The following is a 54,589-nucleotide window of genomic DNA, read 5'->3' as shown; positions in this document are numbered from 1 at the left end:
TCACCGCCGGCGATGAGCCGCTTGATGCCGACCACGATCGGGTACATGTCCTCGTTGGTGACCGCCAGCAGCGGCCACAGGTACTGGTTCCAGCCGTAGATGAACTGGATCACGAAAAGCGCGGCAATGCTGGTCTTCGACAGCGGCAGCAGCACGTCGAAGAAGAAGCGCATCGGGCTCGCGCCATCCATTCGCGAGGCCTCGGTGAGTTCCTCGGGCACGGTCAGGAAGAACTGGCGGAACAGGAAGGTGGCCGTTGCCGACGCGATCAGTGGCACCGTGAGGCCCGCGTAGCTGTTCAGCATGCTCAGGTCCGACAGCACCTTGTAGGTGGGCAGGATGCGCACTTCCACCGGCAGCATCAGTGTCACGAAGATCGCCCAGAAGCAGATCTTCTTGAAGGGGAAGCGGAAGTAGACGATGGCGAAGGCCGACAGCAGCGAAATGGCGATCTTGCCGATGGCGATGACCAGTGCCGTCACCAGGCTGACCCACATCATGTGGGCCACCGGGGCGTTGGAGCCTGCGCTGCTCGCGCGGCCGAAGAGCGCGCCCTTGTAGCTGTCGAGCATGTTCGAGCCCGGCAGCAGCGGCATCGGCCGTTGCACGATTTCCTGCGCGGTGTGGGTGGACGCCACGAAGGCGAGGTAGATGGGGAAGGCGACGATCAGGACGCCAAGGATCATCACCACGTGGGCCAGGACGCCCTGAGTGCTTCTTCTTTCAACCATGTCAGTACTGCACCTTTTTCTCGACGTAGCGGAATTGCACGATGGTGAGCGCGATCACGATCACCATCAGCACGACCGACTGCGCGGCCGAGCCACCCAGGTCCAGCGCCTTGAAGCCGTCGTGATAGACCTTGTAGACGAGGATTTCCGTGTCCTTGCCCGGACCGCCTTCGGTGGCCGCGTGAACGATGGCGAAGGTGTCGAAGAACGCGTAGACCACGTTCATCACCAGCAGGAAGAAGGTGGTGGGCGACAGCAGCGGGAACTGCACCGTCCAGAAGCGGCGCCACGGGCGCGCGCCGTCGATGGCCGCCGCCTCGATCAGCGACTTGGGAATGGACTGCAGGCCGGCCAGGAAGAACAGGAAGTTGTACGAGATCTGCTTCCATACCGCGGCCATCACGATCAGCGTCATCGCGTGCTTCGAATTGAGCAGGTGGTTCCAGTCGATGCCGATCTTGCCGAGCGCGTAGGCGACCACGCCCAGCGAGGGGGAGAACATGAAGACCCAGAGCACGGCTGCCACAGCGGGCGCCACGGCGTAGGGCAGGATCAGCATGGTCTTGTAGAACATGCCGCCGCTCACGATGCGATCGGCAAAGACGGCCAGCGTCAGCGACAGGCTCAGGCCTATGGTGGCCACCAGCACCGAGAAGACGGCGGTGGTCTTGAACGACTCGCCATAGGCCGGGTCGTCGAACAGGTCCTTGAAGTTCTGCAGCCCGACGAAGTCGACGGATGTGCCGAATGCGTCCTGCTGCTGGAGCGATTGCAGGATGGCTTGCCCTGCCGGCCAGAAGAAAAACACGAGGATCACCGCCATCTGCGGTGCCAGCAGCAGCCAGGGCAACCAGCCCGAGCGAAAGAAAACGCGTTTTTCCATGAACCCTCTACATAAAAAATCCCGCCCAGCCCACTCTTGCGCAAGAGCGGACGGGGGCGGGCGATGTTAGCCGGACACGCGAGGGGTCCGGTCGTCGATCGTCAGCTCTTGTTGGCCTTCTGGAAGCGTTCCAGCTGCTCGTTGCCGCGGGTCACGATGGCGTCGAGGGCTTCCTTGGCGGTCTTCTTGCCGTTCCAGACCTGTTCGAGCTCTTCGTCCTCGATGGCGCGGATCTGCACGTAGTTGCCCAGGCGGATGCCGCGACTCTTGTCGGTGACCTTGCGGATCATCTGCGTCACGGCCACGTCGGTGCCGGGGTTCTGCTTGTAGAAGCCCGATTCCTCGGTGAGCTTGTACGAGGCAGTGGTCACCGGCAGGTAGCCGGTGCGCTTGTGGCTGGCCGACTGCACTTCAGGCGTCGAGATGAAGCTGAAGAACTTGGCCACGCCCTTGTACTCGGCCGGTTTCTTGCCCGACATGACCCACAGGCTGGCGCCGCCGATCACGGTGTTCTGCGGTGCGCCCGGCACGTCCGGGTAGTAGGGCAGGGGAGCCAGGCCGTAGGCGAACTTGGCATTCTTCGCCACGTTGCCGTAGAAGCCCGAGGACGTGTTGATCATGGCGCACTCGCCCGATACGAACGAGGCTTCAGGCACGTTGCCGCGGCCCTTGTAGATGAACAGGCCCTGCTTGGCCATGCTGGCCAGGTTCTCGATGTGGCGCTGGTGCAGCGGCGCGTTCACCTTCAGGCGCGCGTCCAGGCCCTGCAGGCCGTTGGCCTTGCTCGCGAACTCCACGTTGTGCCAGGCCGAGAAGCTCTCGACCTGCGTCCAGTTCTGCCAGGCCGTGGTGAACGGGCACTTGTGGCCGCTGGCCTTGAGCTTGGCGGCGGCTGACACCACTTCGGGCCAGGTCGACGGGGCCTTGTCGGTGGGCAGGCCGGCGGCCTTGAAGGCGTCCTTGTTGAAATAGAAGATGGTGGTCGAGCTGTTGAACGGGAAGCTCAGCATCTGGCCATTGGGGGCGGTGTAGTAGCCGGCCACGGCGGGGATGTAGGCGGCCGGGTCGAACTTCTCGCCCGCGTCCTTCATGACCTGGCCGACCGGCACGATCGCGCCCTTGCTGGCCATCATGGTGGCGGTGCCCACTTCGAACACCTGCAGGATGTGCGGCGCGTTGCCGGCACGGAAGGCCGCGATGGACGCCGTCATCGATTCGTCGTACGTGCCCTTGAAGGTCGGGATGACCTTGTATTCCTTCTGGCTCTCGTTGAACTGCTTGGCCAGGTCGTTGACCCATTCGTTGTTGACGGCGGTCATCGAGTGCCACCACTGGATCTCGGTCTGGGCCTGCGCCACGTTGAACAGCGTGGTGGCGGCCAACGCCGATGCCAGCGCGAGCGTCTTGAATCGCATGAAGACTCCTGAAGGGGAAAATGGAAAGCGCGGATGCTAGGGCATGTGCATGACACAGCCGCGTCACATTGGCGCACGGAGCACCGCTTTCTTCCAATCAGGGAAACCCCTTTGGCCTCATGCCCGGCGCGGGCGACGGCCCTGCGTGTTGCGCTGCACCATGCTAGCATCGCCCTCCCTTTTTCTGGCCTAGCTTGTCGCCATGGCCGGGGCTTCCGCGAGACCGCCATGAGCAGCAAAACCTCCCTCGACAAAAGCAGGATCAAGTTCCTCTTGCTCGAAGGCATCCACCCCTCGGCCGTGGAGGTGCTGCGCGCCGCCGGCTACACCAACATCGAGTCGCTGCCGGGCGCACTGCCCGACGCCGAGCTCAAGGCCAAGATCGCCGACGTTCACTTCCTGGGCATCCGTTCGCGCACCCAGCTGACGGCCGAGGTGTTCGCAGCCGCCCACAAGCTGGTGGCCGCCGGGTGCTTCTGCATCGGCACCAACCAGGTCGACCTCGAAGCGGCGCGCGAGCATGGCGTGGCCGTGTTCAATGCCCCTTACTCCAACACCCGCTCGGTGGCCGAGCTGGTGCTGGCCGAAGCCATCCTGCTGCTGCGCGGCGTGCCCGAGAAGAGCGCGGTGGCGCACCGCGGCGGCTGGCTCAAGTCGGCCGACAACGCGTTTGAAATCCGCGGCAAGACGCTGGGCATCGTGGGCTACGGCTCGATCGGCGCGCAGCTGTCGGTGCTGGCCGAGGCGCTGGGCATGCATGTGGCCTTCTTCGATGTGGTCACCAAGCTGCCGCTGGGCAATGCGCGCCAGGTGCGCGAGCTGCACCAGCTGCTGGCGCAGAGCGACATCGTGACGCTGCACGTGCCCGAGACGCAGGCCACGCAATGGATGATCGGCGCGGCCGAGATCGCTGCGATGAAGCCGGGCGCCATCTTGCTGAACGCCTCGCGCGGCACGGTGGTCGAGATCGAGCCGCTGGCCGAGGCCCTGAAGAGCAAGAAGCTGCTGGGCGCCGCCATCGACGTGTTCCCGGTGGAGCCGCGCACCAACAAGGACGAGTTCCTGTCGCCGCTGCGGGGGCTGGACAACGTGATCCTGACGCCGCACATCGGCGGATCGACGATGGAGGCGCAGGCCAACATCGGGCTGGAAGTGGCCGAGAAGCTGGTCAAGTACAGCGACAACGGCACCTCGACTTCTTCGGTCAACTTTCCCGAGGTGGCGCTGCCGGCGCACCCGGGCAAGCACCGCCTGCTGCACGTCCACCGCAACGTGCCGGGCGTGCTGTCCGAGATCAACAAGATCTTCTCGGACAACAACATCAACATCTCCTCGCAGTTCCTGCAGACGAACGAGAAGATCGGCTACGTGGTGATGGACATCGACGCGGCTTCTTCCGACCTGGCGCTGGAGAAGCTGGCGAAGGTGAGCGGGACGATCCGCAGCCGCGTGCTGTTCTGAAGGTCTTTCTCCTTCCCCCGCTGGGGGAAGGTCGGGATGGGGGCATCTCCCAACTGGATGCCATGCATTTGCGAGCGCCGTCGTGCCCCCACCCCAACCCTCCCCCAGCGGGGGAGGGAACAATACCGGTACCGAGGCAGGGACCCGTCCCCTGACCTAAAATCCCCAGCCCGGCTATGGGCGCGCAGCGCCCGGCCGAGGCGCCCCACCCGATGAATGCTCCGACCGCGTTGAATACGCTGTTGTCACAGGCCGCAGAGCCCGTACGACTGCGCGAGATCCCGTACAACTACACCAGCTTCTCCGACCGAGAGATCGTGATTCGCCTGCTGGGCGAGCGCGGCTGGGAACTGCTCCAGACCCTGCGCGCCGAGCGCCGCACCGGCCGATCGGCGCGCATGCTCTACGAAGTGCTCGGCGACATCTGGGTCGTCCAGCGCAACCCCTACCTCGTCGACGACCTGCTCGACAACCCGCGCCGCCGTGGCCAGCTGGTCGACGCCCTGCGGCACCGCCTGGCCGAGGTGCAGAAGCGCCGCACCCCCGACAGCGACCTGCCGCGCGACCAGCTCGTGGGTGAACTCACCGGCCTCGTGGGCGAGGCGGTGGCGGCCTTCGACACCAAGTTCCGCGACGTCGCCGCCCTGCGCCGCAAGGCCACGCGTGCGCTGCGCCGGCTCACGGCCAAGGACAACATCAAGTTCGACGGCCTGTCGCGCGTCTCGCACGTGACCGACGCCACCGACTGGCGCGTGGAGTACCCGTTCGTGGTGCTGTGCCCCGACACCGAGGCCGAGATGGCGCTGCTGGTGAAGGGCTGCATCGAGCTGGGCCTGACCATCATCCCGCGCGGCGGCGGCACCGGCTACACCGGCGGCGCCATCCCGCTGACCTGGAAGAGCGTGGTCATCAACACCGAGAAGCTCGAGGCGATGACCGAGGTCGAGCACATGGCGCTGCCCGGCCTGGCCGACCCCGTGCCCACCATCTGGACCGAAGCCGGTGTGGTCACCCAGCGCGTGGCCGATGCGGCCGAGCGCGCTGGCTTCGTGTTCGCGGTCGATCCGACCTCGGCCGAGGCCTCGTGCGTCGGTGGCAACGTCGCCATGAACGCCGGCGGCAAAAAGGCCGTGCTCTGGGGCACCGCGCTCGACAACCTCGCCTCGTGGCGCATGGTGACGCCGCAGGCCGAATGGCTCGAAGTCACTCGCATCGGCCACAACCTCGGCAAGATCCATGACGCCGAAAGCGCCGTGTTCGAGCTGCAGTACTACGCGGCCGACGGCAAGACGAAGCTGCGCACCGAGCGCCTCGACATTCCGGGCCGCACCTTCCGCAAGGAAGGCCTCGGCAAGGACGTGACCGACAAGTTCCTCTCGGGCCTGCCGGGCATCCAGAAGGAGGGCTGCGACGGCCTCATCACCAGCTGCCGCTGGGTGGTGCACAAGATGCCTGCGCACACGCGCACCGTGTGCCTGGAGTTCTTCGGCAACGCCAAGGACGCCGTGCCCAGCATCGTCGAGATCAAGGACTTCATGTTCGCCGAGCAGAAGCGCTCGGGCGTGCTGCTGGCCGGCCTCGAACACCTGGACGACCGCTACCTGAAGGCCGTGGGCTACGCCACCAAGTCGAAGAAGCACGGCGGCCTGCCGAAGATGGTGCTGTTCGGCGACATCGCCGGCGACGACGCCGATGACGTGGCCCGCGTCACCTCCGAGGTGGTGCGCATCGCCAACTCGCGCAGCGGCGAAGGCTTCATCGCCATCAGCCCCGAGGCGCGCAAGAAGTTCTGGCTCGACCGCAAGCGCACGGCCGCCATCAGCAAGCACACCAACGCCTTCAAGATCAACGAGGACGTGGTGATCCCGCTGCCGCGCATGGCCGAGTACAGCGACGGCATCGAGCGCATCAACATCGAGCTCTCGCTGCAGAACAAGCTCGCGCTCACCGACGAACTCGAAGCCTTCCTGCTGCGCGGCAACCTGCCGCTGGGCAAGACCGACGACGCGCATGAAATCCCGGCGGCCGAGCTGCTCGAAGACCGCGTGGCGCAGGCCGTCTCGCTGGTGCAGGGCGTGCGTGCGCTCTGGGCCGAATGGCTGCGCGACGTCGACACGCTGTTCCCCCAGCTGCAGGACCACACCCTGCGCGCCAGCTGGAAGACCCAGCTGCGCCAGCCGCTGCAGGAAATCTTCAGCGGCGTGGAGTTCGCGCCCATCGTTGCCGAATGCGTGGCCATCCACAAGCAGGTGCTCAAGGGCCGCGTGTGGGTTGCGCTGCACATGCACGCGGGCGACGGCAATGTGCACACCAACATCCCCGTCAACAGCGACAACTACGACATGCTGCAGACCGCGCATGCCGCGGTGGTGCGCATCATGGCGCTGGCGCGCAGCCTCGACGGCGTGATCTCGGGCGAGCACGGCATCGGCATCACCAAGCTCGAATTCCTGAGCGACGAAGAGCTGCGTCCGTTCACCGAATACAAGGCCAAAGTCGACCCCGAAGGCCGCTTCAACAAGGGCAAGCTGCTGCGTGCGCCGGCAGGCCAGGCTCAGACGCTGCACGCCGACCTGACCAACGCCTACACGCCGAGCTTCGGCCTCATGGGGCACGAGTCGCTGATCATGCAGCAGAGCGACATCGGCGCCATTGCCGACAGCGTGAAGGACTGCCTGCGCTGCGGCAAGTGCAAGCCGGTGTGCGCCACGCACGTGCCGCGCGCCAACCTGCTCTACAGCCCGCGCAACAAGATCCTCGCGACTTCGCTGCTGGTGGAGGCCTTCCTGTATGAAGAGCAGACGCGGCGCGGCATCAGCATCAAGCACTGGGAAGAGTTCGAGGACGTGGCCGACCACTGCACCGTGTGCCACAAGTGCCTCACGCCGTGCCCGGTGAAGATCGATTTCGGCGACGTGTCGATGAACATGCGCAACCTGCTGCGCAAGATGGGACAGAAGAGCTTCCGTCCCGGCAACGCGGCCGCGATGTTCTTCCTCAACGCGACCAATCCGCAGACCATCAAGGCGGTGCGCGCGGGCATGGTGGGCGTGGGCTTCAAGGCGCAGCGCCTGGCCAACGACCTGCTGCGCGGCCTCGCGAAGAAGCAGACCGCGGCGCCGCCGGCCACGCTCGGCCCGGCACCGGTCAAGGAACAGGTGATCCACTTCATCAACAAGAAGATGCCGGGCAACCTGCCGAAGAAGACGGCGCGCGCGCTGCTCGACATCGAGGATGCGGACTACGTGCCGATCATCCGCAACCCGAAGGCGACCACGTCGGAAACCGAGGCGGTCTTCTACTTCCCGGGATGCGGGTCGGAGCGCCTGTTCTCGCAGGTCGGCCTTGCCACGCAGGCCATGCTCTGGCACGCGGGGGTGCAGACCGTGCTGCCGCCGGGCTACCTGTGCTGCGGCTATCCGCAACGCGGCAGTGGGCAGTACGACAAGGCCGAGAAGATGATCACGGACAACCGCGTGCTCTTCCACCGCGTGGCCAACACGCTCAACTACCTCGACATCAAGACGGTGGTGGTGAGCTGCGGCACCTGCTACGACCAGCTGCAGGGCTACCAGTTCGACAAGATCTTCCCGGGCTGCCGCATCATCGACATCCACGAGTACCTGCTGGAGAAGGGCATCACGCTGGCCGATGCCGGCGGTGGCGGCTACCTGTACCACGACCCCTGCCATTCGCCGATGAAGCAGCAGGACCCGATGAAGACCGTGAAGGCGCTGGTCGGCGACAACGTGCTCAAGAACGACCGCTGCTGCGGCGAGTCGGGCACGCTGGGCGTGTCACGGCCGGACATCTCGACGCAGATCCGCTTCCGCAAGGAAGAGGAACTGAAGAAGGGCGAAGCCGCGCTGCGCGACAGCGGCAAGGTCGGCGAGAAGGACAACGTGAAGATCCTCACCAGCTGCCCGAGCTGCCTGCAAGGCCTCTCGCGCTACGGCAACGACCTGAACAACGGCCTGCTCGAAGCCGACTACATCGTGGTCGAGATGGCCAACAAGCTCCTCGGCAAGGACTGGATGCCCGAATACGTGGCCGCCGCCAACCAGGGCGGGATCGAGCGGGTGCTGGTATGACGGTTCAAGGCTGCCCGCTCTGCGAAGGCCATGGCGGACGCGTCGTGTTCGAGGGCGTGAAGCTGCGCGTCATTCACGCGGAAGAGGCGGGTTTCCCGGCCTTCTATCGCGTGGTCTGGCGCGCGCATGCGCCGGAGTTCTCGGACCTCGACGCCACCGACCGCGCGCTGTGCATGGACGCGGTGGTGGCGGTGGAGCAGTGCCTGCGCGAGCACCTGCATCCCGCCAAGATGAACATCGCCGCGCTCGGCAACATGGTGCCGCACCTGCACTGGCATGTGATCGCGCGTTTCGCCGATGACAGCCATTTCCCGGGCTCGGTATGGGCACCCGTGCAGCGCGCGCGGAATACCGCGCACGAGGCGCATGTCGCTGCGCGTCTGCCGGCCGTCGAGGCTGCGATGATCGAACGCCTGGGTACAAGGAGCTTCTGATGGCAGGCTTGAAACAGGGCGCACCGACGCCGCAGTCGATCACCGTGCACGGTCAGTCGCGCGTGCTCGAAGTGGGCTTCTCGGATGGCGCGACCTTCCGCATTCCCTTCGAGCTGATGCGCATCTACTCGCCGTCGGCCGAAGTGCAGGGCCACGGCCCGGGCCAGGAAATCCTGCAGACGGGCAAGCGCGACGTCGAACTCGTCGACCTCCAAGCGGTCGGCAACTACGCCGTGCAGCCGACCTTCAGCGACGGCCACAGCACCGGCATCTACTCGTGGGATCTGCTCTACGAACTGGGCGCGAAGCAGGCCGAGCTGTGGGCTGCCTACGAGCGACGGCTGGCCGAAGCGGGCGTCGAGCGCGACGCGCCGATGCTCGACAAGGGCGGCCACGCCTGCGGCAGCCACTGAGCCGCGAATCCGCGCGGTGCTCTTGAAAAGATAGCCCCGCGCCCAGGAAGGACGGGCGGAAAAAGCAACAAATGTCCGCCGTACGCGCGGGGTCGTCGGCTTGATGTGAAGGCTTCCGGCCTAACATCGGTTGCATGAGTACCACACACTTCGGCTTTGAAACGGTCGACGAAAGCGAGAAGGCGCGCCGCGTGCGCGGCGTCTTCGATTCGGTCGCCTCGCGCTACGACGTCATGAACGACCTGATGTCGGCCGGACTGCACCGCGCCTGGAAGGCATACACCGTGATGGTCGCGAACGTGGGCGAAGGCTCGCGCGTGCTCGACATCGCAGGCGGCACCGGCGACCTCGCGCTCGCCTTCGCGAAGAAGGTCGGCGCCAGCGGCCAGGTGGTCCACACCGACATCAACGAGGCCATGCTGCGCACCGGCCGCGACCGTCTGCTCGACGCCGGCGTGTCGCTGCCCACCATGGTCTGCGACGCCGAGAAGCTGCCCTTTCCCGACGATCACTTCGACGTGGTGACGGTGGCCTTCGGCCTGCGCAACATGACGCACAAGGACATCGCGCTCAAGGAAATGAACCGCGTGCTCAAGCCTCGCGGCAAGCTGCTCGTGCTCGAGTTCTCGAAGGTCGCGAAGCCGCTGGCCAAGGCCTACGACTGGTACTCCTTCAACGTGCTGCCACGCCTGGGCAAGCTCGTGGCCGGCGACGACGCGAGCTATCGCTACCTCGCCGAATCGATCCGGATGCATCCCTCGCAAGAGGAGCTCAAGACCCTCATGAAAGAGGGCGGTTTCGGACATGTGGACTATCACAACATGACTGGGGGAATCGCCGCCCTCCATGTTGGAATCAAGTGTTGATGACGCGAATCTTTCGCTCAGAGGAGACGACATGAAGAGTTTGGGTTCTTTGTTTTTGGCAGCTGCATTGGTGCTGGTCAGTGTCCAGTCCGAGGCTGCCCGCTTGGGCGGTGGCAAGTCCGTCGGACGGCAGTCGTCCAACGTGACGCAGCGCGAGGCCGCCCCGTCGGCAGCGCCCGGCGCCCCCGCGCAGAGCGCGACCAACGCTGCAGCGGCGAAGCCCGCAACACCCGCACCCGCGGCAGCCGCGCCGAAGCGTCCGTGGGGCGCCATGCTCGGCGGCCTGGCCGCCGGCCTGGGCCTCGCATGGCTCGCGCACTCGCTCGGCCTCGGCGCCGGCTTCGGCAACATCCTGCTGATCGGCCTGCTCGTGCTTGCCGCGGTGGTGGTGTGGCGCATGATCAAGTCGCGCTCGCAGCCTGCCGGCAACCGCCAGGGCGGCTTCGCCTTCCAGGGCGCGGGTGCCAGCCCGAGCAATGCCAGCGCGCCGGCGCAATACAGCCCGGCCAACGTGGGCAACGACGCATCGGCACGTCCATGGGAGCGCAGTGCCACCGCCTTCGACGCCAACCCGTCGAACGACGCGCCGCACGGCAGCAGTCTCTCGGCAGCGGGTGCCGCGGCCGGTGGCAGCATGATCGGCTCGGCGCTCGGCGGTTCGCAGTCCTGGGGCATCCCCGCGGGCTTCGACGTCGACGGCTTCCTCGGCGCCGCCAAGCGCAACTTCGTGACGCTGCAGGACGCCTGGGACCGCGCCGACGTGTCGATGCTGCGTTCGATGATGACCGACGGCATGGTGGACGAGATCCGTACCCAGCTGGCCGACCGCGCCAGCCACACGGGCGGCGCCTCGAACAAGACCGAAGTCGTGATGCTCGACGCCAAGCTGCTCGGCATCGAGGAATTGCCCGACGCCTACATGGCCAGCGTGGAGTTCTCCGGCATGATCCGCGAAGACGCCTCGGCCGGCCCGGGCCCGTTCCGCGAAGTCTGGAACATGACCAAGCCGACCAGCGGCAACGGTGGCTGGCTGGTGGCCGGCGTGCAGGCCCTGCAGTAAATAAAGGCGCGCCCCCAGGCTTCGCGCACTTCGTGTCGCTTCTCCTACCCCCTACCGGGGGCAACACCAGCAGCCCGGCAAAGCCGGTTCTGCGGTGTTTCTGGAAAAGGGCATGCGGTCCATGAGTCGCAGGGCGCTACAGTGACGGGATAATGGGGACATGGCCACACCATCGTCCCCATTTTCTTTTCTCGGCGACCTTTTCAACCGCATCGGCGAGCGTCTGCAGCCCCCGGACTGGGCGGTCCACGAGATCCAGCATCGCGCGGTCCTGTTCCTGAACCACGTGCTGCAGCAGGAGCCCGAGGCTCAGCAGCGGCTGCTGCGCCAGCAGGGGCGGGTAGTGCGTTTCCAGTGGCGCTTCGTGACGATGGAGCTGGTGGCCACGCCGGCCGGCCTGCTCGACCTGGCGCCTGAGGGCTCGGTGCCCGAACTGACGCTCACCGTCATCGACGAATCCCCCTTCGAGATCGCCCGCGCCACGCTGCGCGGCGACAAGCCGGCCGTGCAGATCATCGGCGACGTGCAGCTGGCCGCCGAGGTCAACTGGCTGGTCGACCACGTGCGCTGGGACGTCGAGGACGACCTGGCCCGCCTGATCGGCGACGTGCCCGCACACACGCTCGGCAACGGCGTGCGGCGCGTCGTGGGCGCGCTGCGCCAGTTCGTCGGCGATCGCTCGGCCAAGGCTGGCGGCTCGGCGAGCGCGGCCGAATGAGGCGCTTCTACCGCGGCCTGTTCATCGTCTGGGTCGCACTGCGCTACGGCCTCGACGAGCTCGTGCTCACGAGCTTCCAGAAGCCCTGGCTGCGCGTGGTGGCGCGTGTGGTCTCGTTCGGGCGCAACCTCGACGCGCCGCGCGGCCAGCGCCTGCGTGAGGCGCTCGAGCGGCTCGGCCCCATCTTCGTGAAGTTCGGCCAGGTGCTGTCGACCCGGCGCGACCTGCTGCCGCCCGACATCGCCGACGAACTGGCTTTCCTGCAGGACCGCGTGCCGCCGTTCCCGTCGGCGGTGGCCATCGCCACCATCGAGCGTGCGTTCCGCCGTCCGGTGGGCGACGTGTTCGTGCAGTTCGACGAAACACCCATCGCCAGCGCGTCGATCGCACAGGTGCACTTCGCGACCATCCGCACCAACCAGGGTGAGGAGCGCGAAGTGGCGGTCAAGGTGCTGCGTCCCAACATGCGCGGCGTGATCGAGAAAGACCTGGCGCTGATGGCCATGATGGCCGGCTGGATCGAGAACCTCTCGGCCGACGGCAAGCGCCTGAAGCCGCGCGAGGTGGTCGGCGAGTTCGACAAGTACCTGCACGACGAGCTCGACCTGGTGCGCGAGGCCGCCAACGCGGCCCAGCTGCGCCGCAACATGGCCGCGCTCGACCTGGTGCTGATCCCCGAGATGTTCTGGGACTTCTGCCATCCCGAAGTCATCGTGATGGAGCGCATGAAGGGCGTGCCCATTGCGCAGATGGACCGCCTGCGCGCGGCCGGCGTCGACATTCCCAAGCTGGCGCGCGACGGCGTCACGATCTTCTTCACGCAGGTGTTCCGCGACGGCTTCTTCCACGCCGACATGCACCCCGGCAACATCCAGGTGAGCCTGGCGCCCGAGACCTTCGGGCGCTACATCTCGCTGGATTTCGGGATCATCGGCACGCTGACCGAGTCGGACAAGGAATACCTGGCGCAGAACTTCGTGGCCTTCTTCCGGCGCGACTACAAGCGCGTGGCCGAGCTGCACCTCGAAAGCGGCTGGGTGCCGGTGGGCACCCGCATCGACGAGCTGGAGGCGGCCATCCGCACCGTCTGCGAGCCGTACTTCGACCGGCCGCTGAAGGAAATCTCGCTGGGCATGGTGCTGATGCGCCTGTTCCAGACCTCGCGGCGCTTCCACGTCGAGATCCAGCCGCAGCTGGTGCTGCTGCAGAAGACGCTGCTGAACATCGAGGGCCTGGGCCGCAACATCGACCCCGAACTCGACCTCTGGGCCACGGCCAAGCCCTTTCTCGAGAAGTGGATGGTCGACCAGATCGGCCCCAAGAAGCTGTTCCAGCAGCTCAAGGCCGAGGCGCCGCGGTACGCCAAACTGCTGCCCCAATTGCCGCGCCTGCTGCACGATTTCCTGGAGAATCGCCCCGCCGACAACCGCCGCGAGCTGCTCGAACTACTGGCCGAGCAGAAGCGGACCAACCGGCTGCTGCAGACCATCGTCTACGGTGGCATAGGTTTTGTATTGGGGTTGCTCGCCATGCAATTGCTGGTGCGCGTGCGTCTGTTCTAGAGGAGTTTCTGCCGTGTTGCTGACGCTGGTCATCGTCTATTTGCTGGTCACCATCGCGATCGGTCTTTATGCCGCCAAGCGGGTGAAGAACACCACCGACTTCGCCATCGCCGGGCGGCACCTGCCGCTCTACATGATCGTCACGACCACCTTCGCGACCTGGTTCGGCTCCGAAACGGTGCTCGGCATTCCGGCCAAGTTCATCGAGGGCGGGCTCAACGGCGTGATCGAGGACCCATTCGGCGCGGGCACCTGCCTGATCCTGGTGGGCCTGTTCTTCGCGGGCAAGCTCTACCGCATGACGCTGCTGACCATCAGCGACTACTACCGCGAGCGCTACGGCCGCGGCGTCGAGGTGGCCTGCTCGCTCATCATCATGCTGAGCTACCTGGGCTGGGTGTCGGCGCAGGTCACGGCGCTGGGGCTGGTGTTCAACCTGCTGTCGGGCGGCGTCATCAGCATTCCCATGGGCATGGTGATCGGCGTGATCTCGATCCTGGCGTACACGCTGTTCGGCGGCATGTGGTCGGTGGCCGTCACCGACTTCATCCAGATGATCATCCTGGTGGCCGGCCTTGCCGTGATCGCGATGTTCGCGGGCAACATGGCCGGCGGCGCCGACAAGGTGGTGGCCTTCGCGGTCAGCAAGGACCTCTTCAAGTTCTGGCCCGAACCCAACTGGCACGACATGGTGTTCTTCCTCGCGGCCGCCATCACCATGATGCTGGGCTCCATCCCGCAGCAGGACGTTTTCCAGCGCGTGATGTCCGCCAACAGTGCCAAGGCGGCGCAGCGCGGGCCGGTGATCGGCGGCCTGGCGTACATCCTGTTCGCCTTCGTGCCGATGTTCCTGGTGGCCAGCGCGCTGCTGATCATGCCGGAGCAGACCGCCACCCTGCTGAAGGAAGATCCGCAGAAGGTGCTGCCCACGCTGGTGCTGCAGAAGATGCCGTTCGTGATGCAGGTGCTGTTCTTCGGTGCGCTGCTGTCGGCCATCAAGTCGACCGCCTCGGCCACGCTGCTGGCGCCCAGCGTCACCTTCACCGAGAACATCTGGCGCCAGTTCCGCCCCGCCGGCACCGACCGCCAGAACCTCATGACGATGCGCATCACGGTCCTGCTGTTCAGCGCCGCGGTGCTTGCCTACGCCATCCGCATGCAGGGCACGCCGATCTACGAACTGGTGTCGGGCGCCTACCAGGTGCCGCTGGTCGGCGCCTTCGTGCCGCTGGTGTGCGGCCTGTACTGGCGCCGCGCCACCACCCAGGGCGCCATCGCCTCGATCGTCCTGGGCATCGGCATATGGCTGCTGTTCCTGTGGATGCCCTGGGGCGGTGCGTTTCCGGCCCAGCTGGCAGGCGTGCTGTGCTCGTTCGCGGGCATGGTGGCCGGATCGCTGCTGCCGCAATGGTTGGCGAACACTCACACGCCGCACCGGCCTTTGACGACGGAACCGGCCTGAAGCAGGGGGCAGCCCTATAATCGAGGGCTTTGCGAGCGGCAGCTGCGCCGCTTTTTTGACCTCATTTCCCATGCCCATCTACGCCTACAAGTGCAGTGCCTGCGGCTTTGCCAAAGACGCTTTGCAGAAGATGTCCGACGCGCCCCTCACGGTGTGTCCGGCGTGCGGCGCGAGTGCGTTCGAAAAACAGGTCACGGCCGCCGGCTTCCAGCTCAAGGGCTCGGGCTGGTACGTGACCGATTTCCGTGAGGGCGGCGGCAAGAAGTCCGAACCGTCCACGGCACCCGCGTCCAGCGACGGCGGCAAGTCCGCCGAGTCTTCCTCTTCCACAACCGTCGCTGCGCCGAGCCCCGCTCCGGCGCCCGCCGCACCGGCCCCCGCGCCGGCCGCGGCCAGCGGCGACTGATCGATCCCGACCGCCATGCTCGCCCTGCGCAAATGGTTGCTGTCCGGCCTGCTGGTCATCGTGCCGCTGGTCATCACGCTCGGCGTGCTGAACTGGATCATCGGCACGCTCGACCAGACGCTGTGGCTGCTGCCCGCGCAATGGCAGACCTGGCTCAGCGACCACAAGGTGCGCGGCCTGGGCGTGCTGCTCACGCTGGCCATCCTGCTGGTGGTGGGCGCCACGGCCAGCAACTTCGTCGGCAAGCGCCTGCTCGGCTGGGGCGACGCGGTGGTGCGCCGCATTCCGGTGGTGCGCTCGATCTACTCCAGCGTCAAGCAGGTGTCGGACACGCTGTTCTCCGAGAACGGCAATGCCTTCCGCACGGCGGTGCTGGTGCAGTGGCCGCGCGAAGGTGTGTGGACCATCGCCTTCGTGACCGGCGCGCCCGGCAACGAAGTCGCTGAACACCTCGGCGAGGGGGAATTCCTCAGCGTCTACGTGCCGACCACGCCCAACCCGACGGGCGGCTACTTCGTGATGCTCAAGCGCAGCGACTGCATCGAACTGAAGATGAGCGTGGACGAAGCGCTCAAGTACATCGTCTCGATGGGGGTGGTCGTTCCAGGCGGCCCCGCCACGGTGGCGGTGAAGTCTTCCAACTCATAAAAACGAACGCGCCCACAAGGCGCCGGAACAGATTCCTATGGCCATGCGTACTCACTATTGCGGTCTCGTGACCGAAGCCCTGCTGGGCCAGACCGTCACCCTGTGCGGCTGGGTCAACCGCCGCCGCGACCACGGCGGCGTGATCTTCATCGACGTGCGAGACCGCGAAGGCTACGTGCAGGTGGTGTGCGACCCCGACCGCGCCTCGACCTTCGCCGTCGCCGAGAACCTGCGCAACGAGTTCTGCGTGCAGATCACCGGCCTCGTGCGCGCACGTCCCGAAGGCACGACCAACGACCAGCTCAAGAGCGGCAAGATCGAAGTGCTGTGCCATGAACTCAAGGTGCTGAACCCCTCGGTTACACCCCCGTTCCTGCTGGACGACGACAACCTGTCGGAAACCACCCGCCTCACGCACCGCGTGCTCGACCTGCGCCGCCCGGCCATGCAGCGCAACATGATGCTGCGCTACAAGGTGACGATGGAAACGCGCAAGTTCCTCGATGCCAACGGCTTCATCGACATCGAGACGCCGATGCTCGGCAAGTCCACGCCCGAAGGCGCGCGCGACTACCTCGTGCCCAGCCGCGTACATGACGGCAGCTTCTTCGCGCTGCCGCAGTCGCCCCAGCTCTTCAAGCAGCTGCTGATGGTGGCCGGCTACGACCGCTACTACCAGATCGTGAAGTGCTTCCGCGACGAAGACCTGCGCGCCGACCGCCAGCCCGAATTCACGCAGATCGACATCGAGACCTCGTTCCTCGCCGAGGAAGAAATCCGCGAGATGTTCGAAGGCATGATCCGCAACGTGTTCCGCAACGCCGCGGGCATCGACCTGCCGGTGTTTCCGACCATGACGTACGGCGACGCGATGTTCAAGTACGGCTCGGACAAGCCCGACCTGCGCGTGAAGCTCGAGTTCACCGAACTCACCGAACTGATGAAGCGCGTGGAATTCAAGGTGTTCTCGAATGCCGCCACTATGAAGGGCGGCCGCGTGGTCGCGCTGCGCGTGCCAGGCGGCGGTGCCGAAGGCGGCCTCTCGCGCGGTGAAATCGATGCGTACCAGGAGTTCGTGAAGATCTACGGTGCCAAGGGCCTGGCCTACATCAAGGTCAACGACGCAGCCGCCGGCCGCGAAGGCCTGCAGAGCCCGATCGTGAAGAACCTCGACGACAGCTCGCTGGCCGAGATCATCGCCCGCACGGGTGCGCGCAACGGCGACATCCTGTTCTTCGGTGCCGACAAGGAAAAGGTCGTCAACGACGCCATCGGCGCGTTGCGCGTGAAGATCGGCCACAGCGCCTTCGGCAAGAAGGCAGGCCTCTTCGACGACCGCTGGGCGCCGCTGTGGGTGGTCGACTTCCCGATGTTCGAGTTCGACGAGGAAGGCCAGCGCTGGAGCGCCGTGCACCACCCGTTCACCGCACCGAAGGACGGCCATGAAGACCTCATGGACACCGCGCCCGAGAAGTGCATCGCCAAGGCCTACGACATGGTGCTGAACGGCATCGAGATGGGCGGCGGCTCGGTGCGTATCCATCGCGAGGAAGTGCAGAGCAAGGTGTTCCGCGCGCTCAAGATCAGCGCCGAGGACGCGCAGCTCAAGTTCGGCTTCCTGCTCGACGCGCTGCAGTACGGCGCGCCGCCGCACGGCGGCATCGCCATCGGCTTGGACCGCCTCGTCATGCTCATGACCGGCGCCGAGTCGATCCGCGACGTGATCGCCTTCCCCAAAACCCAGCGCGCGCAAGACCTGCTGACGCAGGCGCCGAGCCCGGTCGACGAGAAGCAGTTGCGCGAGCTGCACATCAAGCTGCGCAACACGCCCCAGGCAGCCTGATACGGCCATGACGACCAGCCCCCGACCCTGGAAGATCCCGGAGTCGGTGCTGGTCGTGATCCACACGCCGGCGCTCGATGTGCTGCTGATCCGGCGTTCGGATGCCGAGACCGACTTCTGGCAGTCGGTCACCGGTAGCAAGGACGCCGCCGACGAGCCCCTCGCGCTCACCGCGGCGCGAGAGGTGGCCGAGGAAACCGGCATCCGGTGCGGCGAGGGCACTGCGCTCGCCCCGCAGCTGGCCGACTGGCAGCTGCGCAATGTCTACGAAATTTATCCACGGTGGCGCGCCCGCTATGCGCCCGGCGTGACGCACAACACCGAGCACCTGTTCGGCCTCTGCGTACCCGATCGCCTGACGCCCACGCTCGATCCGCGCGAACACACCGACTGGAAGTGGCTGCCGTACCGCGAAGCGGCGGACGCCTGCTTTTCCCCGTCGAACGCCGAAGCCATCCTGTTGCTGCCAGAATTTGCGCGATGAACCAGCCGGCAGCCACATCAGCGCAGAACCTCCGGGTCGCGACCTACAACATCCACAAGGGTGTGCAGGGCATCGGGCCCGCGCGACGGCTCGAAATCCACAACCTGGGCCATGCGATCGAGCAGCTCGACGCCGACATCGTCTGCCTGCAGGAGGTGCGCAAGATGAACCGGCAGGCCGCCACGCGCTTCGCGCACTGGCCCGAACTGCCGCAGGCCGACTTCCTCGCGCCAGAGGGCTACACCGCGGTCTACGAGACCAATGCCGTCACGCGCCACGGCGAGCACGGCAATGCGCTGCTCACGCGCTGGCCGGTGCTGCGCACCAGCCACCAGGACATCTCCGACCACCGCTTCGAGCAACGCGGGCTGCTGCACGTGGTGATCGACGTCGAGGGCCGCAGGGTGCACGCCATCGTGGTGCACCTGGGGCTCATCAGGGGCAGCCGGGTGCGGCAGGTCGCGCGCCTGCGCGAGTTCATCGACCGAGAGGTGCCGCCCGAGGAGGCCGTGGTGGTCGCGGGAGACTTCAACGACTGGGGTGCCCGCATGCGCTACGCCATGAACGCCATGGGACTGCGCGACACCAGCGATCTGCGCGGTGCGCGCACGCTCACTTACCCCTCGCGCCTGCCGGTGGCGCAGCTCGACTTCGTCTACGGGCGCAGGTTGGAGCCGCAGGCCTGCACGGTGCCGCGTGGGCCGATCTGGGCCCGCATGTCCGACCACTTGCCGCTGGTGGCTGATTTCTCGCTCCTCAATTGATAGCATTGCTCCAAGAAGGGACGGGCGTTGCGGGCCCGAATGTCCGGAGCCATTCACTGGTACGATCCCCGCCATGCTGAGGAAAACCGACGTCGACCCGCGCCCCGATCGAAACGACGATGACGAGGGCACGCCCGTCTCCGTGAAGATCCGCGAGCGCATCACCGCAGCGCGCAAGCGCTTCAACGCCAACGACAACATCGCCGAGTTCATCGAGCCCGGCGAGCTGGAGACCTTGCTCGACGAGGTCGAGGTCAAGATGAAGGGCGTGCTCGAAAGCCTGGTCATCGACGTCGAGAACGACCACAACACCGACAACACCGCGCGCCGCGTCGCCAAGATGTACCTCAACGAGGTGTTCAAGGGCCGCTACGTGGCGCCACCCTCGCTCACCGAGTTTCCCAACGCCGAGCACCTGAACGAGCTGATGATCGTCGGCCCGATCACCGTGCGCAGCGCCTGCTCGCACCACTTCTGCCCGATCATCGGCAAGCTGTGGATCGGCGTGATGCCCAACGAGCACACCAACGTGATCGGCCTGTCGAAGTACGCGCGCCTGGCCGAGTGGGTCATGGGCCGTCCGCAGATCCAGGAAGAAGCCGTGGTGCAGCTGGCCGACCTGATCCAGGAAAAGACGCAGCCCGACGGCCTCGCGCTGGTCATGGAAGCCGAGCATTTCTGCATGGCCTGGCGCGGCGTGAAGGAAATGGACAGCAAGATGATCAATTCCGTGATGCGCGGCGTGTTCCTGAAAGATCCGAGCCTGCGCCGCGAATTCCTCTCTCTCCTGCCAAGAAAGGGCTGAGCCATGCTGGTCCGACTTCTCTACGCCAGCCGCGCCGTCGACACCAGCCCCGAGGCCATCGAGGCGATCCTTGCGCAATCGCGCTCGCACAACACGACATGCGGCATCACCGGCATCCTCTGCTACGGCGCGGGCACCTTCCTGCAGGCCATCGAAGGCGGCCGCACGGCGATCAGCGAGCTCTACGGCCACATCCAGCGCGACGGGCGCCACAAGGACGTGGTGCTGCTGCACTACGAAGAAATTTCCGAACGCCGCTTCGGCGGCTGGACGATGGGGCAGGTCAACCTGTCGAAGCTCAATGCCTCGACGCTGCTGAAGTATTCCGAGAAACCCGAGCTCAACCCGTATGCGGTCTCGGGCAAGGTTTCGCTGGCGCTGCTAGAGGAACTGATGGCCACAGCCGCCATCGTCGGCCGCCACTGATCCAGGGGTGCCGCTCTCCGCGTTCGCACTGATCCTGCTCGCCGGGATCATTCATGCAGGCTGGAACATCGTCGCCAAGAAGGCGAACGGCGATGCGCGCTTCAGTTTCCAGACCAGCGTATTCAACATGCTCATCTGGGCCCCCGTGGGCATCGCGCTGGGCTGGAACGTGGTGCCCGGCTGGGGCATGGCCGAATGGGGCTTCGTCGTGCTCAGCGGCGTGCTGCACGTCTTCTATTTCATCGTGCTGCTGCGCGGCTACCGCAGGTCGGACCTGACCGTGGTCTATCCGCTCGCGCGCGGTTCGGGGCCGCTGCTGTCGTCGCTGGTGGCGGTGCTTTTTCTCGGCGAGAAGATCAGCCTTTTCGGCGTGGCCGGCATCGCGGGCGTGGTGCTCGGCGTGTTCCTGGTGGCGGGCGGCCCGAAGCTGTGGCGCAAGGCGCACGACCCGGTGCAGCGCGAACGGGTGCACAAGGGCATTCGCTATGGCGTGCTGACCGGCGGCTTCATCGCAGCCTACACGGTGGCTGACAGCTATGCGGTCAAGTTCCTCGTCATGTCGCCGATCCTGCTCGACTACTTCGGCAACCTCGCGCGCATCGTGCTGCTGCTGCCGGTCGCGCTGAAGGACCGCGCCGCGACCGCGCGCATGTGGCGCTCGCAGTGGAAGTATGCGCTGCTGGTGGCGGTGTTCAGCCCCGTGTCGTATGTGCTCGTGCTCTACGCGGTGCAGCAGGCGCCGATCTCGCACGTCGCGCCGGCGCGCGAGGTATCGATGCTGTTCGCCGCGCTGATCGGCGGCCACCTGCTGCGTGAAGGCGACCGGCTCTTGCGACTGCTGGGCGCGCTGTTCATCGCCGCCGGCGTCGTGGCGCTCGCGATGGGCTGAGGCCGTGGTGCTGTTCGGCTGCGATTTTTCCAGCGCGCCGACGGCACGCAAGCCGATCGTGGTGGCTGCCGGTGAACTCGCCGATGGCAATCGCGTCGTGCTGGCTGGCCTGCAGCGCTTCTCGACGCTCGGGGCATGGGGCGAATGGCTGTGCGCCACGCCCGCGTGGACCGGCGGTTTCGACTTTCCATTCAGCCTGCCGCGCGAACTTGTTGAGCATCTGGGATGGCCGGTGCAGTGGGAGCCGTTGATGGCCCATTACGCCAGCCTGAGCCGCGCCGAAATCCGCGAGACCTTCGCCGCATTCTGTGCAGCGCGTCCCGTCGGCGGCAAGTTCGCGCACCGTGCGACCGATGGGCCCGCAGGTTCAAGCCCGTCGATGAAGTGGGTCAATCCGCCGGTGGCCTACATGCTCCACGCAGGCGTGCCACACCTGCTGGCGGCCGGTGCACGCATTCCCGGCCTGCACGCCGGCCCTGGCGCGGACCGCATTGCGCTGGAGGCCTATCCCGGCCTGCTGGCGCGCGAACTCATCGGGCGCCGCAGCTACAAGAGCGACGAGTTGCCGAAGCAGACGCCCGAACGGCTCGCCGCACGCACCGACCTGCTGGCCGCGCTCGAAGCCGGCACCACGCGCCTCGGCCTGCGGCTTGGCGTCACCGCGCCGCAGCGCGCCGAACTGCTGGGCGATGCCCGCGGCGACGACATCGACGCGGTGCTGTGCCTCGTGCAGGCGGCCTGGGCCCTGCAGCACGTGCAAAGCCCCGGGCACGGCCATGGCCTGCCGCGGGATTTCGATCCGCTTGAAGGATGGATCGTCACCGCCTGAGCCTCGTTGTCCTACACCGCTTCGGGCTTCCGTCGGCGTTCGCGGCCGTCGGCCAAAGCCTAGATTGAAATCGGCGGGTCGTTTCGGCCCGCGCATTTCATCACCCGATCAGGAAGGAAACGACATGAACAAGGACCAATTGGCAGGCCGCGTAGAAGAAGCCAAGGGCAAGCTGAAGGAAGCGGCCGGCAAGGCCATCGGCAACGAAAAGCTCGAAGGCAAAGGCATTGCCGAACAGGCCGCCGGCAAGGTGCAGAAGACCTACGGCGACGTCAAGGAGCGGGCCAAGGACGCCATCAAGTCGGGCGCCGACAAGCTGTGACGCCCATTTCCCGTGCGCAATCGAGCGACGGACAGGAGGATTTCCATATGAACAAACACACTACCCCCATCACCATGCCGCATTCGCGCGTGTGGCTCGCCGTGCTCGTGGCCGGAGCTGCGCTGGCGCTGGCCGGCTGCGACAAATCCGACAACCGCACGGCGGGCGAGAAGCTCGACAGTGCGGTGAGCAAGACCGAGAAGGCCGCCGATACCGCGGCGGCCAAGACCGGCGAGGCCGTCAGGGATGCCAAGGCCAAGGTCGAGTCGTCCAGCACCACGACCGAGGTGAAGGAAGGCATGGCCAATGCCAAGCAAGCCGCCAAGGACGCCGGTGCCGCAATGAGCGCGACGATGGACGATGCCGCCATCACGGCCTCCGTGTCCGCAGGCCTGGCCAAGGACCCGGACCTCAGTGCGATCAAGATCGACGTCGACACGAAGGGCGGCGCCGTGAGCCTGAAGGGACCCGCACCCACCGCTGCGGCCAAGGCGCGCGCCGAGGAGATCGCCAAGGGCGTGCGGGGCGTGACGTCGGTGAACAATCAGCTCGAAGTGAAGGGCTGATCGCCACCGTGCGCCAGGCGCAAAAATGAAGAAGCCCGGTCTCTGCCGGGCTTTTTCTTTGGCGAGAGCCTTCCAGGCCCTCGGCTCGATGGCTCAATGGCCGAGCCAGTCCTTCAGCTCGTCGGCATGCTCTTCTTCCTCCGAGAGGATGTCCTCGAGCATGCGGCGCGTGGTCGGGTCCTTGTCGCCAATCAGGGTGATCATCTGGCGGTACGCCTCCACCGCGATGCGTTCGGCGATGAGATTGGCGCGCACCATCGATTGCAGGTCGGTCGACTCGTCGTAGGCCGCATGGCTGCGGTCCAGCAGGTGGCTGGGTGCGAAGTCGGGCTCGCCGCCCAGTTGCACGATGCGCTCGGCGATGCGGTCGGCGTGTGCCGATTCGGCGTTGGCATGCACGAGGAACTCGTCTGCAATGGCGGGCGACTCCACGCCGTTGGCGGTGAAGTAGTGGCGCTTGTAGCGCAGCACGCAGACCAGCTCGGTGGCGAGTGCGTCGTTCAGCAGCTTGACGACGTCGTCGCGCCAGGGGCCATAGCTGGGCGTGACGGCGCCTTCGTCGAGACTGTTGCGCGCGGCGTCCAGGCCGCCCTGGTCCAGCACCAGGTGCTTGTGCTCGGCCGCCTTGGAGGATGAGGAAACATCGACTTTCATGGAGGGTCCTTTCGTGGGAGGCTTGTGGTCTTGCGCATCAAGGTGTTGACGAGGTCGGCCACGTCGGATGTCTTCAGTACCGCTGCAAGCACCGCCGTGGTCGACAACAGGCGCCACGGCTTCACGAGTACCAGCACCGCGCCTGTGGCCGCGGCCGCGGCCATCAGCTTGGCCGGCTCCTTGCGAGCGTAGTGCTCGAGCAGCGGGCGTGCCAGTTGGCCGACCGCGTGCGCCGGATGCCGGCGCCACCAGCGTTCCACCAGCCCGCGGCCCATCGAGAGCCACACGTTGGTTCGCCCCCGCCGCGGGTTTTGCAGCTGTCGGTTGCGGCGCGGCGCGGCGGCCGATGGGTCGTCGAACGCGTATTCCAGTTCGTCCTCGGGCTCGCGGTCGCGTTCCGCCCGGAGTTGTACGTCGTCGTTCGCGGCATCCGCATCGCCGTTCAGCTGCCGCACCAGCGCGCGGCGCGAGAGGGCCAGGCGCTGCTGCGGGGTGAGGGGGGAGCGTTCATCGCTGTTCATGGGCAGCTCCGGCGTCGCGCAAGGCCTGCAGGTCGGCACCGAGCTGCGAGCGCAGATCGTCGAAACCGTAGCTCGGAACGGACTTCGTCGCGTACCACGTACAGATGGCCGCTATCACCAGCGCCACGCCCGGCACGGCCACGAGCACCCAGTGAAAGCTGCCGTGCATCACGCCCAGCAGCACGGCTACCCCTGTCAGTCCAAGGGTCAGCGCGGCGCAGGCCGCAGCGAGCACGCCTGCGACGATGCGGGCGACGAGGCCGCGCCCCGCCTGCGCGGATTCCTGGCGCACGAGGGCGGCATAGTTGGCAAGGTGTTCAGCGACCAGTTCCGGATGCCCGAGCACCGTGGAGAAAATCGGATGAAGCATGGTGCCGGGATGGGTGGAGCGAAAAAAGTCGGCGGATCAGTAGTCGTCCCGGCTGCGGCGGCTGGCCAGCACGATGAGCGCCGTGATGGCGGCGCCGGCGGCCGCGGCCAGAAGCACCGAGCGCACCGGCTGGTCGGAGATGTAGCGGCCCGTGACGTCGGCAGCCTGTTCGAGTCGGCGCTGCGCACGTGCGCTGGTGGTGGACGCGGCGTCCAGCCCGCGCTGAACGGCCTGCTGCACGCGGGCAGCCAACTGCTCGACGGCGGGTTCGGCATCGCGTTGCAGGTCGCGGACCTTTTCGCCCGCCGCATTCACCGCGTTCTGTGCATAGGCGCGGGTCGTTTCGACCGCTTCGCGCGCGGTCTGGCGGGCGTCGTCGGCGAGTTGCGAGGGAGTCTTGGTCGTCGTGTTCATGTGAAAGTCCTTTCCGGAAAAATGAAATGCGCAAGCCTGTTGATCGTAACGACGCTACTTGCGTCGTAGCAAGCCGGCAAGGAAGCTCGCAATCGCGAGGATCGCGAAGATCACGAAAAGGATCTTGGCAATGCCGACCGCGCTGGCGGCGATGCCACCGAACCCGAACAGGGCCGCGATCAACGCGATGACCAGAAACACCACGGCGTAATGCAACATGCGGAACTCCTTCGAGGCTGCCCTCGTTGTGTTGTAAGCGGCGCATGCCGGACCCCGCAAAGGAAGTACCGGATGGCACAGGTGCAACCTTAAGTGGGGGACTGCCGCCGACCTGTCAGCGGCCGGGGGCGGGGTGCGTAGGAGATGGCCGAGTCGCCATGCGCCGATGTGTGAAGGAGTACCGCTGTCCGGCGTCTCAAACGGGTTTGACGATGGGCAGCATGGCGCTCAGCCGCGTGCCCCTGCCCGGCGTCGACGACACCGTGAGCTTGCCGCGCGCCGCCTCCACCCGATGCCGCATGCCCGCGAGGCCGTGCGTCGACGGCCGCATGCGCTGCGTGTCGAAGCCCTTGCCGTTGTCCGCCACTTCCACGATCACGTGGTTTTCATAGTTCTTCAGCACGATGGTGGCTTCGCTGGCCTCGGCGTACTTGCCGATGTTGGTGAGGCTCTCCTGCACCATGCGGTAGATGGTGAGCTGGCGCGATTCATCCATGATCACCGGCTCCAGCACCATCTCGATCTGCAGGCCCGAGCGCTCCCCGAATTCGCGCCCCAGGATCTCCAGCGATGCGACCAGCCCCAGGTTCGAGAGCGACGACGGCCGCAGGTCTTCGATGATGCGGCGCTTGAGCGCGATGCCGCTGTTGAGCAGCTCGGTCAGATGCTGCAGCCGCTGGGTGGCGTCGGGCGCGTCCGTCAGCCGCGACTTCAGCCGCGCCACGTCCAGCTTGGCGGCGGTGAGCAGCGAGCCCAGTTCGTCGTGCAGCTCGCGCGCGAGGTAGCCGCGCTCGGTTTCGCGCACATCCTGCAGATGGGTAGCCAGTTCGGCCAGCGAGGCGGTGCGTTCGAGCACTTCGTCTTCCAGCGCATTGCGCTCGCGCTGCAGGGCCTCCTGCTGGCGTTCGCCGATGGAGCGCAGCGCATGCGTCTGGCGCAGGTACAGGAAGAAGGCGATCAGCGCCGCCAGCGCCACGATGGCGGTGCCGATGCGCGCCAGCTGAAGCGAGCGCAGCACCTGCTGCTGGCTTCGCTGCAGGGTAGTGTTGCTGGCCTTCACCAGTTCGCTCGCTGTCGTGCGGATGGCGTCCATCTCCTCGCGGCCGACATCGGTCGTGATGACGAATTTCCAGGCGTCGTCCTTGCCGTCCTGGCGCAGCCGCACGCTCATGTCCATCTCGGCCACCTTGCGCAGCACGTGCTTCGACAGTTCGGCCTGCTGGGTGAGTTCGGCCGGCCTGGCGGCGTACAGCCGGCGCAGCGTGGCGAGATGGCCGTCGACCTGCTTGACCGCGTCGTCGTAGGGCTTTCGGTAGCTCGCCTCGCCGGTCAGCAGGTACCCTCGCTGGCCGGTTTCGGCATCCAGCATGTTCTGCAGGATCTGGTTGAGCGTTCCGCGCACCTGCTGCGCCTCGTCGATGTCGGCCAGGGCGCGGCTCGACTGCCGGTAGCCGGCCTCGTTGATGCCGACGAGGGCCAGTGCAGCCAGCGCCGCGAGCAGCAGGCTCACGGCCATTCGTGGAGGGGCTAACCAGTGCATGAAACTTTCAAGGTCGCTTGACGCGCAAGTTCGTGAATAATTGATAACAATCAGGGACCGGTATGTTGCGACCCGCATGCCCGCAACACAACGACGAAAGTAACAGATGATCAAAATCGGAATTGTGGACGACCACGCCATCGTGCGATCGGGCCTCCGGCAGTTCTTCTCCGAGCACGTGGACCTGCGCGTGGCGGGTGAAGCGGCCAGCGGGCGCGAAGCCATCGAACTGGTGCGCACCACGGAGCTGGACGTGCTGGTCATGGATCTTTCGATGCCTGGGCAGAGCGGAATTGACGCGCTCGCGATGATCCGCGCCAAGGCGCCCGATGTGGGCATCCTGATCCTCAGCGGCTACCCTGAAGAGCACTACGCGATGAACCTGATCCGGCAGGGCGCGAGCGGCTACCTGAACAAGGAATGCGATCCCATCGAGATCGTCAACGCCATCCGCACCATCTCGCTGGGCCGGCGGTACATCACGCCCGCCGTGGCCGAACTGCTGGCCCGCCAGCTCGACCGCAAGGACGACGCCGCGCCGCACGAGCAACTCTCGGAGCGCGAGTTCCAGGTGTTCCTGAAGCTCGCCAAGGGCGAGACCGCCGGCGACATCGCCAAGACGCTGTCGCTGTCGGTGAAGACCGTGAGCACCTACCGCACGCGCCTGATGGAGAAGATGAATCTCTCCTCCAACAGCGACCTCACGTACTACGCACTGAAGAACAAGCTGATCGATTGAGATCGGCCGCCGAGCGGGGAAGGAGCCCCATGCAGCGGCTCCTTCTTCAGCCTGTTCCGGACGAGGAATGCAGCGCCTTGGCCTGCCCGATGCAGAAGTCGACCAGCCCGTCGATTTCGTTCGACTTGTCGAACACCGCATCGACCCCGAACTCGGCGCAACGCCGCCTGATGTCGGGCGTCGCATAGTTGCTGAGAACCACCACCTTCTGCACGGGCTTGCGCGACTGGCAGGCCTGGAGCACCCCAAGGCCGCTGCCTTGCTTGAGAAAGAGATCGACGATGACGAGGTCCCACTCGCCATCGTGGCCGAGCAGCCACGCGCGGGCGCCGCTTTCGGTCTCGGCAAAGCCAACCACCGTGGTGCAGGTAAGTTCTTCCAGCGTACCAATGAGGTTTTCACGGATCGTGAGGTTGTCTTCGACCACGTAGGTCTGCAATCTGGAATGCATGCCGAACCGCGCTTCCTCTGAGGTTTGCAGGCGCATTCGCGACGCCGCCGCATGAACGCCTGCATATGGACTTTGGAACGCTGCGTGCATCCATCATGCAAGCTTCGGCGGGTGGCTCTTGTAGGCGGGTTCCGACGCGTGGAGGCGCCGGTTCTGCAACGCGCTTTCGTAGGCGGCGCCTCACGGTTTTTGCGGCCCGTTGCCGACCCGGGCGACGCGATCCATGAAGTGACAATGACCCATGGCAACGAACATCCTTCGCAACCGCCCGGTCTGGCAGAAGCTGCTCGCAGGCGTCGTGCTGCTGTTCGCGGCGTTGCTCATCGCACTCATTTTCTTTCCCTGGGACATGTTGCGAGGACCGGTCAACCGCTATGTCAGCGAGCAGACCGGGCGCAAGTTCGAGATCACGCGGCGGCTCGATGTCGGCCTTGGCTGGGGGCAAGCGACGGTCAAGCTGGACGGCATCGAGTTTGCCAATCCCTCGTGGGCGCGCGACCCGTACCTGGTCAAGGCGGACCGCGCCGAGTTCGACATCCGCGTCTGGCCGCTGATCAGGAGCAAGGTCGTCATTCCGCGGCTGTTGCTGTTTTCGCCCACGCTCGGGTTGCAGATGGAAGCCGACGGACGCCGAACCTGGGCGCTCGGCAAGGACACCTCCGACCCCGGCACGGTGCCCGACATCGGTCTCATCCAGGTCGATACCGGCGTGGTCGACTTCCTTGCCAAGCACCTGGGCGTCGACCTGCACGCCGACCTGAGCTACGACAGCAGCCGCGGCGAAATGCCGCTCGACTACCGCATCAAGGGCCGCTACAAGGGCCAACCGCTGACGGCCAGCGGACGCACCGGCAACGTGCTGCAGATCAATGCCGCGGGTGCGCCGCCGTTCCCGATGGAAATCAACGCGGCCGCCGGCCAGACCCAGCTGAAGGCCGCCGGCACCGTGGCCGAGCTGTCGGGGCTCGACGGCATCGATGCCAAGTTCGAGATCAAGGGCCAGACGCTGGGCGCGCTGTACCCGCTGCTCGGCATCGCGCTGCCGCAGACTTCGCCCTATGTCCTGAGCGGCAAGCTGGGCAAGCGCGGCAAGCTGTGGCAGGCCACCGGCCTCAACGGCAGGCTGGGGCTGTCCGACATCGCCGGCGACATGCGCTTCGACCAAGCCGGCCAGTTGCCGTACCTGGCGGGCGAGTTGCGGTCGCGCGTGATGGACATGGACGACCTCGGCCCGTTGATCGGCCTGCAACCCACGGCGCGCACTGCCAACGCCGTGGAAGGCGTTGCCCCGCCCCCGACCATCACGCAGGTCAGGCGCCCGGGCGGCAAGGTGCTCCCCGCGACCCCGCTTGACTTCGAGCGCGTGCGCGCAATGAACGCCGACGTGAAGTACACGGCCGACCGCATCCGCAACGTGCGCGACATTCCGCTCGAGCGCGGCAGCGTGCAGGTCAAGCTGGCCAACGGCGTGCTCACGCTCGATCCGCTCGACCTCGGCATGGCTGGCGGCAGGCTCGCCGGCGCGATCCGCATCGATGCCTCGAAGAACCCGGCGGACATCCGCGCCTCGCTCGACTTACGGGCGATGCAGCTGGCCCGCCTCTTTCCCAAGCTCGAAACGACGGGCAACAGCGTGGGGCGGCTGGACGGGCGCATCAACCTGTCGGGCTCCGGCAGTACCGTGGCCAACTGGCTCGGGGGCGTGTCGGGCGACGTGGCGGTCATGTCGGGGCGCGGCCAGTTCGGCAACCTGCTGCCGGTGTTCGCGACGCTGGTGGGCGGCGACATCATCAAGTTCGTGCTGCGCGGCGACCGCAACGTCGAACTGCGCTGCGCGGCGTTGGCCTTCGACGTGAACAAGGGACTGATGACGGGGCGCACGATGATGGTGGACACGACCAACGCCGTGTTCATCGCCACCGGCCAGGCCAACCTGGCAACCGAGGGGCTCGACTTCGTGATCCACCCGGAACCCAAGAGCAAGAACATCCTGTCGATCCGCACGCCGCTGGTATTGAATGGCACCTTCGGAGCGCCGAAGGGCGGCCTGCAGGCGGGGCCGCTGGCGGGACGCAGCCTGGCCGCGCTGGCGCTGGGCGCCGTCAATCCGCTGCTGGCACTGGCCGCGACCGTCGAAACCGGTCCGGGCGCGGATTCCGATTGCAAGGGCGTGCTGGCTCAGGCAAACATCCCCGCGGCTGGGGCGCCCGCCAAGGGGGCAGCCCGCGCGAAGGGCGCAAAGCAGCCTTAGACGACGCCGTGGGCGGGCTGGGCGGAGCGCTGCGCGCAGACGCTGCAGTGCGGGTCGCGCGCCACGCGCAGCGTGTCGAATGAGGTGCTGCGCCCGTCGAACATCAGCAGCCTGCCCGCCAGCGACGGGCCGATGCCGGCCAGCAGCTTCAGCGCTTCGCTGGCCTGCAGCGTGCCGATGGTCCCGACCACGGGGCCGAACACACCCAGGACGGCACAGCGCGTTTCCTCGAAGGCCGCATCGGGCGGGAACAGGCAGGCGTAGCAGGGCGAGGCGGCGTCTCGCGTGTCGTAGACGCTCAACTGCCCGTCGAAGCGGATCGCCGCACCGGCCACCAGCGGCCTGCCATGAGCCACGCAGGCGCGGTTGACGGCGTGCCGCGTGGCAAAGTTGTCGCTGCAGTCGACCACCACGTCAGCCTCGGCCACCAGGCGCGACAGCAGCGTCTCCTCGGCGCGCAGGGCGTGGGTTTCGATGGCAATGTCGGGGTTGATGTCGCGCATGGCCTGCGCGGCCGATTCGACCTTGGCGAGGCCCACCCGCGAATGGGTGTGGGCAACCTGGCGCTGAAGATTGGTGAGATCGACTTCGTCGTCGTCGACCAGCGCGATGTGGCCGACGCCTGCTGCCGCAAGGTACAGGGCAACCGGCGAGCCCAGCCCGCCGGCACCTATGACAAGAACTCGCCCGGCACTGACGCGCGCCTGCCCGTCGATGCCGAACTCCTCCAGAAGGATGTGGCGCGAGTAGCGCAGCAGATCGCTATCTTCCATGCGCCGCCCGGCTCAGTTCTCTTTCTTTTCTTCCTTGTTGTCGACGATGACCTGCGTCTTGCTCACGAGCACCGGCTGGCCCTTCAGGCGGTTGAGCGCCTGCACCAGCGGGAAGTCCTTGTCGGTGCCGAATTCGGGCACCTTGCGGTCCTGCGGCGGCTTCTTGGCTTCTTCCTCGAGGCGCTTGCGGGCTTCGTCGCGGGCCTTTTCGCGTTCCGGGTCCTTGACTTCGGGGCCCTGGCCGCTGGCCAGGTGCTTCTCGAGGTCGGCTTCGCGCATGCGCAGGGCGGCAAACGGGCTGCCTTCGGCGCTTTCGTCGATCAGCACGTTGGGCACGATGCCCTTGGCCTGGATCGAGGTGCCGCTCGGCGTGTAGTAGCGCGCCGTGGTGATCTTCAGGCCGGTGTCGGGGCCCAGCGGGCGCACCGTCTGCACCGAGCCCTTGCCGAAGGTCTGGCTGCCCATGACGGTTGCGCGCTTGTGGTCCTGCAGCGCGCCGGCCACGATTTCGCTGGCCGAGGCCGAGCCTTCGTTCACCAGCACCACCAGCGGCACGTTCTTCAGCGCGGCCGGCAGGCTGCGCAGCGGGTCGCTTCCGGAGCGGCGCTGGTAGAACTCCGGCGCCGCCTTGTAGACCGACTTGCTTTCGGCCAGCTGGCCGTCGGTGGTGACCACCGTGACGTTCTCGGGCAGGAAGGCCGACGACACCGCCACCGCCGCGTCGAGCAGGCCGCCCGGGTCGTTGCGCAGGTCGAGCACCAGGCCCTTGAGGTTCGGATCTTCCTTGTACATCTCGTCGATCTTCTTCACGAAGTCGTCGACGGTGCGTTCCTGGAACTGCGACAGGCGGATCCAGCCGTAGCCGGGCTCCATGATCTTGCCGCGGACCGATTGCGTGCGGATTTCCTCGCGCGTGATCGTGACCGGGAAGGTGCGGCTTTCGTCCTTGCGGAAGATGGTCAGCAGCACCTTGGTGTTGGCTTCGCCGCGCATGCGCTTGACCGCCTCGTTCAGCGACAGGCCGCGTACGGCGGTGTCGTCGATCTTGGTGATCAGGTCGTTGGGCTTCAGTCCGGCGCGGAAGGCCGGGGAGCCTTCGATGGGCGAGACGACCTTGATCAGGCCGTCTTCCTGCGAAATCTCGATGCCCACCCCGACGAAGCGGCCGGTGGTGCCCTCGCGGAATTCCTTGAAGGACTTCTTGTCGAAGTACTGGGAATGCGGGTCGAGGCCCGCGACCATGCCCGAAATGGCGTCGGAGATGAGCTTTTTCTCGTCGACCGGCTCGACGTAGTCGCTCTTGACCATGCCGAAGACGGCAGCGAGCTGCTGCAATTCCTCGAGCGGCAGCGGCGCAAGCGATCCGCGTGCGACGGTCTGCAACGAGACGGTGGTCAGGACGCCGGCAACGGCGCCGGCGGCGACCCAGCCGGTGATCTTCAGTTTCTGGCCCATCATGAGTGGTTGTCCTTGTCGGCGGCTGTCAAACCAATATACACAGCTTGGAAGCAAATTGCCTGCCGGGGTTCCACGTAGGGCCCGGCAGAAAAGGGTTTCTTCAGCCTTTACCTTGCGAGGCCACCGCGGCGGCGGCCTTTTCGGCGGCCGCGGCATCGCCCAGGTAGTAGTGGCGCATGGGCTTGAGGTCGTCGTCGAGCTCGTAGACCAGCGGGATGCCGTTCGGGATGTTCAGGCCGACGATGGCGTCGTCGGAGATGCCGTCGAGGTATTTCACCAGCGCCCGGATCGAGTTGCCGTGGGCCGCGACGACCAGCCGGCGCCCGGTGCGGATGGCCGGCGCCATCGATTCGTTCCAGAACGGCAGCACGCGCGCCACCGTGTCCTTCAGGCACTCGGTCAGCGGGATCTGCTCGGGCGACAGCTTGGCGTAGCGCACGTCGCTGCGCTCGCTGCGCGGGTCGTCGGCTTCCAGCGGCGGGGGCGGGGTGTTGTAGCTGCGGCGCCAGACCAGCACCTGCTCGTCGCCGTACCTCTTGGCGGTTTCGGCCTTGTTCAGGCCCTGCAGGCCGCCATAGTGGCGCTCGTTCAGGCGCCAGGAATGGACCACCGGCAGCCATGTGCGGTCGAGCTCGTCGAGCGTGTGCCACAGGGTGCGGGTGGCGCGCTTCAGGACGCTGGTGTAGGCGACGTCGAAGTCGTAACCTTCTGCCTTGAGCAGCCGGCCGGCCTGCTTGGCCTGCTCGACGCCGGTTTCCGTCAGGTCGACGTCGGTCCATCCGGTGAAGCGGTTTTCGAGATTCCAGGTCGATTCGCCGTGACGGATCAATACCAGTTTGTGCATGTGGGAGGCCTTTGGCTGCGCTTGCGAAACCTCGCATTCTAAAATCCCCGGTTTGCCATTCAAGGAACCCCCGTGAAATTGATCGAATTCGTCACCGCGAACTGGATGCTGATCCTGATCGCGCTCAGCTCCGGCGCCATGCTGGCCTGGCCGCTGGTACGGGGTGCGGGCGGCGGAACGCTCACGGCCCAGGGCGCCGTGCAGCTCATCAACCGCGAGCGCGCGGTGCTGGTCGACGTGCGCGAACCGGAAGAATTCGCCACTGGCCACATGATCGGCGCCAAGAACGTGCCTCTGAACCAGCTCGAGGAAAAGCTGACGGGCGCGGTCAAGAACAAGACCGTGCCGCTGCTGCTGGTATGCGCCACCGGCACCCGCGCCCAGCGTGCCGTGGCCATGGCCAGGAAGCTGGGCTACGAGCAGGCCCAAGCGGTGGCCGGCGGGCTCAAAGCCTGGAAAGACGCTAACCTGCCGGTTGAAAAAGCCTGAGTCTTCCCAAGGTAGAGAGCATGCAAGCCGTCAAGATGTACACCACCGCCGTCTGCCCCTACTGCATTCGTGCGAAGCAGATCCTGAAGTCCAAGGGGGTCGAGCAGATCGAGGAGATCCGCATCGACACCGACCCGCAGGCCCGCAACACCATGATGGAGATCACCCAGCGCCGCACGGTGCCGCAGATCTTCATCGGCGACACGCACGTGGGCGGCTGCGACGACCTCATGGCCCTCGACGGCCGCGGCGGCCTCGTGCCCCTGCTGCAGGGCGCGTAAATAGGCTCTCCCCCAGGCTTCACGCACTTCGTGTCGCTTCTCCAACCCCCTACCGGGGGCAACACCAGCGGCCCGGCAAAGCCGGTTCCGCGGTGTTTCACGGATGAGCCTCATCGTGGGGCGATAATCTTGAGTCCATTCATCTGCAGCCCGCTGCGGGAACCTCTCCCCGGCGGGCATTGTTTTGATCCTCGAAAGTTCAGTCATGGCCGACCAGCAAGCCCAAGATCCCGTGTTCCAGATCCAGCGCGTCTACCTCAAGGACCTGTCGCTCGAGCAACCCAATTCGCCCGCGATCCTGCTGGAACAGGAACAGCCCACGGTCGACATCCAGCTCGGCGTGGATGCCCAGCCCGTGACCGACGGCATCTTTGAGATCACCGTCTCGGCCACCGTGCAGACCAAGATCGGCGACAAGACCGTGTTCCTGGTCGAGGCCAAGCAGGCCGGCATCTTCGAGATCCGCAACCTGCCGGAAGACCAGATGGGCGCGATCCTGGGCATCGCCTGCCCGCAGATCGTCTACCCGTACCTGCGCGGCAACGTTGCCGACGTGATCCAGCGCGGCGGCTTCCCGCCCGTGCACCTCGCCGAGATCAACTTCCAGGCGATGTACGAACAGCAGCAGGCGCAGGCCGCCGGCCAAGCCGCGCCGACCCTCGCGCAGTAAACCGGCACAGACGCCGCCAACGCCGATGAAGATCTGCGTTCATGGCGCCGGTGCCTGGGGCACGGCAGTCGCCGTCAACGCGGCGGCCCGCCATGAGGTCACGCTCTGGGCGCGCGATGCCGCCCAGGCCGACGCCATGTCGGCCGCGCGCGAAAACACCCGCTACCTGCCCGGGCTGGCTTTGCCGGCCTCGCTCGCCGTACGCGCGGGCGACATCGCCCAGGCGCAGGCCGGCGCTGACCTCGTCATCGTGGCCACGCCCATGGCGGCCCTGCGCGAACAGCTCGTCGCGTTGCGCGGCACCACCGCCGCGGTGGCGTGGCTGTGCAAGGGCGTCGAGCCCGCGCTCGACAGCTCTCCCGAATCCTTTGGCCTGCTGGCCCACGAAATATGGGCGCAGGTTGCTCCTGATTTGAGAGCGGGCGTGCTCAGCGGCCCCAGCTTCGCGCAGGAGGTTGCCGAAGGTCGGCCGACCGCGCTGGTGGCCGCCAGCCCGCATGCCGCCGTGCGCGACACGCTGGTCGACGCCTTCCACGGACCCGCGCTGCGCGTCTACGCCAACGAGGACATCGTGGGGGTGGAAGTGGGCGGCGCGGTCAAGAACGTGCTGGCCATCGCCACCGGGCTGTGCGACGGCCTCGCGCTGGGGCTCAACGCCCGGGCGGCACTCATCACCCGCGGCCTCGCCGAAATGACTCGCTTCGGCCTCGCGCTGGGCGCCCGCGCCGAGACCTTCATGGGCCTTTCGGGCCTGGGTGACCTCGTGCTGACCTCCACCGGCGACCTGTCGCGCAACCGCAAGGTCGGCCTGTTGTTGGCCCAGGGCCGAACGCTGGCGCAGGCCGTCGATTCGCTGGGCCATGTGGCCGAAGGCGTGTATTGCGCCCGCACCGTGGTACAGCGCGCGCGCGGCCTTGGTGTCGAGATGCCCATCGCCGAGGGCGTGGTCGCCCTGCTCGACGGCCGCGTGAGCCCGAAGGACGCCGTTGCCGCCCTGACGGGCCGCGACCCGGTGCCGGAATCGGTCCAGCCCGGCGCTGCGGCTTCCCCTCGTCAATCCTCCTGAAGAAAAAACGCAGAGACAAAGAGCCATGAGCCTTCGCTTCGATTTTTCAGCGTCGGCCGTGGCCGCGCTGGCCCTGTCCGATGCCACCCGCGCATTGCAGGAAGACGTTGCCGACGGCGACCTCACCGCGTCGCTGGTCGATCCCGTCCGCACCGCCCGCGCCCGCGTGCTGGCGCGCGAATCCGCCGTCGTGTGCGGCGCGCCCTGGGTCGAGGCCACGCTGCGGCAGCTCGACCCCGGCGTGCGCATCCACTGGCTCTGCGCCGAAGGCGAGCGTTGCGCGGCCGACCAGACCGTGCTCGAGATCGAAGGCGCTGCCCGTGCGCTGCTGACGGCCGAGCGCACCGCGCTCAATTTCCTGCAATTGCTGAGCGCGGTCGCCACCAAGACCGCCCTGTATGCCGAGGCCGTGCGCGGCACTCGCGCCCGCATCGTCGACACGCGCAAGACCATTCCGGGCCTGCGCCTCGCCCAGAAATATGCCGTGCGCACGGGCGGTGGGCTGAATCACCGCATCGGCCTGTACGACGCGGTACTCATCAAGGAAAACCACATCGCCGCAGCTGGCGGCGTGGCGGCCGCCCTGCGCGCCGTGGCGCCGGTGGCTGCACAGGCCGCCTTCGTCGAAGTCGAGGTCGAAACGCTGGCCCAGCTGCACGAGGCGCTGGACGCCGGCGCGCGCATGGTGCTGCTCGACAACATGGATTTGTCCACGCTGCGCGAGGCCGTGCGCGTCAACGACGAAGCCGGCGAAGGCCGCAAGGCCGTGCTGGAAATCTCCGGCGGCGTCACGCTGGACGGCCTGCGCGCCCTGGCCGAAACCGGTGTCGACCGGATCTCGGTCGGCGCGTTGACCAAGGATGTCAAAGCCATCGACTATTCGATGCGTTTCCAGGAAGGCTGATCCGCCCATGTCGTCTCCGGTCATCGACGTCGACTACGAACAGCCCGCGCCGCAAGGCTCGGCCTGCGACACGCGCCACGCCTGGGCCCGCGTGCCGCCCGAACCTTCAGCCCACGAGCGCATCGCGCTGAAGGAGCGCATCCGCCGCCTGCTGCGCGAACGCAACGCGGTGATGGTGTCGCACTTCTACGTGCACCCCGACCTGCAGGACCTGGCCGAGGAAACCGGCGGCATCGTGAGCGATTCGCTCGAGATGGCGCGCTTCGGCCGCGACCACGCCGCGCAGACGCTGGTGGTGTCGGGCGTGCGCTTCATGGGCGAGACCTCGAAGATCCTGTCGCCCGAAAAGCGCGTGCTGATGCCTGATCTGGACGCGAACTGCTCGCTCGACCTGGGCTGCCCGGTCGAGCAGTTCGGTGCCTTCTGCGACCAGCACCCCGACCGCACCGTGGTCGTCTACGCCAACACCAGCGCCGCCGTGAAGGCGCGCGCCGACTGGCTCGTCACGTCGAGCTGCGCGCTCGACGTGGTGAGTGCCCTGCACGCGGCGGGGCAGAAGATCCTCTGGGGGCCCGACCGCCACCTGGGCGACTACATCCAGCGCCAGACCGGCGCGGACATGGTCAGCTGGAACGGCGCCTGCATCGTGCATGACGAGTTCAAGGCGCTGGAGCTCGAACTGCTCATGAAGGAGCACCCGAAGGCGAAGGTGCTGGTGCACCCGGAATCGCCCTCGGACGTGATCGCGCTGGCGGATGCGGTGGGTTCCACCTCGGCCATCCTGAACGCGGCGCAGCGCATGGACGCCGCCGAATTCATCGTCGCCACCGACACCGGCATGCTGCACAAGCTGCGCACGCTGAACCCCGGCAAGACCTTCATCGAGGCGCCAACCGCCGGCAACGGCGGCACTTGCAAGAGTTGCGCGCATTGCCCTTGGATGGCGATGAACGGGTTGGTGGAGCTGGCGAATGCGCTGGAGACGGGTGCGGGCGAGATCCACGTCGATCCGGCGCTGGGGCTGCGAGCGCGTGTGCCGATCGACCGGATGCTGGCGTTTACTGCCGGGCTGAAGAACGGCCAGGCCCCGGGCAGCTTGGTTGCCGGCATCGGCGCGGCTTGACCCCGTCTTGCTCCTTCCCCCTCTGGGGGAAGGTCGGGATGGGGGCAGGCAGAGCGCTCGATGGTGACGCCGCTTGCCCCCACCCCGGCCCTCCCCCAGCGGGGGAGGGAGAAAAACCTAGAAATCCACGGTGCAGGAGTCGCCCAGCGCCTCCCGCCACACCTTCACGCGCGCCAGCGACGGCCGCAGGTCCGGCAGCGCATCCGCGATGAACACGCACAGGTTCTCCAGCGTCGGCGGATGCAGCCCCGGCACGTCGTCCAGCAGGTGATGGTCCAACTGCTCGCGCACGTCTTCCAGCCGACGGCGCAGCAACCCCAGGTCGATCACCATCCCCGTCACGGGATCGCGTTCGCCCGCAAGCCAGACCTCCGCGTGGTACGTGTGGCCGTGGATACGGCGGCTGCCTTCGATTTCGATCTCGCGCTTCAGCGTGTGGGCGGCGTCGAAGAAAAAGCGTTGGCTGATGGTGAAGCGCATCGTCAAAAAGGAAACTCAAAAATAAGGGCCGTCACTCAGCGGATGCCAGTGATCTTGTGCGTCTGGACGCTGAGCCGCCACACGGGTTGCTTCATGCATTCGGCAATGCAAAGCTCGGTGTTCGCGACCCGGTCGGGGCCGTCCATGGGTTGCAGGAAGCGGTGCGTGAACTCGCCGGTGCGCGCCATCGTGTCGAGGTCGAACTCGGTCTGCGGCCACACCAGTTTCAGTTCCTGGCCGCGCTGCTGCACCCACGGCGCACCGGCTTTGGGGCTGATGCACAGCCAGTCGATGCCCTCGGGCGCCTCGACGGTGCCGTTGCTCTCGACCGCAATGCGGAAGCGCCGCGCGTGCAACGCATCGACCAGCGCCGTGTCGACCTGCAGCAGCGGCTCGCCGCCGGTCAGCACCACGAGGCGATGCTCGGCGTCGTTCGCCGGCCATTGCGCGGCGATGGTGTCGGCGAGCTGATCGGCGTTCTTGAACTTGCCGCCCAGCGTGCCGTCGGTGCCCACGAAGTCGGTGTCGCAGAAACGGCAGACGGCCGAGGCTCGATCTTCCTCGCGGCCGGTCCAGAGATTGCAGCCCGCAAAGCGGCAGAACACGGCCGGCATGCCGGCCTGGCCCCCTTCGCCCTGCAGGGTGTAGAAGATTTCCTTGACGCTGTAAGTCATAAGGCGGAGGGTGCTTCGATTTCCAGGTTGTCGATCAGCCGCGTGGTGCCCAGGCGCGCAGCGGCCAGCGCAACGAGCGGTTCGCCGACGGCCGGTGCCTGCAGGTCTGAGCAGCGCCGCAGCACCAGATAGTCCGGCTGCCAGCCGCGCTGCATGAGCGTTTGCATGGCCCGCGCTTCGATCGCGGCCAGGTCGCGATCGCCCGAGCGCACCGCCTCGGCCATGGCCTTCAGCGCCTTCGACAGCTGCACTGCCTCCGCGCGCTCGCTCTCGCTGAGGTAGCCATTGCGCGACGACAGTGCGAGCCCGTCATCAGCACGGAAGGTCTCGCCGCCCACGATCTCGATGGGCAGCGCGAACTGCCGCACCATGTGGCGGATCATCATCAGCTGCTGGTAGTCCTTCTTGCCGAACACGGCCACGCGCGGCTGTACGCACTGAAAGAGCTTCATCACCACGGTGCACACGCCGATGAAGAAGCCGGGGCGAAAGTGCCCTTCGAGGATGTCGGCCAGGGCAGGGTCGGGGTGCACCTTGCAGGTCTGTGGTTCGGGGTAGAGCGCCTTTTCGTCGGGCGCGAACAGCACGTCGCAGCCGGCGGCGCGCAGCTTCTCGCAGTCGCTCTCCCAGGTGCGCGGGTAGGTGTCGAAGTCTTCGTGCGGCAGGAACTGCAGGCGGTTCACGAAGATGCTCGCCACCGTCACGTCGCCCAGCGGTTTCGCCTGCTTCACCAAGGCCAGGTGGCCGTCGTGCAGGTTGCCCATGGTGGGAACGAAGGCGGGGCGCTTGAAGGCGGCGAGGTGGTCGCGCAGTTCGGCGACGGTGTGTGCGATGTACATGAGCGGTTCCTTACCAGGCGTGGAGTCGGTCGTCGGGGAAGCTGCCGTCCTTGACGGCCTGCACATAGGCCTTGAGCGCGGGCAGCACGCCCGGCGCATCGGCCATGAAGTTGCGCACGAACTTCGGCATCTTGCCGAGGTTGATGCCCAGCATGTCGTGCAGCACCAGCACCTGGCCGGCGGTGGCCTTGCCGGCGCCGATGCCGATGGTGGCGCAGTGCTTCAGTTCGGCCGTGAGCTCGGCGGCCAGCGCGGCGGGCACCATCTCCAGCACCAGCATGGCGGCGCCCGCGTCCTGCAGCGCATGGGCCTGCTGCTTCAGCAGTGCGCCGGCGGCGTCGCCCTTGCCCTGCACGCGGTAGCCGCCCAGTGCATGCACGGTCTGCGGCGTCAGGCCGAGGTGCGCGCACACCGGGATGCCGCGCTCGACCAGGAAGCGCACGGTCTCGGTCGTCCAGCCGCCGCCTTCGAGCTTGACCATGTGCGCGCCGGCCTGCATCAGCACCGTGGCGCTGCGCAGTGCCTGCTCGCGCGACTCCTGGTAGCTGCCGAAGGGCAGGTCGGCAATCAGCCAGGTCGTGCCCTGCACGCGGTGCAGGCCGCGCGAGACGCTGTCGGTGTGATAGCGCATGGTGTCCAGGCTCACGCCCACCGTGCTGTTCAGGCCCTGGCAGACCATGCCGAGCGAATCGCCGACCAGCAGGCAGTCGATGCCCGCTGCATCGGCCATGGCCGCGAAGGTGGCGTCGTAGGCCGTGAGCATCGCGATCTTCTCGCCGCGCGCGTGCATGTCGGCCAGGCGCGGCAGGCTCACGGGCTTGCGCGAGGCGAGCGGGGAGGCCGGTGGCAGCGTGCCGTAAGGCGAGGACGGTGGTGCCTCGGGTGCGGGGGGTGTGGTGTTCGACATGGTTGGGTTTCTCCCTGCGGGCGTCGGTGGCCGGGCATCCTTGAGTGAAGAAGACAACGAAGCGGTGGGTCGGTCAGTCGGCCGGCGGCACCAGCACCGTGGGCGCGGTGGGCTCGGCGAGCGAAGGATAGTCGCGGCTGAAATGCAGGCCACGGCTCTCGTGCCGGGCCTGCGCGGAACGCACGATCAGCTCGGCCACCTGCACCAGGTTGCGCAGTTCGAGCAGGTCGCGCGTGACGTGGAAGTTCGCGTAGAACTCCTGGATCTCGGCCTGCAGCAGCGCGATGCGGTGGCTCGCGCGCTCCAGGCGCTTGTTGGTGCGCACGATGCCGACGTAGTCCCACATGAAGCGGCGCAGCTCGTCCCAGTTGTGCGAGATGACCACGGCTTCGTCGGCATCGGTGACGCGGCTCTCGTCCCACGCGGGCAGCTCGGTGCGTTCGCGCACCGGAGTCGCGGCAATGGCGCCGGCCGCCGCGCGCGCGAACACCATGCACTCGACCAGCGAGTTGCTCGCGAGGCGGTTGGCGCCGTGCAGGCCGGTGCAGGCGGTCTCGCCGATGGCGTAGAGGCCCGGGATGTCGGTGCGCCCGCTCAGGTCGCTGAGCACGCCGCCGCAGGTGTAGTGCGCGGCCGGCACCACGGGGATGGGCTCGCGCGTGATGTCGATGCCCAGCTCCAGGCAGCGCGCCAGGATGTTGGGGAAGTGTTCCTTGAGGAAGGCGGCCGGCTGGTGCGAGATGTCGAGGTAAACGCAGTCCAGGCCGTGCTTCTTCATCTCGAAGTCGATGGCGCGGGCCACCACGTCGCGCGGCGCGAGTTCGGCGCGCTCGTCGTGCTTCGGCATGAAGCGCGTGCCATCGGGCAGCTTGAGCAGCCCGCCTTCGCCGCGCACCGCCTCGCTGATCAGGAAGGACTTGGCGTGCGGGTGGTACAGGCAGGTCGGGTGGAACTGGATGAACTCCATGTTCGACACCCGGCAGCCCGCGCGCCACGCGGCGGCAATGCCGTCGCCGGTGGCGGTGTCGGGGTTGGTGGTGTACAGGTACACCTTGCCCGCGCCGCCCGTCGCCAGGATGGTGTGCGGCGCGCGGAAGGCCAGCACCTCGTCGGTCTTGTCGTCCAGCGCGTACAGCCCCTGGCACGACGGATCGTCCAGACCGAGCTTGGTGCCGGTGACGAGGTCGACCAGCGTGTGGTGCTCGAACAGCGTGATGTTGGGCGTGCGGCGCACGCGCTCGATCAGCACCTGCTGCACGGCCGCGCCGGTGGCGTCGGTCACGTGCACGATGCGGCGCTGGCTGTGGCCGCCTTCGCGCGTCAGGTGCAGGTCGCCGCCTTCTTCCGAGAACGGCACGCCGAGTTCGCGCAGCCAGCCGATGGCCTCGGGCGCATGCTCGACGACGAAGCGCGTGGCTCCGGGGTCGCACAGGCCGGCGCCGGCCACCAGCGTGTCTTCCACGTGCGCGTCGAAGCTGTCGCCAGCCGCCAGCACCGCCGCGATGCCGCCCTGCGCCCAGGCACTGGAGCCATCGTTCAGCGCGCGCTTGGTCAGCACGGCCACGCGGTGCGTGGGGGCCAGGTGCAGCGCGGCAGAAAGACCGGCGAGGCCGCTGCCGACAATGAGGACATCGAAGTCGCGAACGGCGGAAGTCACAGGCGTGGGAATTGGTTGGGTCAGGCCGGCGAGTAGGCCAGCCGGACGTAGATGGGAGCGAAGGCCTCGGCCTGCGTGATGTCGATCAGCGTCTCCTTCGCGAGCTCGAGCATCGCGATGAAGGTGACGATCAGCACCGGCGTGCCGCGCGACACGTCGAACAGCTTCTCGAACTCCACGAAGCGCTGTCCCTGCAGGTGGCGCAGCACGATGCTCATGTGCTCGCGCACGTTGAGCTCCTCGCGCGAGATCTTGTGGTGCTGCACGAGCTTGGCGCGCTTCATGATGTCGGCCCACGCGTCACGCAGCTCGACCACGTCCACGTCGGGGAAGCGCGGCTTCAGCGACTGCTCGATGTAGACCTGCGCCTTCCAGAAGTCGCGGCCGTAGGTCGGCATCGCGCTGATGGCGGCGGCCTGCAGCTTGGTCTGTTCGTACTCGAGCAGGCGGCGCACGAGTTCGGCGCGCGGGTCTTCGGCCTCCTCGCCGTCGGCCACCTTCTTGGGCGGCAGCAGCATGCGCGACTTGATCTCGATCAGCATCGCGGCCATCAGCAGGTACTCGGCCGCGAGTTCGAGGTTCGTCTGGCGAATCTCGTCGACGTAGCTCAGGTACTGGCGCGTGAGCCCCGCCATCGGGATGTCGAGGATGTTGAAGTTCTGCTTGCGGATCAGGTAGAGCAGCAAGTCCAGCGGGCCTTCGAAGGCCTCCAGGAACACCTGCAGCGCCTCGGGCGGGATGTACAGGTCCTTCGGCATCGCGAACAGCGGCTCGCCATAGAGCCTCGCGAGCGCGACCTGGTCGACCACGTCGGGCATGGCGACCACCAGCGTACCGTTGTCCTCGTCTTCGCTCATCGGTCGATCACTATTGTTTTAATAGCGACCAACGCAATGCGGACGGACATTTGCTGCCAATTTGGCATCAAGAAGATTACTTGGATTGCGTCTGGTAGACGTAGGGTTGCATCGGGATGCGGGCTTCGCTGTACTCCTCGAGCAGGCTGCGGTCGAGGTGCTTGTCCCAGAGCAGGGCGCGGCCGGCGCGCTGTTCGGCCTCCAGCGTCGGCTTCTTTTCCTTCATCTCCTCGATGAAGTTCGTGATCTCGGAGGTGTAGTGGGGGCGGCGGAAGATGGACATAGACTGGACCTTTATGGCGCGAATTTTACCGGGGACGGCATGAAGCAACGGCAAGGGTGGCGGATCGGCATGGCAACAGCGTTTCTCGCGGCGGTGATCGGGCTCGCGGCATGCGACCCGAAGAACATCAGCGAACTCGAAGAGGGCGTCTCCACCGAGGCCGACGTGCGCGCCCGGTTCGGTGAGCCCGAGAACATCTGGGACGTGCCGAACGGCCGTGTCCTCGAGTACAACCGCCAGCCGCAGGGCCAGAAGAACTACATGATCACCATCGGTGCCGACGGCAAGATGAGCGCGCTGCGCCAGGTGCTCACGCCACAGAACTTCGCCAAGGTGCAGCCCGGGATGATGATGGAAGACCTGCGCAAGCTGCTCGGCAAGCCCGCCAAGGTCACGCCCTATGCGCTCAAGCGCGAGACCGAATGGGAATGGCGCTGGGTGCAGCCGCCCAGCTCGGCCATGGTCTTCACTGCCACGCTGAACGACGACCAGCGCGTGGTGCGCAGCGGCTCCTCGCCCGACCGCGGCACCGAGGCGCCGTAGCGTTCAGGCGCCGTGGCCCGCGCCGGGCCGGCCGGTCGTCAGTTCCTCGGCGAAACCCGAGCGCTCCAGCACCTCGAGCGGCTGCGGCTGCAGCGATTCGATGCGCAACTGCCCGTCGCGCGCCAGCACCGCACGGTGCAGCTGCCGCAGCGCATCGACGCCCGTGGCATCGATGTAGATCAGGTGCGTGGCGTCCAGCACCAGCGTCATGCCGCGCGGCGCGCGCTCGGCGGCGTTCACTGCCTCGTCGAGCTTCGCGGCTGCACCGAAGAACATCGCGCCGTAGAGGCGGTAGGTGATCACCGGCGGCTGCAGCGTCACCAGCTCGACGCCGAACAGCCCGCTCATGCGCCGGATGAAGAGCGCGCAGGCCAGCACGATGCCTGCCTGCACCGCCACCGTCAGGTCGAACACCACGGTGAGGAAGAAGGTGCCGAGCATCAGCAGCCGGTAGTGCCGGCTGAAATGCCGCAGCTGGGTGGGCGTGAACTCGCGCCATTCGCCCATGTTCAGTCCCACGAACACCAGGATGCCCGCCAGCACCGCGAGCGGCACGTGGCGCGCCAGCGGCGCGGCCAGCAGCACCACGACGAGCAGCGTGAGCGCATGCACGATGCCCGCGATCGGCGAGGTGCCGCCCGAGCGGATGTTCGTCACGGTGCGCGCGATGGTGCCGGTGGCCGGCATGCCGCCGAAGAAGGGCGTGACGACGTTCGCGATGCCCTGCGCCATCAGCTCCTGGTTGGGGTCGTGGCGCGGCTGGCCGCTGAGCTGGTCCGACACGCGCGCGCACAGCAGCGACTCGATGGCGCCGAGCAGCGCGATGGTGAGCGTGGGCGTCACGAGCTGCTTCACCGTTTCCCACGAGAAGTCGGGCAGCGCGAAGCCCGGCACGCCTTCGGGAATGCCGCCGAAGCGCGTGCCGATGGTTTCCACCGGCAGCGCGAAGCCCCATGACACCAGCGTCAGCGTGACCAGCGCCACGATGGGGCCTGGCATGCGTGCACCCACCTGCACGGCGCGCGTGCGCGCCACCCGGCCCGCGACGCGCAGCACCGCGGTGCCCACCTTCGAGTCGCCGCTCAGCAGCAGCGGCCACAGCGCCAGCCCGGCCACGCAGGCGATGCCGAGCGCGAAGGCATAGGGGTTGAAGGTGTCGATCTGCAGCGCCATCGCGTGCAGCTGCGAGAACACGTCGGCCGGCATCTTCGCCACCGTCAGCCCGAGCAGGTCCTTCAGCTGCGACAGCAGGATCAGCACCGCGATCCCGTTGGTGAAGCCCACCACGATCGACAGCGGCACGAAGCGCACCAGCCGCCCGAGCCCGAACAGCCCCGCCATGAACAACAGCACGCCTGCGCAGGCGGTCGAGATCAGCAGGTTCGCCACGCCGTAGCGCTCGACGATGCCGTAGACGATCACGATGAACGCGCCCGCCGGCCCGCCGATCTGCACCGCCGAGCCGCCCAGCAGCGAGATCAGGAAGCCCGCGATGATCGCCGTCCAGATGCCCGCCTCGGGCTTGAGCCCCGAGGCGATAGCGAAGGCCATGGCCAGAGGCAGCGCCACGATGCCGACCGTGGCGCCCGCGCCCAGGTCCTTGAAGAAGCGCTCGCGGTTGTACCCCGTGAGCGAGTCCATCAGGCGTGGGCGGAAACGGGTGAGGTTCAGCGGGGATTGCATGGGATGCCCATTGTGGACTGCCGTCCTCGTGCGAACTTTCGATCAACTTATCCGATGCGAAAGATGTAGATACATTTTTGACATTCATTGACATTTCGTCGCCGACATTACCGAGGCCCTCGATGCACATCCTGCTTGTCGCAAGCGCGTTCAACAGCCTGACGCAACGGGTTCTTGCCGAACTCCAGGATCGTGGCCATACCGTGGGGGTGGAGCTGGCCCTCGGCAACGACGATGCCTTGCGCGAAGCCGTGCAGGCGCATTCGCCGCAGCTCATCGTGGCGCCGATGCTGACCACCGCGATCCCCGAGGATGTCTGGACCGGCCACACCTGCCTGATCGTGCATCCCGGGCCGCCGGGCGACCGGGGGCCCTCGTCGCTCGACTGGTCGCTGCAGGACGGCGCGCAAAGCTGGGGTGTCACCGTGCTCGAAGCCGTGGCCGAGATGGACGCGGGCGATGTCTGGGCCTGGTCGCCGCTGAAGGTGCCGCCGCTGGCCGGCAAGAGCGACCTCTACCGTGGCGAGGTCGCCGATGCCGCGCTCGACGCGGTGCTGCTCGCGGTGGAGCGCTTTGCCTCCGGCAAGTACAAGCCGCAGAAGCAGAAGGCGGCCGTCCTGGTCGCCGGCTGGCGGCCCTTCATGAAGCAGGCGCAGCGCCGCATCGACTGGGCGGCCGATCCGACCGATGCGGTGCTGCGCCAGCTGCGCGCGGCCGATTCGCAGCCCGGCGTGCTCGACGAACTGCTGGGCGTGCAGTGGTATCTGCACGGCGGCCATCCCGAGGACGAACTGCGCGGCAGGCCCGGCGAGCTGATCGCCACCCGCGCCGGCGCCATCTGCCGCGCCACCGTCGACGGCGCCGTGTGGATCGCGCAACTGCGGCCCTGGCGCGAGCCCGGCTCGCGGTTGCCCAGCTTCAAGCTGCCGGCCGTGCAGGCGCTCGGAGACCTGCTGCCTGCGGACGTGCCCGAGGTGCCGGCGCCGCTGCAATTGCCGGCCGCGCGCCGCACCTGGTCCGACATCCGCTACAGCGAGCACGGTACGGTCGGCGTGCTGAACTTCTCGTTTGCCGGTGGCGCGATGAGCACCGTGCATTGCCGGCGGCTGCTGGAGGCCTACCGCTTCGCGCAGACCCGGCCGACCTCGGTGCTGGTGCTGGGTGGCCTGCGCGACTTCTTCTCCAACGGCATCCACCTCAACGTGATCGAGGCGGCCGACGACCCTGCCGAAGAGTCGTGGGCCAACATCCACGCGATGAACGACCTGGTCGAAGCGGTGCTGACCACCACCGACAGGCTCACCGTGTCCGCGCTCGGCGGCAATGCGGCGGCCGGCGGCGTGATGCTCGCGCTGGCAGCCGACGAGGTGTGGTGCCGCGACGGCGCCGTGCTCAACCCGCACTACAAGCTGATGGGCCTTCACGGCTCCGAATACTGGACCTACATCCTGCCGCGCCGCGTGGGCGAGAGCGAGGCGCAGCGGCTCACGCAGTCGGCGCTGCCGGTGAGCGCGAAGCGCGCGGTCGAACTCGGCATGGCGCAGCGCGTGCTGCAGGCCGCGCCGCAGGAGCTGGGCGACGAGGTGGCCCGCCTGGCCGCGCAGCTGGCCGCCTCGCCGGATCTGGCCGAACGCATCGCGCAGAAGAAAGCGGTTCGCGCGCAGGACGAGTCGGTGAAGCCGCTGCAGAAGTACCGCGACGAAGAACTGACGCACATGCGCCGCAATTTCTTCGACGCCCGCGAGCCGCATGCGGGGCTGAGGTCCGCCTTCGTGCGCAAGGAGAAGGCGCCGCACACGCCGCCGCACCTGGCCCGGCTGGGCCTGGCGGACTGACCGAGTTCCCGCCTACTCGCTGTCGGGAATCACCGCATCGGCCGCCGCGCCCACGGCCTTGCCGGTGATGCGCGCGGTGCCGATGGCCGCGTCGGCTGCGAGGCCCACCGCGCCGGCGCCCACGCTCACTGCGGTGCTCGCCACCGACACCACGGCGCAGCCGCTCAACAGGGCGGAAAGCGGGAGAAGCAGAAGGGCGCGATGCAGCAGCGTGGCCATGGCGATGTCCTTTGCGATCAGCGAACCCGCATGCCCGGCGTTGCGCCAGGCCACGGTTCCAGCACGTGGATGCCCGGATGGGCCTTCTCGTCGCCGTGGCTGGCGGCCAGCACCATGCCTTCGCTGATGCCGAACTTCATCTTGCGCGGCGCCAGGTTGGCGACCAGCACCGTGAGCTTGCCCACGAGCTGCTCCGGCTGGTAGGCAGAAGCAATGCCGCTGAACACGTTGCGCGTCTTGCCTTCGCCGGCGTCGAGCGTCAGGCGCAGCAGCTTGGTCGAGCCCTCGACCTTCTCGCAGGCCACGATCTTCGCGATGCGCAGGTCGATCTTCGCGAAGTCGTCGATGGTGATGGTGGGCGCGATGGCTTCACCGCCTGGCAGTGCGCCTTCCGAGGAGGCGGCAGCGGCCGGTGCGGGTTCGGGCGCGTCGAACAGCTTGTCGACCACCTTGGCGTCGGCGCGCTGCATCAGGTGCTTGTACTCGCCGATGGCGTGGCCCGCCGGCAGCGACTGCGCGGCGTCCGTCCAGGCCAGCGGCGAGATCTTCAGGAAGGCTTCGACGTTCACGGCCAGCGCCGGCAGCACCGGCTTCAGGTAGAGCGTGAGCAGGCGGAAAGCCTCGATGCAGACCGTGCACACGTCGTGCAGCCGTGCCTCGGCGCCTTCTTTCTTGGCCAGCTCCCAGGGCTTGTTCTGGTCGACGTATTCGTTGACCTTGTCGGCCAGCGCCATCACCTCGCGCAGCGCGCGGGCGTAGTCGCGGCCGTCGTACAGCGAATGCAGTTGCGAAGCTGCGTCGCGCAGCGCGAACAGCAGCGCGTCGCCGTCGGCCGACACCTCGCCCAGCTGGCCGCCGAAGCGCTTGCCGATGAAGCCCGCCGCGCGGCTCGCGATGTTGATGTACTTGCCCACGAGGTCGCTGTTGACGCGCGCGACGAAATCCTCGGGGTTGAAGTCGATGTCCTCGTTGCGGCCATTGAGCTTGGCCGCGATGTAGTAGCGCAGCCATTCGGGGTCCAGGCCGATCGACAGGTACTTCAGCGGGTCGATGCCGGTGCCGCGGCTCTTGCTCATCTTCTCGCCGCTCACCGTCAGGTGGCCGTGCACGTACACCGCGTCGGGCGCCTTGCGGCCGCTGAAATGCAGCATCGCGGGCCAGAACAGCGTGTGGAAGGTGATGATGTCCTTGCCGATGAAGTGCACCTGCTCCAGCTCGGGGTCGGCCATGTACTCGGTGTACGAGATGCCGTCGCCGCCGAGCTCGATGCAGCGCTTGTCGAGCAGGTTCTTCAGCGAAGCCAGGTAGCCCACGGGCGCGTCCAGCCACACGTAGAAGTACTTGCCCGGTGCATCGGGGATCTCGATGCCGAAGTAGGGCGCGTCGCGGCTGATGTCCCAGTCGCCGAGGCCGCCCTTGCCTTCGTCGTCCTTGTAGAGCCACTCGCGGATCTTGTTCTGCACTTCGCTCTGCACGTGGCCGGCAGCGGCAGTCCATTCCTTCAGGTAGGCCTCGCAGCGCGGGTCCGACAGCTTGAAGAAGAAGTGGTCGGAGCTGCGCAGCTCGGGCTTGGCGCCCGACAGTGCCGAGTAGGGGTTGATCAGCTCGGTGGGCGCGTACACGGCGCCGCACACCTCGCAGTTGTCGCCGTACTGATCCTTCGAATGGCAGTTGGGGCACTCGCCCTTGATGAAGCGGTCGGCGAGGAACATGCCCTTTTCGGGGTCGTAGAACTGCTCCACGCTCTTGGTCTCGATGAGGCCGTTGGCGCGCAGGTCGCGGTAGATGTCCTGCGCGAGCTGGTGGTTCTCGGGTGCGTCGGTCGAGTGCCAGTTGTCGAACGAGATGAAGTAGCCGTCGAGGTAGGGCTTGCGGCCCGCGGCGATCTCGGCCACGAAGGCCTGCGGCGTCACGCCGGCCTTGTCGGCCGCGATGGTGATGGCCGCGCCGTGCGCGTCGTCGGCGCAGACGAAGTTGACCTCGGCGCCGTTCATTCGCTGGTTCCGCACCCAGATGTCGGCCTGGATGTACTCCATCATGTGGCCGATGTGGAACTTGCCGTTGGCGTACGGCAGGGCGGTGGTGACGAAGAGCTTGCGCGGGGCGGACATCGGGGAGGGCGCTTTCGGGAGTGGCTGACGGGAGAACCGCGCATTTTAGGTGGCGGCGTCGACCGGCGTGTTTGACGGCACTTTCGCGTACCACAAACACCTCAAGCAAAAACCGTCTTGAGCACCGGGCCACTCGGCACTGTCTCGTGCGCGACGTATGCTCCAGCCCCCGATACACAACGCGAGACGCAGCCGATGACCACTTCCATTCCCGCAACCCTCATCCCCGGCGACGGCATCGGCCCCGAAATCGTCGACGCCACGCTGGCCGCGCTCGATGCGCTGAAGGCGCCCTTCGCCTGGGACACCCAGATCGCCGGCCTGGGCGGCGTCAAGGCTTCGGGCGATCCGCTGCCGCAAGCCACGCTGGACAGCATCCGCAAGACCCGACTGGCCCTGAAGGGCCCGCTGGAGACGCCTTCGGGCGGCGGCTACCGCTCGTCGAACGTGCGGCTGCGCGAGGAGTTCCAGCTGTACGCCAACCTGCGCCCGGCGCGCACCATCATTCCCGGAGGCCGCTTCGACAAGATCGACCTCGTGGTCGTGCGCGAGAACCTCGAAGGCCTCTACATCGGCCACGAGCATTACGTGCCCATCGACGGCGACCCGCACGCCGTGGCCATGGCCACCGGCATCAACACCCGCCAGGGCAGCCGCCGCCTGCTGGAGTACGCCTTCGACACCGCCGTGGCAACGGGCCGCAAGAAGGTCACGATCGTGCACAAGGCCAACATCATGAAGGCGCTCACGGGCATCTTCCTGGAGACTGGCCTCGACCTCTACGAGAAGAAGTACAAGGGCAAGTTCGAGCTCGACACGGTCATCATCGACGCCTGCGCGATGAAGCTGGTGCTCAACCCCTGGCAGTTCGACATGCTGGTCACCACCAACCTGTTCGGCGACATCCTGTCCGACTTGGTGGCGGGCCTGGTCGGCGGCCTGGGCATGGCGCCCGGCGCCAACATCGGCACCGACGCGGCGATCTTCGAGGCGGTGCACGGCTCCGCCCCCGACATCGCCGGCAAGGGCATCGCCAACCCGACCGCGCTGCTGCTGGCCGCCGCGCTGATGCTCGACCACGTGAAGCTGCCCGAGCTGGCCACGCGCCTGCGCACCGCCATCGACGAGACACTGAACATCGACAAGGTGCGCACGGGCGACCTGGGCGGCACGGCGGGCACGGCGGCGTTCACGAAGGCGCTGGTCAGCCGCATCAACGGCGGTTGAGCGGCGCAGGGCTCGCAGACGCTGTATGAAACGGCTTCTGCTGCTCGTGGCGGCCCTGCTGTTTGCAGGACTCGCGGCGGCGGACGGGGGCTTCACCGTGGTGAGGGTCGACCTGCGCACCGAGCGGCTCGAGCTGTTCCTGCGCGACGACGCAGGCGTGCCGTTCAAGCGCTTCGACCGGCTCGATGCCTGGCTGAAGGAGCACCACCGGCAACTGGAGTTCGCGGTGAACGCCGGCATGTACCACGAGGACTTTTCCCCGGTCGGCCTGCTGGTGCGCGATGGCCGCGAAGAAGCGCCGCTCAACCTGGCGGATGGCGCTGGCAACTTCTTCCTTAAGCCCAACGGTGTGTTCCTCGTGTCGGACGCGGGGCCGCGGGTGGTCGAGTCGTCGGAATATCCGGCGCTGGCCAGGCGCGTGCGCCTCGCGACGCAGTCGGGTCCGCTGCTGCTGCGCCATGGGGTCGTGCATCCCGCCTTCATTCCCCATTCCGATTCGCGCAAGATCCGCAACGGCGTCGGCGTGATCGGCCACACGGCCATCTTCGTGATCAGCGAAAAGCCGGTGAATTTCTACGAGTTCGCGCTGTACTTTCGCGACGTGCTTCACTGCCGCGACGCGCTGTACCTCGACGGCACGGTCTCGGCCCTGCATTCGGCAGCGCTGCATCGGAGCGATTTCGTGCGGGAGCTGGGGCCTATGCTCGGCATCGCGTCGCCTTGAATGCGGTTGCCGCCCTTCGCGTTTTCACCATCGATCCTTGCCTGAGCCATGTCCACCCCATCGCTGCCCGTCCTGTCCCTCCTTGAAACCCGCGTGCTCGGCGTGCTCGCCGAAAAGCAGCGCACTGTGCCCGACAGCTACCCGCTCACGCTCAATTCGCTGGTGTCGGGCTGCAACCAGAAGACCAGCCGCAACCCGGTGCTCGAACTCACCGAGTCGCAGGTGCAGGCCGTCATCGACAGCCTGAAGGGCTACAGCCTCGTCGCCGAAACCAGCGGCGGGCGCGCCTTCCGCTACGAGCACAACGTCGACCGCGTGCTGCGCATTCCGTCGCAGTCGGTCATCCTGCTCACCGTGCTGATGCTGCGCGGGCCGCAGACGGCGGGCGAACTGCGCATCGCCTGCGACCGCATGCACAACTTCGCCGACATCTCGTCGGTCGAAGGCTTCCTCGACGAACTGGCGGAGCGTCCGGCCGGTGCGCTGGTGGTGAAGCTGGCACGCCTGCCCGGCGCGCGAGAAAGCCGCTGGGCGCATCTTCTGAGCGGTGCGCCGGCGGAAGAGGTGGCGGGGCCGGCGTCCGAGGCATCGCACGCAGGTCACGATGTGTCGCTCGGCGAGGTCGCGGCGCTGAAGGCCAATGTGGCACGCCTCGAAGCCGAGGTGGCATCGCTGAAGGCGCTGCTGGGGCGGGTGTGTTCCGAGCTGGGCATTTCCGAAGGGGGCTGAGCACGCCCGCCCGACAGCCGGGAAGCGGGGCTCACGTCGCGGCGAGCGGCTCCCACCCGAAGAACCGGAGCACTTCGTCGCGCTGCCGCATCGCATCGGCGCGTCCGAGCGCCATCAGGTCGCGCGTGTACGCCGAGTCGAACAGCAGGTAGCTCGCGAGCGCGCCGCCCTTCACGTCGGCTGCAACCTTCGAGCCGCCCAGCAGGTGCCGCACCGCGCCCGGCAGGGCATCGACATGGCGCGCCGCGATCACGTCCAGCCGTTCCGAGGGCGAGATCACCAGCAGGTCGAGCGGGCGCAGCGTGCTCGCCGCGCGCGCCTCTTCGGGAACCAGCCCCAGCGTGTGGTTGATGCGGCGCAGGCGCTCGATGTCCACGGCGAGCGCGTCCAGGAAGATGCTCGACAGCGCATGGCCCGCGATCTGCGCCATCGTCGGATAGCCGCTGTGGGTGTTGGGCGCCGTGGTGTCGCGCGGCTCGTGCATGCGGCCCGCGCCGATCACCACGATGCGCTGCGCACCGAGGTGGATCGCTGCCGCAATGGGCGCCGACTGGCGCATCGAACCGTCGCCGAAGTACTCGGTATGGCCTTGCATCGGCAGGGCCGTGGCCGGAAACACGAACGGAATGGCCGACGACGCCAGCAGGTGCGCATGCGTGATGCGGTCGCGCACGGACAGGCGCTGCGATCGCACCCAGGGTTCCATCGGCACGGCAGCCTCGAAAAAGGTGACGTGCTCGCCCGAGCTGTAGCTCGATGCGGTCACGGCCAGCGCCTGCAGGTGGCCGTCCTTCATGAGCCGTGGCAGCCGCTCGAGCGGCACCATGCGCTGCAGAAGCTCGGCCAGCGGCGCGTTGTCGAGCAGCGACTTCGGCTTGATGCGCATCCAGTTGGCCGCGAAGCGCCCGAACCCGAGCAGCATGCGCCAGCGCGTGCCGCTGCCGATCACCGAGAGCGAATCGGCGCGGTACACCTGCTCGGCGCGGAACCGGCTCCAGACCTCGGCGATGTTCGCTACCACCTGGTCGAAGTCGTCGGCGCCGCAGGCCAGCGCGGCCGCGTTGATGGCGCCGGCGGAGGTGCCGGTGATGATGTCGAAGGGATTGCCGGTGCCGGTGGCCGCCGGTCCGGCCGCGCGGCGGATGTCGGCAATGGCTTCGAGCACGCCGACCTGGTAGGCGGCCCGGGCGCCGCCCCCGGTGAGCAGGAGGCCGGTGGCGGGACTGGTCTCTGTCATTTTGTCGTTGCCATGAGCCATTGAAAGAAGACCTGGATTCCCCGTTTTCTTGCGGAACACCGCGGAACCGGCTTTGCCGGGCCGCTGGTGTTGCCCCCGGTAGGGGGCGGGAGAAGCGACACGAAGTGCGCGAAGCCTGGGGGCGAGCCACTAGACTACCGGCCATTCAGGAGTTTGATCAATGGCACTCACCCCAGAAGGGCTCATGGACGCGCTCAAGGCCGTCGCGGACCCTAACACCGGCAAGGAATTCGCGGCGAGCCGGTCGCTCAAGAACCTGCAGATAGCGGAGGGCGACGTCTCGTTCGACCTCGAACTCGGTTATCCGGCGAAGAGCCAGCACGCGGCCATCCGCAAGGCGCTGGTGGCGGCCGCCAAGACGGTGCCCGGTGTGGAGAACGTGTCGGTCAACGTCGTCACCAAGGTCATCAGCCATGCGGTGCAGCGCGGCGTGCAGCTGATGCCCAACGTCAAGAACATCGTCGCAGTGGCCTCGGGCAAGGGTGGCGTGGGCAAGAGCACCACGGCGGCCAACCTCGCGCTGGCGCTGGCGTCCGAGGGCGCCACGGTCGGCCTGCTCGACGCCGACATCTACGGCCCGAGCCAGCCCATGATGATGGGCATCGAAGGCCGCCCCGAAAGCGCCGACGGCAAGACCATGGAGCCCATGGAGCGCCACGGCGTGCAGGTGATGTCCATCGGCTTCCTGGTCGACCCCGACCAGGCCATGGTCTGGCGC

Annotated in this window: 58 protein-coding genes (2 of these 58 running past the window's edge); 34 read left to right on the top strand and 24 right to left on the bottom strand. The window is 67.0% G+C overall.

What is annotated here, in order from left to right:
- The 3 genes from ugpE to ugpB form a co-directional block, all read right to left on the bottom strand.
- On the bottom strand, positions 1 to 731 hold the 5' portion of the coding sequence (ugpE, locus tag ASD05_RS15755; protein ID WP_007837107.1) for a sn-glycerol-3-phosphate ABC transporter permease UgpE. The gene continues 121 nt to the left of window position 1, outside the view; only the first 731 of its 852 coding nucleotides appear in the window; it begins with the start codon at positions 729 to 731; its stop codon lies off the left edge, out of view.
- 1 nt (position 732) lies between these two features.
- A complete protein-coding gene (gene ugpA, locus ASD05_RS15750; RefSeq protein ID WP_056593996.1) occupies positions 733 to 1,614 on the bottom strand; it encodes a sn-glycerol-3-phosphate ABC transporter permease UgpA in 882 nt (293 codons plus the stop codon).
- Between the two features lie 101 nt (positions 1,615 to 1,715).
- Positions 1,716 to 3,029, bottom strand: a complete 1,314-nt coding sequence (gene ugpB, locus ASD05_RS15745) for a sn-glycerol-3-phosphate ABC transporter substrate-binding protein UgpB (protein ID WP_056593993.1) — start codon at positions 3,027 to 3,029, stop codon at positions 1,716 to 1,718.
- A 228-nt stretch (positions 3,030 to 3,257) separates the two neighbouring features.
- Here ugpB and serA point away from each other — a divergent pair, with 228 nt between their 5' ends.
- From serA to ASD05_RS15645, 20 genes are all read left to right on the top strand, one after another.
- A complete protein-coding gene (gene serA, locus ASD05_RS15740; RefSeq protein ID WP_056593990.1) occupies positions 3,258 to 4,490 on the top strand; it encodes a phosphoglycerate dehydrogenase in 1,233 nt (410 codons plus the stop codon).
- A 212-nt stretch (positions 4,491 to 4,702) separates the two neighbouring features.
- Positions 4,703 to 8,581, top strand: a complete 3,879-nt coding sequence (locus ASD05_RS15735; RefSeq protein WP_056594512.1) for a DUF3683 domain-containing protein — start codon at positions 4,703 to 4,705, stop codon at positions 8,579 to 8,581.
- Positions 8,578 to 9,015 (top strand): HIT family protein, encoded by a 438-nt coding sequence (locus ASD05_RS15730; protein ID WP_056593988.1) that lies wholly within the window; start codon positions 8,578 to 8,580, stop codon positions 9,013 to 9,015. The genes ASD05_RS15735 and ASD05_RS15730 overlap by 4 nt, the downstream gene beginning before the upstream one ends.
- Positions 9,015 to 9,428 carry a gamma-butyrobetaine hydroxylase-like domain-containing protein gene (locus ASD05_RS15725; protein ID WP_056593986.1) on the top strand — a complete coding sequence of 138 codons (414 nt, stop codon included), beginning with the start codon at positions 9,015 to 9,017 and terminating at the stop codon, positions 9,426 to 9,428. Before ASD05_RS15730 ends, ASD05_RS15725 begins: the two co-directional genes overlap by 1 nt.
- 134 nt (positions 9,429 to 9,562) lie before the next feature.
- Positions 9,563 to 10,294: a bifunctional demethylmenaquinone methyltransferase/2-methoxy-6-polyprenyl-1,4-benzoquinol methylase UbiE gene (gene ubiE / locus ASD05_RS15720; RefSeq protein WP_056593984.1), complete on the top strand. Its 732-nt coding sequence runs from the start codon at positions 9,563 to 9,565 to the stop codon at positions 10,292 to 10,294.
- Between the two features lie 31 nt (positions 10,295 to 10,325).
- Positions 10,326 to 11,354: a Tim44 domain-containing protein gene (locus ASD05_RS15715; protein ID WP_056593982.1), complete on the top strand. Its 1,029-nt coding sequence runs from the start codon at positions 10,326 to 10,328 to the stop codon at positions 11,352 to 11,354.
- 160 nt (positions 11,355 to 11,514) lie between these two features.
- Positions 11,515 to 12,072, top strand: a complete 558-nt coding sequence (locus ASD05_RS15710) for an SCP2 domain-containing protein (RefSeq protein WP_056593980.1) — start codon at positions 11,515 to 11,517, stop codon at positions 12,070 to 12,072.
- The gene (gene ubiB / locus ASD05_RS15705) at positions 12,069 to 13,634 is read left to right on the top strand and encodes a ubiquinone biosynthesis regulatory protein kinase UbiB (protein ID WP_056593976.1); all 1,566 of its coding nucleotides are present in this window, start codon (positions 12,069 to 12,071) and stop codon (positions 13,632 to 13,634) included. The genes ASD05_RS15710 and ubiB overlap by 4 nt, the downstream gene beginning before the upstream one ends.
- 13 nt (positions 13,635 to 13,647) lie before the next feature.
- Positions 13,648 to 15,096 carry a sodium:solute symporter family protein gene (locus tag ASD05_RS15700; RefSeq protein WP_056593972.1) on the top strand — a complete coding sequence of 483 codons (1,449 nt, stop codon included), beginning with the start codon at positions 13,648 to 13,650 and terminating at the stop codon, positions 15,094 to 15,096.
- A gap of 70 nt (positions 15,097 to 15,166) precedes the next feature.
- Entirely contained in the window at positions 15,167 to 15,502 is a 336-nt protein-coding gene (locus ASD05_RS15695; RefSeq protein WP_007837132.1) for an FmdB family zinc ribbon protein, read from the top strand.
- A 15-nt stretch (positions 15,503 to 15,517) separates the two neighbouring features.
- Positions 15,518 to 16,150, top strand: coding sequence for a DUF502 domain-containing protein (locus tag ASD05_RS15690; RefSeq protein WP_007837133.1), 633 nt, complete (start codon positions 15,518 to 15,520; stop codon positions 16,148 to 16,150).
- Between the two features lie 37 nt (positions 16,151 to 16,187).
- Positions 16,188 to 17,993, top strand: a complete 1,806-nt coding sequence (gene aspS, locus ASD05_RS15685) for an aspartate--tRNA ligase (protein ID WP_007837135.1) — start codon at positions 16,188 to 16,190, stop codon at positions 17,991 to 17,993.
- A gap of 7 nt (positions 17,994 to 18,000) precedes the next feature.
- A complete protein-coding gene (nudB, locus tag ASD05_RS15680; RefSeq protein WP_056593970.1) occupies positions 18,001 to 18,477 on the top strand; it encodes a dihydroneopterin triphosphate diphosphatase in 477 nt (158 codons plus the stop codon).
- Complete coding sequence (locus tag ASD05_RS15675; protein WP_056593968.1) at positions 18,474 to 19,241, top strand: endonuclease/exonuclease/phosphatase family protein; 768 nt, start codon at positions 18,474 to 18,476, stop codon at positions 19,239 to 19,241. Before nudB ends, ASD05_RS15675 begins: the two co-directional genes overlap by 4 nt.
- A gap of 73 nt (positions 19,242 to 19,314) precedes the next feature.
- Positions 19,315 to 20,046, top strand: a complete 732-nt coding sequence (folE, locus tag ASD05_RS15670) for a GTP cyclohydrolase I (RefSeq protein ID WP_007837141.1) — start codon at positions 19,315 to 19,317, stop codon at positions 20,044 to 20,046.
- 3 nt (positions 20,047 to 20,049) lie between these two features.
- The gene (locus ASD05_RS15665; RefSeq protein ID WP_056593965.1) at positions 20,050 to 20,472 is read left to right on the top strand and encodes a BLUF domain-containing protein; all 423 of its coding nucleotides are present in this window, start codon (positions 20,050 to 20,052) and stop codon (positions 20,470 to 20,472) included.
- 7 nt (positions 20,473 to 20,479) lie between these two features.
- A complete protein-coding gene (locus ASD05_RS15660) occupies positions 20,480 to 21,361 on the top strand; it encodes an EamA family transporter (RefSeq protein ID WP_056593962.1) in 882 nt (293 codons plus the stop codon).
- A 4-nt stretch (positions 21,362 to 21,365) separates the two neighbouring features.
- Complete coding sequence (locus ASD05_RS15655) at positions 21,366 to 22,190, top strand: DUF429 domain-containing protein (protein ID WP_056593959.1); 825 nt, start codon at positions 21,366 to 21,368, stop codon at positions 22,188 to 22,190.
- 124 nt (positions 22,191 to 22,314) lie between these two features.
- Positions 22,315 to 22,512 (top strand): CsbD family protein, encoded by a 198-nt coding sequence (locus ASD05_RS15650; protein ID WP_056593958.1) that lies wholly within the window; start codon positions 22,315 to 22,317, stop codon positions 22,510 to 22,512.
- A 47-nt stretch (positions 22,513 to 22,559) separates the two neighbouring features.
- Entirely contained in the window at positions 22,560 to 23,078 is a 519-nt protein-coding gene (locus ASD05_RS15645) for a BON domain-containing protein (RefSeq protein WP_056593955.1), read from the top strand.
- A 93-nt stretch (positions 23,079 to 23,171) separates the two neighbouring features.
- Here ASD05_RS15645 and ASD05_RS15640 read toward each other — a convergent pair whose 3' ends face one another.
- The 6 genes from ASD05_RS15640 to ASD05_RS15620 form a co-directional block, all read right to left on the bottom strand.
- Positions 23,172 to 23,732: a ferritin-like domain-containing protein gene (locus ASD05_RS15640; RefSeq protein ID WP_056593947.1), complete on the bottom strand. Its 561-nt coding sequence runs from the start codon at positions 23,730 to 23,732 to the stop codon at positions 23,172 to 23,174.
- On the bottom strand, positions 23,729 to 24,253 hold the full coding sequence (locus ASD05_RS15635; RefSeq protein ID WP_056593944.1) for a hypothetical protein: 525 nt from the start codon (positions 24,251 to 24,253) through the stop codon (positions 23,729 to 23,731). Before ASD05_RS15635 ends, ASD05_RS15640 begins: the two co-directional genes overlap by 4 nt.
- A complete protein-coding gene (locus ASD05_RS15630; protein WP_056593941.1) occupies positions 24,240 to 24,623 on the bottom strand; it encodes a phage holin family protein in 384 nt (127 codons plus the stop codon). The genes ASD05_RS15635 and ASD05_RS15630 overlap by 14 nt, the downstream gene beginning before the upstream one ends.
- A 36-nt stretch (positions 24,624 to 24,659) precedes the next feature.
- A complete protein-coding gene (locus ASD05_RS15625; protein WP_007837164.1) occupies positions 24,660 to 25,037 on the bottom strand; it encodes a hypothetical protein in 378 nt (125 codons plus the stop codon).
- Between the two features lie 54 nt (positions 25,038 to 25,091).
- Entirely contained in the window at positions 25,092 to 25,256 is a 165-nt protein-coding gene (locus ASD05_RS29525) for a DUF1328 domain-containing protein (protein WP_007837165.1), read from the bottom strand.
- A gap of 196 nt (positions 25,257 to 25,452) precedes the next feature.
- Positions 25,453 to 26,772, bottom strand: coding sequence for a CHASE3 domain-containing protein (locus ASD05_RS15620; RefSeq protein ID WP_056593937.1), 1,320 nt, complete (start codon positions 26,770 to 26,772; stop codon positions 25,453 to 25,455).
- A 130-nt stretch (positions 26,773 to 26,902) separates the two neighbouring features.
- Here ASD05_RS15620 and ASD05_RS15615 point away from each other — a divergent pair, with 130 nt between their 5' ends.
- Positions 26,903 to 27,535 (top strand): response regulator transcription factor, encoded by a 633-nt coding sequence (locus ASD05_RS15615; protein ID WP_007837167.1) that lies wholly within the window; start codon positions 26,903 to 26,905, stop codon positions 27,533 to 27,535.
- Between the two features lie 46 nt (positions 27,536 to 27,581).
- Here ASD05_RS15615 and ASD05_RS15610 read toward each other — a convergent pair whose 3' ends face one another.
- The gene (locus ASD05_RS15610) at positions 27,582 to 28,022 is read right to left on the bottom strand and encodes a response regulator (protein WP_235507974.1); all 441 of its coding nucleotides are present in this window, start codon (positions 28,020 to 28,022) and stop codon (positions 27,582 to 27,584) included.
- Positions 28,023 to 28,227: 205 nt separating this feature from the next.
- Here ASD05_RS15610 and ASD05_RS15605 point away from each other — a divergent pair, with 205 nt between their 5' ends.
- Positions 28,228 to 30,237 carry an AsmA family protein gene (locus tag ASD05_RS15605; protein WP_056593934.1) on the top strand — a complete coding sequence of 670 codons (2,010 nt, stop codon included), beginning with the start codon at positions 28,228 to 28,230 and terminating at the stop codon, positions 30,235 to 30,237.
- Here ASD05_RS15605 and ASD05_RS15600 read toward each other — a convergent pair.
- From ASD05_RS15600 to gpmA, 3 genes are all read right to left on the bottom strand, one after another.
- Positions 30,234 to 31,010, bottom strand: coding sequence for a HesA/MoeB/ThiF family protein (locus tag ASD05_RS15600; RefSeq protein WP_056593931.1), 777 nt, complete (start codon positions 31,008 to 31,010; stop codon positions 30,234 to 30,236). The genes ASD05_RS15605 and ASD05_RS15600 overlap by 4 nt on opposite strands.
- A gap of 12 nt (positions 31,011 to 31,022) precedes the next feature.
- Positions 31,023 to 32,465, bottom strand: a complete 1,443-nt coding sequence (locus ASD05_RS15595) for a S41 family peptidase (RefSeq protein ID WP_056594506.1) — start codon at positions 32,463 to 32,465, stop codon at positions 31,023 to 31,025.
- 103 nt (positions 32,466 to 32,568) lie between these two features.
- Positions 32,569 to 33,312, bottom strand: coding sequence for a 2,3-diphosphoglycerate-dependent phosphoglycerate mutase (gene gpmA, locus ASD05_RS15590; RefSeq protein WP_056593927.1), 744 nt, complete (start codon positions 33,310 to 33,312; stop codon positions 32,569 to 32,571).
- Positions 33,313 to 33,384: 72 nt separating this feature from the next.
- Here gpmA and ASD05_RS15585 point away from each other — a divergent pair, with 72 nt between their 5' ends.
- The 6 genes from ASD05_RS15585 (at position 33,385) to nadA (ending at position 37,845) form a co-directional block, all read left to right on the top strand.
- The gene (locus ASD05_RS15585; RefSeq protein WP_007837177.1) at positions 33,385 to 33,801 is read left to right on the top strand and encodes a rhodanese-like domain-containing protein; all 417 of its coding nucleotides are present in this window, start codon (positions 33,385 to 33,387) and stop codon (positions 33,799 to 33,801) included.
- A gap of 20 nt (positions 33,802 to 33,821) precedes the next feature.
- Positions 33,822 to 34,082 carry a glutaredoxin 3 gene (gene grxC / locus ASD05_RS15580; protein ID WP_056593924.1) on the top strand — a complete coding sequence of 87 codons (261 nt, stop codon included), beginning with the start codon at positions 33,822 to 33,824 and terminating at the stop codon, positions 34,080 to 34,082.
- A 205-nt stretch (positions 34,083 to 34,287) separates the two neighbouring features.
- A complete protein-coding gene (secB, locus tag ASD05_RS15575) occupies positions 34,288 to 34,752 on the top strand; it encodes a protein-export chaperone SecB (protein WP_007837580.1) in 465 nt (154 codons plus the stop codon).
- Between the two features lie 25 nt (positions 34,753 to 34,777).
- Entirely contained in the window at positions 34,778 to 35,818 is a 1,041-nt protein-coding gene (locus tag ASD05_RS15570) for an NAD(P)H-dependent glycerol-3-phosphate dehydrogenase (RefSeq protein ID WP_056593920.1), read from the top strand.
- A 25-nt stretch (positions 35,819 to 35,843) separates the two neighbouring features.
- The gene (nadC, locus tag ASD05_RS15565; RefSeq protein ID WP_056593917.1) at positions 35,844 to 36,722 is read left to right on the top strand and encodes a carboxylating nicotinate-nucleotide diphosphorylase; all 879 of its coding nucleotides are present in this window, start codon (positions 35,844 to 35,846) and stop codon (positions 36,720 to 36,722) included.
- Between the two features lie 7 nt (positions 36,723 to 36,729).
- Complete coding sequence (gene nadA / locus ASD05_RS15560) at positions 36,730 to 37,845, top strand: quinolinate synthase NadA (protein WP_056593914.1); 1,116 nt, start codon at positions 36,730 to 36,732, stop codon at positions 37,843 to 37,845.
- Positions 37,846 to 37,962: 117 nt separating this feature from the next.
- Here nadA and ASD05_RS15555 read toward each other — a convergent pair whose 3' ends face one another.
- From ASD05_RS15555 to ASD05_RS15525, 7 genes are all read right to left on the bottom strand, one after another.
- On the bottom strand, positions 37,963 to 38,325 hold the full coding sequence (locus ASD05_RS15555; protein WP_056593910.1) for a 6-pyruvoyl trahydropterin synthase family protein: 363 nt from the start codon (positions 38,323 to 38,325) through the stop codon (positions 37,963 to 37,965).
- Positions 38,326 to 38,360: 35 nt separating this feature from the next.
- The gene (queE, locus tag ASD05_RS15550; RefSeq protein WP_056593907.1) at positions 38,361 to 38,999 is read right to left on the bottom strand and encodes a 7-carboxy-7-deazaguanine synthase; all 639 of its coding nucleotides are present in this window, start codon (positions 38,997 to 38,999) and stop codon (positions 38,361 to 38,363) included.
- Positions 38,996 to 39,838 carry a pantoate--beta-alanine ligase gene (gene panC, locus ASD05_RS15545; RefSeq protein ID WP_056593904.1) on the bottom strand — a complete coding sequence of 281 codons (843 nt, stop codon included), beginning with the start codon at positions 39,836 to 39,838 and terminating at the stop codon, positions 38,996 to 38,998. The genes queE and panC overlap by 4 nt, the downstream gene beginning before the upstream one ends.
- 10 nt (positions 39,839 to 39,848) lie before the next feature.
- Positions 39,849 to 40,745: a 3-methyl-2-oxobutanoate hydroxymethyltransferase gene (gene panB / locus ASD05_RS15540; RefSeq protein WP_056593901.1), complete on the bottom strand. Its 897-nt coding sequence runs from the start codon at positions 40,743 to 40,745 to the stop codon at positions 39,849 to 39,851.
- 73 nt (positions 40,746 to 40,818) lie between these two features.
- Positions 40,819 to 42,402, bottom strand: a complete 1,584-nt coding sequence (nadB, locus tag ASD05_RS15535) for an L-aspartate oxidase (protein WP_056593898.1) — start codon at positions 42,400 to 42,402, stop codon at positions 40,819 to 40,821.
- Between the two features lie 20 nt (positions 42,403 to 42,422).
- Positions 42,423 to 43,259: a segregation and condensation protein A gene (locus ASD05_RS15530; protein WP_007837595.1), complete on the bottom strand. Its 837-nt coding sequence runs from the start codon at positions 43,257 to 43,259 to the stop codon at positions 42,423 to 42,425.
- 76 nt (positions 43,260 to 43,335) lie between these two features.
- Positions 43,336 to 43,542: a DUF3460 family protein gene (locus ASD05_RS15525; protein WP_056593896.1), complete on the bottom strand. Its 207-nt coding sequence runs from the start codon at positions 43,540 to 43,542 to the stop codon at positions 43,336 to 43,338.
- A 69-nt stretch (positions 43,543 to 43,611) separates the two neighbouring features.
- On the opposite strand from ASD05_RS15525, the gene ASD05_RS15520 reads away from it, so the two are divergent.
- Positions 43,612 to 44,085, top strand: coding sequence for a hypothetical protein (locus tag ASD05_RS15520; RefSeq protein ID WP_056594503.1), 474 nt, complete (start codon positions 43,612 to 43,614; stop codon positions 44,083 to 44,085).
- A gap of 3 nt (positions 44,086 to 44,088) precedes the next feature.
- Here the strand turns inward: ASD05_RS15520 and ASD05_RS15515 are convergent, their stop codons facing one another.
- Positions 44,089 to 45,768, bottom strand: coding sequence for a SulP family inorganic anion transporter (locus tag ASD05_RS15515; RefSeq protein WP_056593893.1), 1,680 nt, complete (start codon positions 45,766 to 45,768; stop codon positions 44,089 to 44,091).
- Between the two features lie 122 nt (positions 45,769 to 45,890).
- On the opposite strand from ASD05_RS15515, the gene ASD05_RS15510 reads away from it, so the two are divergent.
- Positions 45,891 to 47,603 (top strand): enoyl-CoA hydratase-related protein, encoded by a 1,713-nt coding sequence (locus ASD05_RS15510; RefSeq protein WP_056593889.1) that lies wholly within the window; start codon positions 45,891 to 45,893, stop codon positions 47,601 to 47,603.
- Positions 47,604 to 47,615: 12 nt separating this feature from the next.
- Here the strand turns inward: ASD05_RS15510 and ASD05_RS15505 are convergent, their stop codons facing one another.
- Positions 47,616 to 47,822 (bottom strand): hypothetical protein, encoded by a 207-nt coding sequence (locus ASD05_RS15505; RefSeq protein WP_056594502.1) that lies wholly within the window; start codon positions 47,820 to 47,822, stop codon positions 47,616 to 47,618.
- 17 nt (positions 47,823 to 47,839) lie between these two features.
- Positions 47,840 to 49,933, bottom strand: a complete 2,094-nt coding sequence (gene metG / locus ASD05_RS15500) for a methionine--tRNA ligase (RefSeq protein WP_056593886.1) — start codon at positions 49,931 to 49,933, stop codon at positions 47,840 to 47,842.
- 195 nt (positions 49,934 to 50,128) lie between these two features.
- Between metG and ASD05_RS15495 the strand changes: the two genes are divergently transcribed.
- Genes ASD05_RS15495 through ASD05_RS15485 form a run of 3 tightly spaced genes read left to right on the top strand, consistent with a single transcriptional unit; the run spans position 50,129 to position 52,613 of the window.
- A complete protein-coding gene (locus ASD05_RS15495; RefSeq protein ID WP_056593882.1) occupies positions 50,129 to 51,160 on the top strand; it encodes an isocitrate/isopropylmalate dehydrogenase family protein in 1,032 nt (343 codons plus the stop codon).
- A 25-nt stretch (positions 51,161 to 51,185) separates the two neighbouring features.
- On the top strand, positions 51,186 to 51,884 hold the full coding sequence (locus ASD05_RS15490; RefSeq protein ID WP_056593878.1) for a phosphodiester glycosidase family protein: 699 nt from the start codon (positions 51,186 to 51,188) through the stop codon (positions 51,882 to 51,884).
- 48 nt (positions 51,885 to 51,932) lie between these two features.
- Positions 51,933 to 52,613: a YceH family protein gene (locus ASD05_RS15485; protein WP_056593875.1), complete on the top strand. Its 681-nt coding sequence runs from the start codon at positions 51,933 to 51,935 to the stop codon at positions 52,611 to 52,613.
- Between the two features lie 31 nt (positions 52,614 to 52,644).
- On the opposite strand, the gene ASD05_RS15480 is transcribed toward ASD05_RS15485, so the two are convergent.
- Entirely contained in the window at positions 52,645 to 53,850 is a 1,206-nt protein-coding gene (locus tag ASD05_RS15480; protein ID WP_056594501.1) for a patatin-like phospholipase family protein, read from the bottom strand.
- A gap of 181 nt (positions 53,851 to 54,031) precedes the next feature.
- Between ASD05_RS15480 and apbC the strand changes: the two genes are divergently transcribed.
- Positions 54,032 to 54,589: the 5' portion of an iron-sulfur cluster carrier protein ApbC gene (gene apbC, locus ASD05_RS15475; RefSeq protein ID WP_056593872.1), read on the top strand. 534 nt of this gene lie beyond the right edge of the window; the window shows 558 of its 1,092 coding nt (coding positions 1-558); its start codon is at positions 54,032 to 54,034; the stop codon falls past the right edge of the window.

Origin of the sequence: Variovorax sp. Root434, assembly GCF_001426595.1 — a bacterium.
Taxonomy (GTDB): Bacteria; Pseudomonadota; Gammaproteobacteria; order Burkholderiales; family Burkholderiaceae_C; genus Variovorax.
This window is presented reverse-complemented; position numbering and strand designations above follow the sequence as displayed.

Excerpts from the sequence above, each read along its gene's own strand:
- ugpA (WP_056593996.1), bottom strand. The coding sequence starts at position 1,614 with ATGGAAAAACGCGTTTTCTTTCGCTCGGGCTGGTTGCCCTGGCTGCTG.
- ugpB (WP_056593993.1), bottom strand. The coding sequence starts at position 3,029 with ATGCGATTCAAGACGCTCGCGCTGGCATCGGCGTTGGCCGCCACCACG.
- serA (WP_056593990.1), top strand. The coding sequence starts at position 3,258 with ATGAGCAGCAAAACCTCCCTCGACAAAAGCAGGATCAAGTTCCTCTTG.
- ASD05_RS15735 (WP_056594512.1), top strand. The coding sequence starts at position 4,703 with ATGAATGCTCCGACCGCGTTGAATACGCTGTTGTCACAGGCCGCAGAG.
- ASD05_RS15730 (WP_056593988.1), top strand. The coding sequence starts at position 8,578 with ATGACGGTTCAAGGCTGCCCGCTCTGCGAAGGCCATGGCGGACGCGTC.
- ASD05_RS15725 (WP_056593986.1), top strand. The coding sequence starts at position 9,015 with ATGGCAGGCTTGAAACAGGGCGCACCGACGCCGCAGTCGATCACCGTG.
- ubiE (WP_056593984.1), top strand. The coding sequence starts at position 9,563 with ATGAGTACCACACACTTCGGCTTTGAAACGGTCGACGAAAGCGAGAAG.
- ASD05_RS15715 (WP_056593982.1), top strand. The coding sequence starts at position 10,326 with ATGAAGAGTTTGGGTTCTTTGTTTTTGGCAGCTGCATTGGTGCTGGTC.
- ASD05_RS15710 (WP_056593980.1), top strand. The coding sequence starts at position 11,515 with ATGGCCACACCATCGTCCCCATTTTCTTTTCTCGGCGACCTTTTCAAC.
- ubiB (WP_056593976.1), top strand. The coding sequence starts at position 12,069 with ATGAGGCGCTTCTACCGCGGCCTGTTCATCGTCTGGGTCGCACTGCGC.
- ASD05_RS15695 (WP_007837132.1), top strand. The coding sequence starts at position 15,167 with ATGCCCATCTACGCCTACAAGTGCAGTGCCTGCGGCTTTGCCAAAGAC.
- ASD05_RS15690 (WP_007837133.1), top strand. The coding sequence starts at position 15,518 with ATGCTCGCCCTGCGCAAATGGTTGCTGTCCGGCCTGCTGGTCATCGTG.
- aspS (WP_007837135.1), top strand. The coding sequence starts at position 16,188 with ATGGCCATGCGTACTCACTATTGCGGTCTCGTGACCGAAGCCCTGCTG.
- nudB (WP_056593970.1), top strand. The coding sequence starts at position 18,001 with ATGACGACCAGCCCCCGACCCTGGAAGATCCCGGAGTCGGTGCTGGTC.
- ASD05_RS15675 (WP_056593968.1), top strand. The coding sequence starts at position 18,474 with ATGAACCAGCCGGCAGCCACATCAGCGCAGAACCTCCGGGTCGCGACC.
- folE (WP_007837141.1), top strand. The coding sequence starts at position 19,315 with ATGCTGAGGAAAACCGACGTCGACCCGCGCCCCGATCGAAACGACGAT.
- ASD05_RS15665 (WP_056593965.1), top strand. The coding sequence starts at position 20,050 with ATGCTGGTCCGACTTCTCTACGCCAGCCGCGCCGTCGACACCAGCCCC.
- ASD05_RS15650 (WP_056593958.1), top strand. The coding sequence starts at position 22,315 with ATGAACAAGGACCAATTGGCAGGCCGCGTAGAAGAAGCCAAGGGCAAG.
- ASD05_RS15645 (WP_056593955.1), top strand. The coding sequence starts at position 22,560 with ATGAACAAACACACTACCCCCATCACCATGCCGCATTCGCGCGTGTGG.
- ASD05_RS15640 (WP_056593947.1), bottom strand. The coding sequence starts at position 23,732 with ATGAAAGTCGATGTTTCCTCATCCTCCAAGGCGGCCGAGCACAAGCAC.
- ASD05_RS15635 (WP_056593944.1), bottom strand. The coding sequence starts at position 24,253 with ATGAACAGCGATGAACGCTCCCCCCTCACCCCGCAGCAGCGCCTGGCC.
- ASD05_RS15630 (WP_056593941.1), bottom strand. The coding sequence starts at position 24,623 with ATGCTTCATCCGATTTTCTCCACGGTGCTCGGGCATCCGGAACTGGTC.
- ASD05_RS15625 (WP_007837164.1), bottom strand. The coding sequence starts at position 25,037 with ATGAACACGACGACCAAGACTCCCTCGCAACTCGCCGACGACGCCCGC.
- ASD05_RS29525 (WP_007837165.1), bottom strand. The coding sequence starts at position 25,256 with ATGTTGCATTACGCCGTGGTGTTTCTGGTCATCGCGTTGATCGCGGCC.
- ASD05_RS15620 (WP_056593937.1), bottom strand. The coding sequence starts at position 26,772 with ATGGCCGTGAGCCTGCTGCTCGCGGCGCTGGCTGCACTGGCCCTCGTC.
- ASD05_RS15615 (WP_007837167.1), top strand. The coding sequence starts at position 26,903 with ATGATCAAAATCGGAATTGTGGACGACCACGCCATCGTGCGATCGGGC.
- ASD05_RS15610 (WP_235507974.1), bottom strand. The coding sequence starts at position 28,022 with ATGCGCCTGCAAACCTCAGAGGAAGCGCGGTTCGGCATGCATTCCAGA.
- ASD05_RS15605 (WP_056593934.1), top strand. The coding sequence starts at position 28,228 with ATGGCAACGAACATCCTTCGCAACCGCCCGGTCTGGCAGAAGCTGCTC.
- ASD05_RS15600 (WP_056593931.1), bottom strand. The coding sequence starts at position 31,010 with ATGGAAGATAGCGATCTGCTGCGCTACTCGCGCCACATCCTTCTGGAG.
- ASD05_RS15595 (WP_056594506.1), bottom strand. The coding sequence starts at position 32,465 with ATGGGCCAGAAACTGAAGATCACCGGCTGGGTCGCCGCCGGCGCCGTT.
- gpmA (WP_056593927.1), bottom strand. The coding sequence starts at position 33,312 with ATGCACAAACTGGTATTGATCCGTCACGGCGAATCGACCTGGAATCTC.
- grxC (WP_056593924.1), top strand. The coding sequence starts at position 33,822 with ATGCAAGCCGTCAAGATGTACACCACCGCCGTCTGCCCCTACTGCATT.
- secB (WP_007837580.1), top strand. The coding sequence starts at position 34,288 with ATGGCCGACCAGCAAGCCCAAGATCCCGTGTTCCAGATCCAGCGCGTC.
- ASD05_RS15570 (WP_056593920.1), top strand. The coding sequence starts at position 34,778 with ATGAAGATCTGCGTTCATGGCGCCGGTGCCTGGGGCACGGCAGTCGCC.
- nadC (WP_056593917.1), top strand. The coding sequence starts at position 35,844 with ATGAGCCTTCGCTTCGATTTTTCAGCGTCGGCCGTGGCCGCGCTGGCC.
- nadA (WP_056593914.1), top strand. The coding sequence starts at position 36,730 with ATGTCGTCTCCGGTCATCGACGTCGACTACGAACAGCCCGCGCCGCAA.
- ASD05_RS15555 (WP_056593910.1), bottom strand. The coding sequence starts at position 38,325 with ATGCGCTTCACCATCAGCCAACGCTTTTTCTTCGACGCCGCCCACACG.
- queE (WP_056593907.1), bottom strand. The coding sequence starts at position 38,999 with ATGACTTACAGCGTCAAGGAAATCTTCTACACCCTGCAGGGCGAAGGG.
- panC (WP_056593904.1), bottom strand. The coding sequence starts at position 39,838 with ATGTACATCGCACACACCGTCGCCGAACTGCGCGACCACCTCGCCGCC.
- panB (WP_056593901.1), bottom strand. The coding sequence starts at position 40,745 with ATGTCGAACACCACACCCCCCGCACCCGAGGCACCACCGTCCTCGCCT.
- ASD05_RS15530 (WP_007837595.1), bottom strand. The coding sequence starts at position 43,259 with ATGAGCGAAGACGAGGACAACGGTACGCTGGTGGTCGCCATGCCCGAC.
- ASD05_RS15525 (WP_056593896.1), bottom strand. The coding sequence starts at position 43,542 with ATGTCCATCTTCCGCCGCCCCCACTACACCTCCGAGATCACGAACTTC.
- ASD05_RS15520 (WP_056594503.1), top strand. The coding sequence starts at position 43,612 with ATGGCAACAGCGTTTCTCGCGGCGGTGATCGGGCTCGCGGCATGCGAC.
- ASD05_RS15515 (WP_056593893.1), bottom strand. The coding sequence starts at position 45,768 with ATGCAATCCCCGCTGAACCTCACCCGTTTCCGCCCACGCCTGATGGAC.
- ASD05_RS15510 (WP_056593889.1), top strand. The coding sequence starts at position 45,891 with ATGCACATCCTGCTTGTCGCAAGCGCGTTCAACAGCCTGACGCAACGG.
- ASD05_RS15505 (WP_056594502.1), bottom strand. The coding sequence starts at position 47,822 with ATGGCCACGCTGCTGCATCGCGCCCTTCTGCTTCTCCCGCTTTCCGCC.
- metG (WP_056593886.1), bottom strand. The coding sequence starts at position 49,933 with ATGTCCGCCCCGCGCAAGCTCTTCGTCACCACCGCCCTGCCGTACGCC.
- ASD05_RS15495 (WP_056593882.1), top strand. The coding sequence starts at position 50,129 with ATGACCACTTCCATTCCCGCAACCCTCATCCCCGGCGACGGCATCGGC.
- ASD05_RS15490 (WP_056593878.1), top strand. The coding sequence starts at position 51,186 with ATGAAACGGCTTCTGCTGCTCGTGGCGGCCCTGCTGTTTGCAGGACTC.
- ASD05_RS15485 (WP_056593875.1), top strand. The coding sequence starts at position 51,933 with ATGTCCACCCCATCGCTGCCCGTCCTGTCCCTCCTTGAAACCCGCGTG.
- ASD05_RS15480 (WP_056594501.1), bottom strand. The coding sequence starts at position 53,850 with ATGACAGAGACCAGTCCCGCCACCGGCCTCCTGCTCACCGGGGGCGGC.